The sequence below is a fragment of the Cohnella baijiui genome (assembly GCF_020731285.1).
GTDB lineage: Bacteria > Bacillota > Bacilli > Paenibacillales > Paenibacillaceae > Cohnella.
The window spans coordinates 57,261-104,231 of the sequence record NZ_JAJFOW010000022.1 but is presented as its reverse complement, the minus strand read 5'-3'; the positions used below and the strand labels follow the sequence as shown (position 1 = coordinate 104,231).

The 46,971-nt window shown below is 57.5% G+C and carries 37 protein-coding genes (1 of these 37 cut by a window edge); 25 read left to right on the top strand and 12 right to left on the bottom strand.

Going from position 1 to position 46,971, the window contains the following annotated elements; genetic code table 11:
• Nucleotides 1–54: 54 nt before the first annotated feature.
• On the bottom strand, nucleotides 55–711 hold the full coding sequence (locus LKX83_RS19415) for a transcriptional regulator (RefSeq protein WP_227883996.1): 657 nt from the start codon (nucleotides 709–711) through the stop codon (nucleotides 55–57).
• A gap of 410 nt (nucleotides 712–1,121) precedes the next feature.
• Between LKX83_RS19415 and LKX83_RS19410 the strand changes: the two genes are divergently transcribed.
• Together LKX83_RS19410 and LKX83_RS19405 are read left to right on the top strand one after the other, a co-directional pair.
• Nucleotides 1,122–2,132, top strand: a complete 1,011-nt coding sequence (locus LKX83_RS19410; protein WP_370639102.1) for a helix-turn-helix transcriptional regulator — start codon at nucleotides 1,122–1,124, stop codon at nucleotides 2,130–2,132.
• A gap of 115 nt (nucleotides 2,133–2,247) precedes the next feature.
• On the top strand, nucleotides 2,248–3,042 hold the full coding sequence (locus LKX83_RS19405; protein WP_227883984.1) for an SDR family NAD(P)-dependent oxidoreductase: 795 nt from the start codon (nucleotides 2,248–2,250) through the stop codon (nucleotides 3,040–3,042).
• Nucleotides 3,043–3,049: 7 nt separating this feature from the next.
• Here LKX83_RS19405 and LKX83_RS19400 read toward each other — a convergent pair whose 3' ends face one another.
• Nucleotides 3,050–3,502, bottom strand: a complete 453-nt coding sequence (locus tag LKX83_RS19400) for a VOC family protein (RefSeq protein WP_227883982.1) — start codon at nucleotides 3,500–3,502, stop codon at nucleotides 3,050–3,052.
• Between the two features lie 245 nt (nucleotides 3,503–3,747).
• Nucleotides 3,748–4,506: a stalk domain-containing protein gene (locus tag LKX83_RS19395; protein WP_227883980.1), complete on the bottom strand. Its 759-nt coding sequence runs from the start codon at nucleotides 4,504–4,506 to the stop codon at nucleotides 3,748–3,750.
• 187 nt (nucleotides 4,507–4,693) lie between these two features.
• Between LKX83_RS19395 and LKX83_RS19390 the strand changes: the two genes are divergently transcribed.
• The 15 genes from LKX83_RS19390 to LKX83_RS19320 all read left to right on the top strand — a co-directional run bounded on the left by LKX83_RS19390 (nucleotide 4,694) and on the right by LKX83_RS19320 (nucleotide 27,068).
• A complete protein-coding gene (locus LKX83_RS19390) occupies nucleotides 4,694–6,706 on the top strand; it encodes an S-layer homology domain-containing protein (RefSeq protein WP_227883978.1) in 2,013 nt (670 codons plus the stop codon).
• 84 nt (nucleotides 6,707–6,790) lie between these two features.
• Entirely contained in the window at nucleotides 6,791–8,215 is a 1,425-nt protein-coding gene (locus LKX83_RS19385; RefSeq protein ID WP_227883976.1) for an AAA family ATPase, read from the top strand.
• A gap of 24 nt (nucleotides 8,216–8,239) precedes the next feature.
• Nucleotides 8,240–10,249, top strand: a complete 2,010-nt coding sequence (locus LKX83_RS19380) for an S-layer homology domain-containing protein (protein ID WP_227883975.1) — start codon at nucleotides 8,240–8,242, stop codon at nucleotides 10,247–10,249.
• A gap of 5 nt (nucleotides 10,250–10,254) precedes the next feature.
• Entirely contained in the window at nucleotides 10,255–12,030 is a 1,776-nt protein-coding gene (locus LKX83_RS19375) for a DUF2207 domain-containing protein (RefSeq protein ID WP_227883994.1), read from the top strand.
• Between the two features lie 46 nt (nucleotides 12,031–12,076).
• A complete protein-coding gene (locus tag LKX83_RS19370) occupies nucleotides 12,077–12,625 on the top strand; it encodes a LemA family protein (protein WP_227883973.1) in 549 nt (182 codons plus the stop codon).
• Between the two features lie 164 nt (nucleotides 12,626–12,789).
• A complete protein-coding gene (locus LKX83_RS19365) occupies nucleotides 12,790–16,128 on the top strand; it encodes an ATP-binding protein (protein WP_227883971.1) in 3,339 nt (1,112 codons plus the stop codon).
• 168 nt (nucleotides 16,129–16,296) lie between these two features.
• Nucleotides 16,297–16,773 carry a MarR family transcriptional regulator gene (locus LKX83_RS19360; protein ID WP_227883969.1) on the top strand — a complete coding sequence of 159 codons (477 nt, stop codon included), beginning with the start codon at nucleotides 16,297–16,299 and terminating at the stop codon, nucleotides 16,771–16,773.
• Between the two features lie 17 nt (nucleotides 16,774–16,790).
• Nucleotides 16,791–17,186: a DUF6220 domain-containing protein gene (locus LKX83_RS19355; RefSeq protein ID WP_227883967.1), complete on the top strand. Its 396-nt coding sequence runs from the start codon at nucleotides 16,791–16,793 to the stop codon at nucleotides 17,184–17,186.
• Nucleotides 17,187–17,208: 22 nt separating this feature from the next.
• Complete coding sequence (locus tag LKX83_RS19350; protein ID WP_227883966.1) at nucleotides 17,209–18,030, top strand: alpha/beta fold hydrolase; 822 nt, start codon at nucleotides 17,209–17,211, stop codon at nucleotides 18,028–18,030.
• Between the two features lie 303 nt (nucleotides 18,031–18,333).
• Nucleotides 18,334–18,990 (top strand): TetR/AcrR family transcriptional regulator, encoded by a 657-nt coding sequence (locus LKX83_RS19345; protein ID WP_227883965.1) that lies wholly within the window; start codon nucleotides 18,334–18,336, stop codon nucleotides 18,988–18,990.
• 11 nt (nucleotides 18,991–19,001) lie between these two features.
• Complete coding sequence (locus tag LKX83_RS19340) at nucleotides 19,002–19,391, top strand: DUF4180 domain-containing protein (protein ID WP_227883964.1); 390 nt, start codon at nucleotides 19,002–19,004, stop codon at nucleotides 19,389–19,391.
• Between the two features lie 32 nt (nucleotides 19,392–19,423).
• Complete coding sequence (locus LKX83_RS34440; RefSeq protein ID WP_227883962.1) at nucleotides 19,424–19,645, top strand: SUMF1/EgtB/PvdO family nonheme iron enzyme; 222 nt, start codon at nucleotides 19,424–19,426, stop codon at nucleotides 19,643–19,645.
• Nucleotides 19,646–20,182: 537 nt separating this feature from the next.
• On the top strand, nucleotides 20,183–25,030 hold the full coding sequence (locus LKX83_RS19330; protein WP_227883961.1) for a GLUG motif-containing protein: 4,848 nt from the start codon (nucleotides 20,183–20,185) through the stop codon (nucleotides 25,028–25,030).
• Nucleotides 25,031–25,242: 212 nt separating this feature from the next.
• A complete protein-coding gene (locus LKX83_RS19325) occupies nucleotides 25,243–26,256 on the top strand; it encodes an ATP-binding cassette domain-containing protein (protein ID WP_227883959.1) in 1,014 nt (337 codons plus the stop codon).
• A complete protein-coding gene (locus LKX83_RS19320) occupies nucleotides 26,253–27,068 on the top strand; it encodes an ABC transporter permease (protein ID WP_227883957.1) in 816 nt (271 codons plus the stop codon). Before LKX83_RS19325 ends, LKX83_RS19320 begins: the two co-directional genes overlap by 4 nt.
• A 194-nt stretch (nucleotides 27,069–27,262) precedes the next feature.
• Here LKX83_RS19320 and LKX83_RS19315 read toward each other — a convergent pair whose 3' ends face one another.
• The 4 genes from LKX83_RS19315 to LKX83_RS19300 all read right to left on the bottom strand — a co-directional run bounded on the left by LKX83_RS19315 (nucleotide 27,263) and on the right by LKX83_RS19300 (nucleotide 31,848).
• On the bottom strand, nucleotides 27,263–28,153 hold the full coding sequence (locus LKX83_RS19315; RefSeq protein WP_227883956.1) for a fructose bisphosphate aldolase: 891 nt from the start codon (nucleotides 28,151–28,153) through the stop codon (nucleotides 27,263–27,265).
• A gap of 109 nt (nucleotides 28,154–28,262) precedes the next feature.
• Entirely contained in the window at nucleotides 28,263–29,342 is a 1,080-nt protein-coding gene (locus tag LKX83_RS19310; protein ID WP_227883954.1) for a lactonase family protein, read from the bottom strand.
• Between the two features lie 325 nt (nucleotides 29,343–29,667).
• Entirely contained in the window at nucleotides 29,668–30,414 is a 747-nt protein-coding gene (locus LKX83_RS19305; protein ID WP_227883952.1) for a class I SAM-dependent methyltransferase, read from the bottom strand.
• A gap of 150 nt (nucleotides 30,415–30,564) precedes the next feature.
• A complete protein-coding gene (locus LKX83_RS19300; protein WP_227883951.1) occupies nucleotides 30,565–31,848 on the bottom strand; it encodes a hypothetical protein in 1,284 nt (427 codons plus the stop codon).
• A gap of 500 nt (nucleotides 31,849–32,348) precedes the next feature.
• Here LKX83_RS19300 and tyrS point away from each other — a divergent pair, with 500 nt between their 5' ends.
• From tyrS to LKX83_RS19260, 8 genes are all read left to right on the top strand, one after another.
• Nucleotides 32,349–33,608, top strand: coding sequence for a tyrosine--tRNA ligase (gene tyrS / locus LKX83_RS19295; RefSeq protein WP_227883950.1), 1,260 nt, complete (start codon nucleotides 32,349–32,351; stop codon nucleotides 33,606–33,608).
• Nucleotides 33,609–33,849: 241 nt separating this feature from the next.
• A complete protein-coding gene (locus LKX83_RS19290) occupies nucleotides 33,850–35,631 on the top strand; it encodes a sensor histidine kinase (protein WP_227883948.1) in 1,782 nt (593 codons plus the stop codon).
• Nucleotides 35,631–37,046, top strand: coding sequence for a response regulator transcription factor (locus tag LKX83_RS19285; RefSeq protein ID WP_227883946.1), 1,416 nt, complete (start codon nucleotides 35,631–35,633; stop codon nucleotides 37,044–37,046). Before LKX83_RS19290 ends, LKX83_RS19285 begins: the two co-directional genes overlap by 1 nt.
• Nucleotides 37,047–37,235: 189 nt before the next feature.
• Nucleotides 37,236–38,144 (top strand): ABC transporter permease, encoded by a 909-nt coding sequence (locus tag LKX83_RS19280; protein WP_227883944.1) that lies wholly within the window; start codon nucleotides 37,236–37,238, stop codon nucleotides 38,142–38,144.
• Nucleotides 38,145–38,146: 2 nt separating this feature from the next.
• Entirely contained in the window at nucleotides 38,147–39,079 is a 933-nt protein-coding gene (locus tag LKX83_RS19275) for a carbohydrate ABC transporter permease (protein WP_227883991.1), read from the top strand.
• Nucleotides 39,080–39,129: 50 nt separating this feature from the next.
• Complete coding sequence (locus tag LKX83_RS19270; protein WP_227883942.1) at nucleotides 39,130–40,773, top strand: extracellular solute-binding protein; 1,644 nt, start codon at nucleotides 39,130–39,132, stop codon at nucleotides 40,771–40,773.
• Nucleotides 40,774–40,866: 93 nt separating this feature from the next.
• Complete coding sequence (locus tag LKX83_RS19265) at nucleotides 40,867–42,615, top strand: right-handed parallel beta-helix repeat-containing protein (protein ID WP_227883940.1); 1,749 nt, start codon at nucleotides 40,867–40,869, stop codon at nucleotides 42,613–42,615.
• A 154-nt stretch (nucleotides 42,616–42,769) separates the two neighbouring features.
• Nucleotides 42,770–43,318, top strand: a complete 549-nt coding sequence (locus LKX83_RS19260) for an HAD family hydrolase (protein WP_227883938.1) — start codon at nucleotides 42,770–42,772, stop codon at nucleotides 43,316–43,318.
• 74 nt (nucleotides 43,319–43,392) lie between these two features.
• Here the strand turns inward: LKX83_RS19260 and LKX83_RS19255 are convergent, their stop codons facing one another.
• From LKX83_RS19255 to LKX83_RS19235, 5 genes are all read right to left on the bottom strand, one after another.
• Nucleotides 43,393–44,112, bottom strand: coding sequence for an ATP-binding cassette domain-containing protein (locus LKX83_RS19255; RefSeq protein WP_227883936.1), 720 nt, complete (start codon nucleotides 44,110–44,112; stop codon nucleotides 43,393–43,395).
• Nucleotides 44,105–45,409, bottom strand: coding sequence for a hypothetical protein (locus LKX83_RS19250; protein ID WP_227883935.1), 1,305 nt, complete (start codon nucleotides 45,407–45,409; stop codon nucleotides 44,105–44,107). Before LKX83_RS19250 ends, LKX83_RS19255 begins: the two co-directional genes overlap by 8 nt.
• Before the next feature lie 16 nt (nucleotides 45,410–45,425).
• A complete protein-coding gene (locus LKX83_RS19245; protein WP_227883933.1) occupies nucleotides 45,426–46,199 on the bottom strand; it encodes a hypothetical protein in 774 nt (257 codons plus the stop codon).
• Nucleotides 46,200–46,272: 73 nt separating this feature from the next.
• On the bottom strand, nucleotides 46,273–46,656 hold the full coding sequence (locus tag LKX83_RS19240; RefSeq protein WP_227883931.1) for a GntR family transcriptional regulator: 384 nt from the start codon (nucleotides 46,654–46,656) through the stop codon (nucleotides 46,273–46,275).
• A gap of 93 nt (nucleotides 46,657–46,749) precedes the next feature.
• Nucleotides 46,750–46,971, bottom strand: partial view of an aldo/keto reductase family protein gene (locus LKX83_RS19235; RefSeq protein WP_227883929.1) — the 3' end only. It continues 741 nt past the right edge of the window; only the last 222 of its 963 coding nucleotides appear in the window; its start codon lies off the right edge, out of view — the gene reads right to left on this strand; it ends in the stop codon at nucleotides 46,750–46,752.

The window sequence follows — 46,971 nt, the reverse complement described above, 5'->3', positions numbered from 1 at the left end:
CCAATCACCCCAATCACCCCAATCACCCCAATCACCCCAATCACCCCAATCACCCTATTCCTTTATACTCGCGAGCCGGTAAGAGCGATATCGCAGTTTTCCGCTTGCGACTTCGAGCAATTTCTTTTCGATCAAGCCGTGAAGAATTGCTCTCGTACGATGCTCCGAAAGCAGCAAATGACCCGACAGCTCAGCCGGCGTAAAGGGACGTAGCAGTCTGTGCGCAAAGCGCAAGGTTTCGGCTTCCGCCCAGTTGAGTCCGGGAGGGACAGCGCCGGCTAAGAACTTACCGACGAAGGAGAGCACGAGCTGCTTGCACACCCCCGGGTCATCCCGGATGGATAAGTAAGCGATGGGAAGAAAAATCCAGTCATCCATCGCCAGCAAGGACTGCTTCATGCACAAGTCTTTGAAACGACTGACCTCAATATCTCTAGCGTGGCTGCGGTAATCCTGAATTTCGATGCATCCTTTGACATTCCCGGGCATGTACGCAAGGTCAAGGTAGCGATATCGATTATTAAAGTCTCTGATCTCGTATTCCGGATACAAGTGCTCCAGACTGCCTACGGCAGGAAACCAGATCAAGCGCAAAAAATCGATCGATCCGCGACTGAGCCCTTTTTGCAGCATTTCCCGCCTCCTGGGGTTTTTCTCTTCTGCAACCTGCTGCTCCATCCATCGTTCATAAACTTCGTCAAACCTGCTCATTCCTTTCACATCCGATCCGATAGAAATGAAAAATAAAAACCGCCCCCGTACGCCCCGTTCGGATGAACGAGCGTAAGGAAGCGGCATGTGCTTCACACCGTGTATTCATTCAAATGTAGCATAACAAAGAGGAAGCTTCAATCGAACACGTACACATCTTGGGCGGACCGTACCGCCAACCATAGCCGGAGACCGCTGCAGTCCATCACACGACCATTTGATTGACCTCGTTTGGCGGAACCTGGCAAGGGGTGAACCCCGCACAACAGATGACGCTGCCCGAAGGTTACGTTATAATTAGAATGATCAATGGTCCACGGAACCCGTGGACCATTTGCAATTGGATGTATCCTATTGGATTTCCCGATTGAAGGAACAGGGGAAATAACGGAAGGAGGTGGGCGTCTTTGATTTCTCCTGTTATTGACGGGATCAAGATCGCGCAAGGATTCTGGGCAAGCTTACGCCATTTGGGGATAGACGTCCACGACGTAGCTCGCCAAGCGCGGCTGCCGCTAACCATCATTCAGGAATCCGCCGTCACGACCGCCCAATATTTCGCGATCTGGCAGGCTTATGCGCATCTCATCGGCGATACGGCAACAGCAGCCGTCAAGCTTGCAAACGCCTACGAGACGGCCCATTACCCGCCGGCCGCTTTATCGACATTTCACGCCCGCGACTATCGGGACGCGCTGAATCGAATGGCGCGGTACAAGCCCATGTGCCCTCCCGAAAGCTTGCGAATTCGCGAAGAAGCCGATCGATGTACCATCGAATTGGAATGGTTGGATGACGAGCAGTCTGGACCGCCGGTGCTCGTCGGCATCACGCTGGCCTATCTGCTGGAGCTTGGGCGCCGCGGAACCGGTCGGCCGCTGACGGCCCAGATTGTCGAATTCTCCGATTCCATGGGCGACGTGCAAGTCCTGGAAGCTTATTTCGGCTGTCGGGTTCGGACCGGCGCCGATCAAAATCGGCTGACGCTTCACCGAGAGGATTTGGATCGTCCCTTTGCGTCGTACAACGCCGAGCTGCTCGAGATGCTGACGCCCGTTCTGGACCGATCGTTGAACGAGCAGCCGCGTTACCGCACCATCAGTGAGAAGGTTGCGGAGATGCTTTTGCGCAGCTTAACCAGGGGCCGTCCCGACATTCAGGCTGTCGCAAGCGAAATGGGGATGAGCGACCGCACCTTGCAGCGCAGACTAGCGGACGAAGGCGCAAGCTTCAAGCATCTGCTGGCGCAAACGAGACACGAGCAGGCTTTGTCGTACTTGGCGGACCCCTCGCTAGAGATCAAAGAAGTCGCCTTTCTCGTCGGATATGAGGACCAGAATTCATTCTATCGCGCGTTCCGCCTTTGGGAAGGCGTTACGCCTGCAAATTGGCGTTCCGAGCATATGCGAATACCCGGATAACATGCGTTCGATCATTTGGCGGGTTGTGCAAGATCATTGACGCAAGAGGCTAGTTACCGATGAACCTAAACGAGGTAAGATAGTCCCTATCCTAGATGCAAGGAGAAATGACAAAATGGATATGGGATTACAAGATAAAACGGCTCTCGTTACCGGTTCGACCAAAGGCATAGGCAAAGCAATCGCCATCGAACTGGCCAGAGAAGGCGCTCATGTTCTCATCAATGGCCGGAACGAGGAAGAGGCAGAACGCACGGTAGAAGAGATCAGATCCCAATTCCCGGCTACCCATCCTCAAAACGCTGCGGCCGATATCGCGGATCCGCATCAGAGAGAAGCTTTGTTCGCCAAATTCCCGGATGTCGATATTTTGGTGAACAACATGGGCATCTATGAGATCATGCGCTACGAGGACGTCGACGATGCCGTTTGGGAGAGATACTTCCGTACGAACGTGCTTGCAGCAAACGGATTGTCCAAATATTACTTGCCGAAAATGTTGGGGCATGGGATTGGCCGCATTCTCTTTATCGCGAGCGAAGAAGCGGTTATGCCCTCCGGACAAATGCCGCAGTACGGCATGACCAAATCCATGCTGCTGTCGTTGTCCAAAAGCTTGTCGAAGTTAACCGCAGGCGCTGAAGTGACCGTCAATACGATCCTGCCGGGACCGACCCTCTCCGAAAACGTGCAGCAAATCATCGAACAGATCTACTCGAATGAAGAGCTGACGTTTGCCGAAAAAGAGAAACAATTCATGGCCGCAAATCTGCCTCAATCGGAAATCCAGCGATTTATCAAGCCAAGCGAAATCGGCAGACTGGCTGCGTTTGTTTGCAGTCCTTACGCATCCGCCTTTAAAGGGTCCCCCATCCGCATGGACGGGGGAATGGTCCCGACGATTTTCTAAATGTCACTTACTTATTACCGAGTTGTTCCGCCAAACCGATTAGAAGTCCTTCATTTCCACGAATGTAGCAGAGCCGATACGAGTCCTCGTACTGAACCACTTCGCCAACGAGCTGAGCACCATGCTTCGTGAGTCTGGATACCATTTCGTCAATGTCTTCAACGGTGAACATGACGCGTAGATAACCGAGGGCATTTACAGGAGCAGTTCGGTGATCTGAAATAGTAGGCGGGGTGAGAAATCGCGAAAGTTCAAGTCGGCTGTGGCCATCTGGGGTAACCATCATAGCAATCTCTACACGCTGTGAACCCAGCCCGGTTACGCGACCAGCCCATTCGCCTTCGACAGTAGCTCGCCCTTCGAGCTTCAAGCCAATCTCCTCGAAAAAAGAAATTGCGTCATCAAGGGATTCTACAACGATGCCAACATTGTCCATTCTTAGTAATTTGTTTTTTGCCATCATGTTCATCTCCTTATGTGTACAAATTTATGACCTTCCAAGCGATTAACATCTTGTCACAGTTCATAATAACAAAAATAAGTCACAGTATAGCAAAAAAGTGAAGTTTGGTTTTCGGATATGTCAAGAACACTGTCGCGCCTTCGCTTGGGCTACAGCCGAGCAGCGGACTCCGGCGTAAAAAGATACGGCCTCCGTCCGGTAATCACCGGATGGAGGCCGTTTCGATTCCATTAGAGAGAAGCTTACAGCGTCGAGGACCCGCCGGACGTTCCCGTCGAAGCCGGCATGGCCGCCGACGTCGCGTAACTGTCCTTCAACACATACAGAAGCGGTTTTTCCGCCTGATTATCGGCGTCGTATGCCGATACGACGGCATATTGGCTGCCCTGCAGGTTTACATCCAGTTCCGTTACCTTATCGGCCTCGAGAGTGATTTCCTCGTTCAACTGCTGATTGCTGCCGTTCATCACCCGGATCTTCATCGACGAGGGGGAGTACAGAATCAGATGCAACGTATTGTATTTTTTGCCGAAGTTGATTTTTAAGTTGGGCGAGCCCTCATACCAACCCAGCCCCACATTTTCCGCGGAAAAGGCGTAAGCTCCGTTAAACTGGCGATCTCCGAATACGAGTTGCTTTTTGTCGGCCACATCGTAGAACTTTTCGCTCCAATTGTCCACTTTGACCTCTTTGGAATACAACGTGAGGTTGGCGCTCTCGCGAAGCCCGACGGTTTGCGTGGCGGCATCCCATGTAATCGGAATGTCAAAGGCTTTGGCTATGGCGCGAAGAGGCAAGTACGTCGTTCCGTTATACGAGATCGCTTGCACTTCCTTGCCGTTGTCGTCGAGCGGGCGCCAGGCTTTGCCATCCAGACGGTATTTGATCCCCGAGTTCAGGTAAGCTTTGATCTCGGTGAGATTGCTGGCGGCGAACGCTCCGGTCGAAAGCGAGAAAAGGGCGGTGATGACGAGCAACAGAATCACGCGTGTCTTCTTCATCAATTATCTTCCTCCACAGTTCATGATCAATCCATCGAGAACGAGCATAGCAGGATAAGCGCTTCAAAAGCGTTTCAATAAATGGGCGGGATGCGAAGAAACGCTTTTGAAGCGCTCGCCGCTTTACAATCGTTAAGAAAGGAGGGCATTGCGATGCCTACATCCAGACGAAAACGGGGACTTCCCTATGAACGATAAGAAATCGCTTTTTGCCGGTTTCTGTTTGGCCTTGCTGGCGGTCTGTCTCGCACCGCTTCCCTCCGCCAAGGCACTTGATCTTCAATTGAATCCGGACTTCAGGGTTGAGGCGAACCCGATCCTGAACACAAACCTGTATTTGCCAAGTTCAAACGGTGTGGAGCGGTGGGCGTTCGAAGCCGGCGGAGAGCTCAGCTGGTCTTCGCCTGCCATCGGCGCGGACGGCACGGTGTATGTCGGATCGACGGACGGGAAGCTCTATGCGGTCGATCACAAGGGGAAAAAGAAGTGGGATTTCGAAACGAAAGATAAAGTGTATGCTTCGCCGACGGTCGGCGCAGACGGCACCGTGTTTGTCGGCTCCGGCGCCAAGCTATATGCGATTTATCCCGACGGAAAGCTGAAGTGGGCGTTCGATGCGGGAGGCGTCATCTATTCCGAACCGGTCATTGGGGCGGACGGAACCGTCTATTTCGCATGCGAGGATGGGAAGCTCTACGCGCTCAAGGCGGACGGCACGAAGAGATGGGCGTTCGAAACCGGAGGCGGAATGAGTGTCAATCCCGCTCTCGATTCGAACGGCAACATCTACGTCGGTTCACGCGACAAGAAGCTCTATGCGATCAAACCGAACGGGACGAAGAAATGGGAATTGACGACAATCAATGAAGTGAAATCCACGCCGGCGATCGGCGCGGACGGCACCGTCTATATCGCTTCCGGCGCCGAGAGAATGTATGCGGTCAAGCCGGACGGCACGGTAAAATGGGAATTTCCATTGGATAAAAAGCTGTATGGAGGCAATGTTTATTCCTCGCCTGCCATCGGCGCGGACGGCACCATCTATGTGGGATCGGGCGGCTCAGGCATATATGCCATCAAGCCCGACGGAACGAAGAAGTGGAAATTCGATACGGACGGCATTATGGTAGCCACGCCTGCCATCGGCGCGGACGGCACCATTTACGTGGGTTCGGCCGATTGGAAGCTCTATGCGATTAAACCGGACGGCACGAAAAAATGGACGTTCAAAACCAATGGCCAGATCGTCGCCGCATCGGCGGTCGGCCCGGACGGCACGCTCTATATCGGTTCCGGCGACCGCAAATTATATGCCATCGGCATGGTAGCCGTGAACGGCGTCAACCTGAACAAAACCGTACTCCAATTGGAAACGGGGGGGAGCGAGACGCTGCAGGCGACGGTTGCGCCCAACAACGCTTCCTATCACGACATCCTATGGTCGAGCGGTGACGATCGCATAGCCCAAGTAGACGCTGCAGGCAAAGTGACGGGCATTGGCCCAGGCACGGCTACGATTACGGCGACATCGGAGGATGGAGGATACTACAAATCATGCGTCGTGACGGTAACCGCCGCCAAGGACGCCCCTCCTCCTGCGCCGGTAAACGATCCCCCAGCCGCGGCAACCCCACCCCCCGCTTCGCCATCGGATGCGGCGAACCTGAAGGACATTGCGGGGCACAAGCGGGAAGCGGAAATCGCCAAAGCGGTATCGCTTGGCATCGTATTCGGTTATCCGGACGACACATTCCGGCCCGACGGGAACGTTACCCGTGCGGAATTTGCAAGCATGCTTGTCAGAAGCTTGAAGCCCGGAGAGGAAGGAGCGCCGCTCGCCTTCAAGGATAAAAATCAAATCGGGGCCTGGGCGGTAATGGCAGTTCAGCAGGCGGTAAAGCTTGGCATCATCCATGGGTATGAGGACGGCACGTTCCGGCCCAATGCGAACATTACCCATGCGGAAATGATTTCGATGGTCATTCGCGCCTCCGGCCTCGCAACGGAAGATGCGCCGCAGACCGGCTTTTCCGACGATGCGGACATTCCGAAATGGGCGAAGTCCGCCGTTTCCAAAGCCGAGGAGACCGGCATCGTCAAAACGGGGGATTTCCCGGGCGATAAATTCGCGCCGCTAGCAATGTCCACCCGCGCGGAAGCCGCGTCGTCCATCGTCCGCATGCTGGAAGCGCGAAAATAGATAGCCCCGGATATGACGATATCCGATTGCAAAACAGAACTAGATTGGCATAAACCCGATTTTTGATGGGAGTGGCTCGGTTTGGTGCATGGCGAGTTTCAAATGCTGGGCAGCTTGAAAATCTCCCTTGCCGGTGAAGATGTAACCTCGACCATTCGCGGCGGAAAAGCCCGCCTGCTGCTGGCTTATTTGGTGCTTCCGTATGACATGCCGAGAAGCAGGAAGCAGCTGGCGTTTGATTTCTGGCCGGATTCCTCCGAGAAGCAAGCATTATCGAATTTACGGAAGCTGCTGCACGACATTCGGGAAGCTTTTCCGCCTATCGACCGATACTTCAGCATTACGTCGGCTTCCATCCAGTGGAATCCGGAGGTGCCGGTTTATTCGGATGTGGCCGAGTTCGAACGGATGGCGCAAGGGCAAACCTTGGACGAATTGCGCCGTGCGGATCAATTGTATCGGGGCGAACTTCTGCCCGGATTTTATGAGGAATGGGTCGGCATGAAGCGGGAGCTGCTGGATCAAACGATGATGAACGTGCTCGAAAGGCTTATCGCGAGATGGGAGAGCAGGAGAGAGTACGCATCGGCCCTATTGGCCGCTAACAAGCTGTTGATCCGAAATCCGCTGCGTGAAGAAACATACCGAACGATTATGCGGCTGCATGCGTTGAATCGCGATCGCGCGGGCGTTATGCAAACGTATTTGCAACTGCGAGATGTGCTCGATTCCGAGCTCGGCATTGCCCCTTCGGCGGAAACCGAGCGACTTTTGGAGCGGCTTACGCGGTCCGACGACGACCTCCCGGCGAACCCGCTTGACAACACGCCTTTGATCGGAAGACTCGGCGAATGGGGGCGCATGCTGGAAGCCTGGAAGCAAGCGTCAGCCGGCCGTTCCGCCTTGCTGCTTCTAAAGGGAGAGGCGGGGATCGGCAAAACGAGACTTGCTTTGGATTTTAGTGAATGGGCAAACAGGCAAGGGATTCAGACCGCGTATGCAGGTTGCTGCGCATCGGTCAGTTCGATGTCGTACACGCCGGTCACCACCTGGCTCCGAAGCGTTCCGATGCCCTCGCTCTGTATGGAAGCGAAGTCGGAATTATCCCGATTGCTTCCGGAATTGATGGAACGATTTCCGGATTTGCCGAAGCCGAGTCCCCTTCGCGAAAGTTGGCAGGTGAACCGGTGGTACGAAGCGATCGAACGGATGCTGTCGGTCCGGGATCCGCTGCTGCTTGTGCTGGACGACATTCAATGGAGCGATGAAGGAACGCTGCAGCTGATCTCCTATCTTCTTCGCAGCGATGCCGGTTCCCGACTGCTCGTGATTGCGACGATGAGAACGGAAGAATATCCGAACGATGCTCTCCGGGACTTCTTCCACAGGCTTCGGACCGCACGGAAGCTGAACGAAATTGAACCCGCTCCGTTCAGCGAGGAAGAGACGAAACGCCTAGCGGCCGCCACCGCCGGGGGCATTCCGGCAAACCGCCACGCGCTGCTATAGAATCGTTCCGAAGGAGGGTACGCGATGTCATCATCCAGACAAAAATTCGGGATCGTGCTTATGTCATCCCTGATCTCGGTTTCGGTACTGTTCCCCTTCCCTGCCGCGGCGGCCGAAGCGCCCAAATTGAAGATAGATCAGAACCTTAATGTCAACGATCTCTTGATCAAAGACATTCCTATCGTACTCGGCAATCCGACCGCGCAGGTCCGGTGGAAGTCCCCTATAGAAAGCCCGACTACTTCCCCGGTCATCGGCAAAGACGGAACCATCTACTTGGGCGGAGGCAACAAGGTTTTTGCGTTTCTTCCGGATGGCGGTAAAAGATGGGAAACGGATCTGGGAGGATTCGCGAGCGGCACGCCCGCTCCGGGTGCTGACGGAACGCTCTACGTGGGCGTCATCAAGTTGGATGCGACCAAATTAAAAGCGTATGTATACGTTTGCGCCATCGATCCGGACGGGGAAAAGCTATGGGAATTCCCCATGGGAACTTTAAAAAATATTTGGATCCCGGATCTCAGCCCGGCCATCGGGGCCGACGGCACGATCTATGCAGGAGGCGCGGACAGCGGGAATCTGTATGCGCTCCAGCCGGACGGATCGCAAAAGTGGAACTATCACGCCGAAGGCGTCACGATCGGTCCTCCTTCCGTCGGAGGGGACGGGACGATTTATGCCGGAACGACGAATGGACTTCTATATGCCTTCAAGCCGAACGGCGGCGTGAAATGGACTTTTTCGACATCCAATCCTATTTATGAACATCCCGTGATCGGAGCCGACGGGACGATCTACGTCGAATCATATTCAAAAGATTCGGGAGCCGTTCTTTTTGCCGTTAATCCGGACCATTCGAAGAAGTGGAGCCGCGATCGCCATGTGTACGCCACCCCGGCCGTAGCAGCGGACGGTACGGTTTATATCGGAAGCCTTGACGGGGTGCTTGGTTTCGATGCCGATGGAAACGAAAAATGGAAGTTCAATCCCGGAAGCAGGGTACATCAGACGCCGGCGATCGGACGGGATGGCACGATCTACGCCGGAAGCGACAACGACGTTTTCTATGCGGTCCTTCCGGATGGAACCGTAAAGTGGCAATATGCCGCCGGAGGCGTTGGAGTTTTCGCTCCTGTCGTCGGGAGCGACGGCACGGTCTACAAGTCGTTATCGACTTCCTTGGTCGCTCTCGGCACCGTCGGGGCAAGCACCGTAAGTTTGAATAAGAAGACGACCAGCCTTCGGGCGGGAGACAGCGAAACGATAACGGCAGCGGTTGTCCCCGAGGAAGCGGTGGACAAACGGATCCGGTGGAACAGCAGCGACAGTGCGGTGGCGACAGTGGACGGCATGGGAAAAGTGACGGGCATCGCACCGGGCACGGCGAAAATAACGGCTACGACCGTAGATGGAGGCTTTATCGCCACTTGCGACGTAACCGTGACCGCCGCAACGAGCGGCAATCCTCCCGCTCCTCAAACCGATGCGGCGAAGCTGAAGGACATTGCGGGACACAAGCGGGAAGCGGAAATCGCCAAAGCGGTATCGCTCGGCATCGTATTCGGTTATCCGGACGACACATTCCGGCCCGACGGGAACGTTACCCGCGCGGAATTTGCAAGTATGCTTGTCAGAAGCTTGAAGCCCGGAGAGGAAGGAGCGCCGCTCGCGTTCAAGGATAAGGATCAAATCGGGGCCTGGGCGGTAAAGGCAGTACAGCAGGCGGTTAAGCTTGGCATCATCCATGGGTATGAGGACGGCACGTTCCGGCCCAATGCGAACATTTCCCATGCGGAAATGATTTCGATGGTCATTCGCGCCTCCGGCCTCGCAACGGAAGATGCGCCGCAGACCGGCTTCTCCGACGATGCGGACATTCCGAAATGGGCGAAGCCCGCCGTTGCCAAAGCCGAGGAGACCGGCATCGTCAAAACGGGAGATTCCCCGGGCGGCAAATTCGCGCCGCTGGCGATGTCCACCCGCGCGGAAGCCGCGTCGTCCATCGTCCGCATGCTGGAGGCTCGAAAATCGTGAAGAGGATGGCTGTCTCCCGTAACATCGCAGCGAGTCTTGCCAGTCTGCTGCTTCTGGTTCTGTTGGCCCATCCTGTTCGTGCCGCCGATCGCTCGTTTGAAATTACGGATGTCGACATTCAGGCCCAAGTCGATGCGGAAGGCCATATGCGCGTGACCGAACAGGATACGTACCGATTCTACGGAGCCTTTAACGGCGTCCTCGTACAGTTGGATTCTTCCGGTTCGGATGGCATCGGGGACTTCCAAGCCTACGAAATCAAGGAACAGCAGGAAGTGCCGCTCACGTTCGACAAATCCGGAAAAGGCAACCGATTGCAGTATAAAGTGTACGATAAAGCCCGCGATGAAACGAAAGTTTTCAAATTTGTTTATACGTTCAAAAATATCGTGCAAGTTTACGCGGATACCGCCGAGCTCTATTGGAAATTTTTCGATAAGACGAATCCGAGCGACCTCGGTACGGTACGTATTCGTATCGACCTGCCGGGCGGCGTGATGAAGGACGAAATATCGGCGTTCGGACACGGGCCGCTCTCTGGAATGGTGAATATCCCGCAGGACGGCACCGTGGAGTACCAGGTTAGCCCTTTGCAGTCCGGACAGCTGCTGGAAGCGCGCGTGCTGTTCCCCGGTAGTTACGTTCCGGGCAGCACCAAAATCAAAAATACGCCGATGCTTGACCGAATCAAGCAGGAGGAGCTGAAGTGGGCGGATGACGCGGACGGCAAGCGGGCAGCGAACGGGAGTTCGTTCCCGCGATCTCTTGTCTTTGCCATCGCCCTCCTTGCCTTCAATTTGGGGCTTATCGTATTTCTGTACTTCAAATTCGATAAGGAACGGAAGCCGGACTGGAACGGCACCTATTATCGCGAGCTTCCCGCCGACGTGACGCCGGCGGTCGTGAGCTATTTGATGGATTTCAAAATCCAAACCCGCGATATGTTGGCCACGCTAATCGATCTGGTTCGCAAAAAACGCCTCGAAATCGAGGTTGTCAAGGAACCCGGCGGTCTCTTGCGGAGAGAAAAGACGGATTACCGGTTTAAGCTGATCGACGAACGAACGGACGGATTGAAGCAGCACGAGACGTTTCTGATTCACTGGTTTTTCAAACAGCTCGGCCCGAACAACGAAGTATCTCTCTCGGACATTCGCCAATACGTCAAGAAAAAGGCGAACGCCCGTATCTTTGCCCGGCAGTTGGCCAATTGGAAAGCCGCAGCGATCGGAGAGGCCAAGCAAACGGGGTATTTCGAAAAATCCAATCCGGGCCAGAAGCTCGCCATCCTCTCGTTTGTCGCCCAATTTTGCGCCCTGTTGTTCCTTGTACCCTCAGACTACAAATGGCTGGCATTCTTAACGATCCCTCTCTTTTTATATGGGCTTAAAATCAATCGCCGAACGAAGACCGGCGCGACCGAGCGGGCGAAGTGGAGGGCGTTTCAGCGGTTTCTAGCCGATTACAGCCGAATGGAATCCAGGGAACCGATGGCCGTTCATCTGTGGGAACACTATTTCGTTTATGCGATACCGCTAGGCGTGGCGAAAAAAATGACCGCGATGGCCCATATCGACATCCGGCAGGGGAGCAGCAGCACCGATTCCATCTACTGGATGGCATCGGACACGGCTTTTCATCGGGATTTCGACCATTTCGCGGAATTCTTCGACAAGACCATCTCCGCCGCGCAGAGTAACGCCTCCTCGAGAGGATCGGGCGGCGGCTTCTCCTCGGGCGGCGGCGGAGGCGGCGGAGGCGGGGGCCGGGGCGCATTTTAAGGCGCTTGGCCTTCCCTGTCATTTACTAGGGTAAGGGGGAACTGAAATGGTCGGATATATTGTCCTTGGAATCGTTGTTATCCTTTTGTTGTGGTTGATTCTCACCTATAACCGTCTCGTCATGCTGAAAAACCGGGTCCGCAACAATTGGTCGCAGGTGGATGTCGTTTTGAAAAACCGTTTCGACCTCATCCCCAATTTGGTAGAGACGGTGAAGGGATATGCGGCGCACGAAAAAGAGGCGTTCACCCGCGTCAGCGAGCTGAGAACGCAATACGCTGCCGCCGGCTCGGTAGAGGGCAAAGCGGCGGTGAGCGGCGAAATCTCCGGACTCATGAGCAGATTGTTGATGGTGGCGGAAAGCTACCCCGAGCTGAAAGCGAACGAAAACTTCCTCTATTTGAAGCAGCAGCTGTCCGCGATCGAGGATAAAATCCGCTTCGCGAGGCAGTTTTATAACGACACTGTGGAAGCCTACAATACCGCGATCATGAGCTTTCCGGCCAACCTGCTTGCCGGCCCGTTTAACTTTAAACAGGAACGGTTCTTTCAGATCGATGAAGCGGAAAAGTCCGGACCGCAAGTCAAATTTTGAACGATCCAGCCGTCGCGCTAGAGGCGGACGGAACGATCGGATTCCCCTTCGATCCTTTGACCCTCGTCAAAGGATCTATTTTTATTCTCGCCAGTCTAGAGGGATTTTCGCGCGGTAAGCGAATACAATGGACAACAAGATCATTGACGATGGGAGGGGGCCTTTTGGCCGGCTTCGATTTTCAACTGTTAGGCAGTTTGAAAATGACCCTCGACGGCGAAGACCTCTCGGAAATTCCCGGAAAAAAAGCCGTGCTGCTGCTGACTTACTTGATTCTCGAATGGGATGCATCTCCAAGCAGAAAACAAATCGCCTTTCATTTCTGGCCCGACTCCGCCGAAAAGCAAGCGTTGACCAACTTGCGGAAGCTTCTGCACGACCTGCGGGAATCCGTTCCGCGAATCGACCGCTATCTGAAGATTACGCACGCATCCATCCGACTGAATCCGGAGCTGCCTATCTATTCGGATGTGCGCGAATTCGAACAGGCAGCTCAAGGGACGACAGTCCGCGAGCTGCGCAGGGCGGTAGAGCTGTATAGAGGAGAACTGCTGCCCGCGTCCGGGGAAGAATGGCTCGCGGCCAGGCGGGAGCGGTTGGCGCAAACGTATTTGACCGCGCTAGACAAGCTCATCTCGGGTTTGGAACGTCAGCGGGAATATGCGTCGGCGCTGTTTTTCGCGCAGAAGCTGCTTGTGCAGGACCCGTTAAGGGAGGAAACGTATCGCGCGGCGATGCGGCTGCACGCTTTGAATAACGATAGAGCTGGCGTCGCGCAAATTTATCGAAAGCTGCGCGATCACTTGAAAGCCGAACTCGGCATCGGTCCTTCGGAAGAGACGCTGCATTTGTACGAGCGACTGACCAAAAACGGGAGCGGGGATTCGGAGGTTTTGCCCGGCAAAGCGCCGCTGATCGGCAGAATCGGCGAGTGGGAAAGCCTGCTGGGCGCCTGGAAGAAAATCGTGGCCGGCGGAAACGCCATGCTTGTATTCAAGGGGGAGTCGGGAATCGGAAAATCCCGGCTGGCTCTTGAATTCAAGGCCTTCATGGAAAGTTTAGGGATTCAAACGGCCTTTGCCGGCTGCTATCCGTCTGTCAAGTCGCTATCCTATACGCCGATAACCGGCTGGCTCCGGAGCCTCCCGCTGCCGAAGCTCGGTTCGGTGTGGCTGTCCGAACTGGCGCGTCTCCTTCCTGAACTATCGGAACGATACCCGGACTTGCCGCAACCGCATCCGATTCAAGAGAAGTGGCAGTTGAACCAGTGGTATGAAGCGATCGAACGGATGCTGCTGGCCAACGGGCCGCTGTTGCTTCTTCTGGACGATATCCAGTGGAGCGACGAAGAGACGCTTCTGCTGCTTTCCTATCTGCTCCGCGCCGATTCCAAGGCCAAGCTGCTCATCGTGGCGACGATGAGAACGGATGAGGATGCGGGCAATGCCGTCGCGCATGCGCTGGGCGAGCTTCGGTCCGAGCGCAAGCTGACCGAAATCGAGCTGGCTCCGCTGAGCCGGGACGAAACGGCGCGCTTGGCGGCCGCAACGGTCGGCGTTGCGTTGGCGGACCGTCATTCCTTGGATTTATATGCGGAAACCGGCGGCAATCCGCTGTTTATTGTAGAAACGCTGCGGGAATGGCAAACGGGCGCGGGCGGCGGCGAATTCCGTCTGTCGCAAGTGGCGAAAACCGTGATCGAGAACCGGTTGAACAGGCTGTCGCCGGCCAATCGCCGGCTTGCGGCGATCATCGCCGCCGTCGGAAGGCCCGTCTCCGCGGCTCAATTGACGATGGTAACGGACACCGGGGAGGAAGAGATTCTCTCGCGCGCGGAGCAGTTGGTGCAATTGAAGGTTTTGCAGGAGGCGGTGGGCGGGAATTACCGCTTTACCCATGACATCCTGAAGGAAACCGCGTACAAGCTCAACAATGAGGGCAGGCGGCAAAGGTGCCATCGGAAAATCGCGGAAGGTCTGCTCGCCTATCACCGCGGGCAGATCGAGGCCTTTGCCGGTGAAATCGCCTTTCACTACGAACTCGCGGGAATGGAACGGGAAGCCATCGCCTACTATGAAATGGCCGCGGCGGCGGCAGAGAAGATCTATGCCAATGAGACGAGAATCCGTTATTATCGGAAGCTGTTCGACCTGCTGCCTCCCGAACGGACCTTGTCCGTCCTGATGAAGCTAGGCGACGCTTTGATCGTGACGGGGGACTGGAACGAAGCGGAGAACACTTACAAGCGTTGGCTGGCGCGACACGGAAGCTTGGTCACGCTCGATGAACGGTCCTACTGCGACGTCGCGCTCGGCAACTGCCTGCGCCTGATGGGCAAATACGAGGAGGCCGGATTCCATCTGGAAAGAGCTTCCTGCCACTTCAAGCTGACGGAGAACCATGACGGACTCAGCTTCGCTTATGGAATGCTCGGTATTTTGCATTACTTTATGGCTAGCTATGACAAGTCGCTTCGCTACCTCATGGAAAGAATGGAACTGTCACGTACCGGAAAGCAGACGCAAGACGATGCCCGGTTCCTCGGCATGATCGGCTTTCTGCATTACGATCAATGCGAATACGATCTTGCGATAGATTGGTTCGGGAGACAAGTCGCCCTTGCCACGGAAATCCGGGACGCGTTTTTCGTCGGCGAAGCGATGGGCGGACTGGCTTTGGTTTATTTTGAAACGGACGATATGGACTACGCGTACAACGCCATCGTCGAGAAGCTGGAGACCGGCAAGTCGACCGGGGCGCGAATGGGTTTTGCCATGGGGATCGGCATGCTGGGCAAGTATTATCATTTGCTAGGCTCCCGCCTGCAGGCGGAGCAATGCATCGCCTTCTGCCTGGAAGAAGCGATCCGGATTCAGGATTGGCATATTGCATCCGTCGTGCTCGGCATCGAAGGCTGCAATCTGATGGAACAGCATCGTTACGAGGAGGCCGGTCGTTGGATCGAACGTTCGGCGCGGTTAACGAAGCAGCTTCGCATCCCCTTCTTCGAATGCGAGGCGCTCTATTTCACGGGCTTGCTGAGGGAGCGGCAACATCAATTCGAAAGCGCCGCGGAGGTCGCCGATGAGGCGCTGAAGATGGCCGTTCGGCTGAAGCGGCGGGATTTGCAGGTCAAGCTTACTGCGCAACTGCTGCAGCTCAAGACGCGTTTGGGACGGATCGGCCCCGGCGAAGCGAGGGACGAACTGCAACGAATGGCGGAACAATACGCCGACAAGCGGGAGCAGGCTGCCATTCGCTTTGCGATGTGGCGGCTGATGCCCGATTCCCTCGAGCTTCGGACCGCGGCGTTCTCCCTGAACGAAGTCCTGTACCGGAAGTCGGGCAAACAGGAATATGCCGGCCGTTTGCGCGAGCTCGGCGGCTTCAACGAATTCATCGAAGCGCGCCCGATGCCGAAGCACGCGGCCGAGGTCGTGCAGCAAGCACCCATTTCGCCGAACCTGTTGGCGGAAGTCGATCGGTTTATAGGGCTTGATTGATTCAGCTCACGTTGATTCGGCTCTCCCCATCGTTCATGCAGACACGCCGGTTCCGGCGTGTTTTTGCATGAGATGAACCGTATTGCATGCAATTTTGTTGACAAAGGAAACAAAAATCAGTTACCCTTATATTGTTTCCTAAGTAAACAATATTGGAGGAGGTGTCGCATGGTTCGGGACGAGGAATTAAGCCGTATTTTCAATCGAGTATCGGAGCGGCATCACTTGATCAAGACGATGGAAGAGAAGAAATTCAAGTTCATGCGAGAGAACACGTTTATGGAAGTACATTGCATCGACTTCATCGAGAAGATGCAGGATGCCAATGTGTCCAAATTGGCCAATGCCTTTCAAGTGACCAAAGGCGCGATCAGCAAAGTAACCAAGCGATTGGTCGAGACGGGAGCCATCGAACGATACCAAAAGCCGGACAATCGGAAGGAAGTCTACTTCAAGCTTACGGACACGGGTCGAGAAATCTACCTGGAACACGAAAGAATGCATCAGACGAGAATCGAGAGAGACAGCGAATTTTTCAGTCCGTTAAGCGAAGAGGAAAAAAGCCGGCTCTATGAGACGTTGAACAAAATCTACGGTCAGATTGCCGAAGAACTCAAAAAACTGGGATTGGACAATTACATCTGACGAAGGGAGCTTGAATGGTGGCCATCGAAACGAATGAAATGATGTCATCCCGGGTGAGATACGGCCGATGGGCGTATTCCATTCTCGCGTGGGTGCTGTTGATTTGTATCGTCGTGCAAGTCCTTTTGGCTGGCATCGCGTTGTTCGAAGATTCGGAAGCCTGGAATTGGCATCGGACGTTCGTGCACCTGTTTGAATATCTTTCGATCATTCTTTTTATTCTGGGCTTCGTCGGGAAGCTTTCCCGGAAATTCATCTGGGGAAGTCTAGGTTTGTTCGTCCTATTCAATGTTCAATATTACACGGCACATGGCATCGCAGGGGCGCTTCATCCCGTTTTGGCGCTCGCCCTGTTTTGGGGAGCGCTCGCATTGGCACGAGGATCTACTTCATTTTTAAAGATTCGTAAATAGATAGAAGCAGGAGGGAGACCGTATGATCAAATCCGGACTTGTGACAACCGAAGGCGACAATCTCTATTACGAAGTGCGGGGAGAAGGGGAGCCGCTCATAATGATTGCCGGCGGGAACGGGGATGCGGGCTTTTATACGTATGTGGCCGACATGCTGGCCGACGAATACCAGGTGATCACGTACGACCGCCGGGGCAATTCCCGCAGTACCCGTAACGCGCCGCAAAATTTCGAGGTGAGCCAACAGGCCAGGGACGCGGTCGCGGTATTGCAAGCTGCCGGACACTCGTCGGCCTACGTTTTTGGGAATAGCGGAGGGGCTGTTTTCGCACTGGAAATGGCGGCCAATCATCCGCAATCCGTCAAAGCGATGGTCATTCACGAACCGCCCGTCGTCCGGGTCCTGCCGGATGCGGAAAAATGGCTGCGGTTTTTCGCCAACGTGTATCGGACGTCCTTTCGATTCGGCGTACAAGCGGCCAGCTTCCGATTCAATTTATCTTTGTCCATCCCGTTCAGCGCCTTTAAAACCGTTCCGAAGGACTTTCAACAACGCGTATCGGAAGCGAACAACGAGCGGTTCTTAATCCGCCATGAGATGATCCCGAGCGTGAATTATATGCCCGATATCGCGAGGATCAAGCAAAACGGGGTGAGAATGTTTGTGGCTGCCGGCCAAATGACGCTGGGTAAGGGGAAATATTATGGTCGCACCGCTCCGATCTTGGCAGAAAGGCTCGGCTGCGAGATGGTGACGTTTCCCGGCCATCACCTTTCTTTTTTCGATCGGCCACGGGAGTGGGCCGATGTTCTGCGGAACACGCTTCATCGGGCATCGAGTTGATCGACGCTCCTTGACCTGGTTTGGACGATTGCCGTTCACCACGTTCACCGCGCAGGAAAGATACAACAGGATTTGAACGGTCGTGACGGCCGGCGGTTTGCCGGCGTGTTCGTGCGTATCTGGACTCATTGGGACCATCCTGTCGTCGGAGCCGGTTTGGCGGACGAATGGCCGCGCTCCACTTTCCATCTTTCCCCATCCGATGCCGGATCATCCTGGCGCCAGATCATTGACAATGATGGCGCCCTTTGGTATCTTTTATTTATTCTGACTGGTCAGTATAAATAAAAGGAGTCTACATTCATGCCGAAAGTAGGAGCGGAGCCGAAGCGTCGCGCAGAGGTGATCAACGCTGCCTTGACCTGTATCAGCCAATACGGCATCGAAGGCATGACCCTGGATAAGGTGGCCGAGTACGCGGGCTGCTCCAAGGGCGTCATCGTTTATTATTTTCAAAATAAAGACGGGCTGACGACCGATGCGTTCAAGGCGTTTTTGGCTTATTACGGCGCGAAGATCCAGGCGGAGATTCTTCCGGAGATGACCGCCCAGGAGAAGATGGACATCACCTTGAAGCACATTCTGCCGGTCGCCCGCGACGTTGAAGACCGGCGGATCGACGTCTCCGGGCTGGAAGGGGTTGGGCGCATGACGATCCCGTACGAAGACCAAGGCAGGCTCTTCGTCCAGTTTTTTTCCAAGGCGGTCTTGGACCCCAAGCTGCGGGAGATCGTTTCCCAGAGCTACGCGGCGGATCTTCAAGGCATATCGAAGATTATCGATTCCGGTCGCCGGGCGGGGCAGAAATCCGTCCCCGATCCGCACAGCGCCGCGTACGGCTTGCTGGCGATGGTCATCGGTCTCAGCTTTTTTCGGGTCGCGGAGCTGCAGACGCCGAACGGGCAAGACAACCGTGCGATCTGCGAGGATTACGTGCGCATACTCATGACAGGCCAATAGGAGGACTTGGGATGAATTTGACGAAGGTGGAGCAAGACGGTATCGCGATCGCGATCGCGAAGGGCGGCGCGTCGGAAATCGACGACGTCCAGGCCGCTTTGGACATGATAGCGACGGTCTGGTACGAAACGGGCTGCGACCGGATCGTCGTCGAGAAAGCTTTGCTGAGCGAGCGGTTTTTCGAATTGAAGACCCGCCTGGCCGGGGAAATCGCGCAAAAGTTCATCAACTACGGCGTGAAGGCGGCAATCGTCGGCGACTTCAGCGGCTATGATAGCCGAAGCCTGCGGGATTTCATCTACGAATCCAACCACGGCTCCGATCTATTTTTCTTGCCGACCGAGCAGGAGGCGATCGAAAAGCTGAGCGCCATCGGGAACGGCAACGAAAGGCAGCGGTGACGGATTCGCGTCCGGGCGCGGCCGAGTATCCGATGGCGCGTTTGCCGGCCGGCGAAGATCGTCTTCGGGACGACATGCTCGGCAACGTATGGGAATGGTGCTGGGATCAGTACGACCCCCGCGTCTACGGCGCAGACGCAAAATATAAAATTATAGTCAAACGACAAGAACCGCGAAGGCTTCATGCTGCGCGGTTTTTGTTGTTTTTTGTCCATTTTCTTTCATATTTCTTTTATTGGTCGCGAGTAGATTAAAAATGGATGAACATGAAGTTCCGGAGGTTGGCGTCCTTGGCGCGTCTAAACCATTTCGATCCGCTAAACCAATAGCTGGAAAGGAGCAAGAAAATGCGCAACGCAAGAAGAAAAGCCATCCCTTTGTTGTTAGCCCTTATCGTGATCGTCGGTACCATTCCCGCGGGGATGCTCGGATACGGCAAGGCTTTCGCGGCAAATGAATTTGCAGGAAACGGTACGTCCAGCAACCCCTATCTCATCCATACAGGATCTCAACTGAACAAGATCAGGGGGGAATACCTGGATGCTAGCCTCTACTTCAAGCTGGCGGCCAATATTGACCTGAGCGGCTTCGCAGGCGGCGCCGGATGGGTTCCGATCGGGACTTGGGATCATCCTTTTATAGGCCATTTGGACGGCAATGGATACAAAATATCGGGTTTAAAGATAGCGGACAGTTCGAGAAATTACGCCGGGCTTTTTGGTTATGTTGGAGGCGGCGGCTATATCGCGAATGTCAAAATGGAAAAGGTGAATATAGACGGAGGCAATTGGTTGGGAAGTCTGGTCGCCATGAACGATGGAGGGACAATCCAAAACAGCTCCGCTTCGGGAAGCCTGACTGGAACGAAAGGAGTAGGCGGCTTAGTTGGCAGCAACAGGGGAATCCTGCGCAACAGCTATGCAACAGGGAGCGTGAACGGCTCCGAGAGTGCAGGGGGGCTGACCGGGATCAACGGGGGAACGATCCTCGATAGCGCCGCCACCGTAAACGTGAGCGGGTCTCTGAATACAGGCGGGTTGGTAGGTTGGCAATCGCAAGATGGAGCAACCATCCGCAATAGCCGTGCTGACGGGAACGTGAGCGGATCGGAGAATGTAGGCGGCTTGGTCGGGTGGAATTATAGTGGAGCCATTGCCGACGGCAGCAGCGCTGCAGGAACGGTAACCGGCATCGATGCGATGAAATATGTAGGCGGGTTGGTCGGTTACAACGAAAGCGGATCCATTAACGGCAGCTACGCTTCGGGGAATGTGACCGGCAAGATCGAAGTCGGCGGCTTGATCGGTTACGACTATTGGGGCAGCATCGGCAACGCCTATGCGTCGGGAACGGTTACGGGCATTAGCGGGAGTACCTATATCGGCGGCTTAGTAGGCGAAACCGATTATGGAACGATTACGAAAAGCTACGCATCCGGCAATGTTACGGGAAGCGCCGATACCCTCTATGCGGGCGGCTTGATCGGCTATAGCATGGCCGCGACCGTCAGCGACAGCTATGCTACGGGAGATGCAACCGGATATAGCGCGGGCGGGCTTCTGGGAATCAGCGATAACGGAGAAGTGCACGGCAGTTACGCAACGGGCCATGCAAGCGGAACTGAAAAAGTCGGGGGCTTGATCGGTTGGAACGTAATAGGGCCAATTAGCGACAGCTATGCCGAAGGGAAAGCGAACGGAACCAAGTACGCAGGCGGCTTAGTCGGTTGGAACGTAAACGGACCGATCAGCAACAGCTACGCCACCGGGAAGGTAAGCGCCGCAAGCGACGCAGGCGGCTTAGTCGGTTTTAGTTATTCGAATACGGTCGTCAACAGTTTCTATGATGCTGCTACCACCGGACAGAGCTCCTCGATCGGAGGGGCAGGCAAGCCAACTTCGGAGCTGCAGCAGCAAAGCACGTATGAAGCGGATTCATCCCATCCTTGGGACTTTGCGAACCGATGGGCGATCGACCCCAATCGAAATGGCGGATATCCCTATTTGCGAGCCATCCAGGTCTATCTTGATTATGATGGCAATGGGCACGACGGCGGGACGGTTCCGTCCAGTTCGTCTTACATGCCGGGTTCCTTGGTCAGGATCGGCGCGGGGACAAATTTAACAAAAACGGGATACGCGTACGACGGCTGGAATACGAAAGCGGACGGAACCGGCGCGCCATATCGGCCAGGCGAGCCGTATCCAATCTCGTCTACGACGACGCTGTTCGCCCACTGGGTGCTGCCAAGCCCGAATGCCTCGATCACCTCTACGATCGGAACCGTCAGCAGCGGAGGCACTGCAAATGAGACGATCGCCGATATTCCGCTCGGTACGACTGTAGCGGCTTTAAAAGCCGCGATTACGCCAACCGCGGGCGCGACTTTTGATATTTACGAATCGGACGGTACGACCGCAGCCGCGACATTGGCGACAGGCAACAAATTGATCGTAACCGCCTCTAATGGAAGCGCGCGTACGACGTATACTTTGACCGTCCTAAAGGCCTCTAGCGAAGCTACGCTGACGTCCACGTTAGGAACCGTTAGCGCAGGCGGGACAGCCAACGAGACCGTTGCGGATATTCCCTACGGCACATCGCTGGAATCGTTCATCCAAGCGATCACGCCGGCAGCCGGCGCGTCGTTTGACGTGTATGACGCGGATGAAGCGACTTTGGCGACGAATCTGACCAGGAGCAGCAAGGTGATCGTCACGGCAGAGGATGGCGCGACAAAAGTCGTTTATGCCGTGAAATTCGTGGCGAACACAGCCGCTACCCTGACTTCGACCCTCGGTACGGTAAGCGCAGGAGGAACGGAGAACGAAACGTTCGTTGTGCCTTACGCGACGACGTTAACCGCTTTGAAGGCGGCCGTTACGCCGGCGGATGGCGCGACGTTCGAAGTCTACGATGCGGACGGCGCTACGGTCGCGACAACGCTGGCGACTGGCCATAAGGTGGTCGTTACCTCGGAGGACGGGAGTCATAAAGTCACTTATACCGTTACGATCGCTCCGAATACGGATGCTACGGTTACATCCGCAATCGGGATCGTCAGTACGGGCGGGACGGCATCCGAGACGATCACCCGCGTGCCCTACGGGACGACGTTAGCGGCATTCAAGGCGGCGATTACGCCGGCGGCGGGCGCGACTTTTCAAATCTACAACAACAATGAAACGACGGTATCTACTTCGTTAGCCTCCGGCAGGAAGGTCATCGTCATCGCGCAGGATGGCGTAACAAGAGTCGTTTATCGCGTATACGTCGATCCGAACGCGGATGCGACGATGACCTCTTCGGTCGGTACCGTAAGCACCGGAGGAACGGCGAACGAGTCGATTGTGGTTCCGTACGGCACAACGCTGACTGCGTTAAATAACGCGATAAGGCCGGCCCCGGGCGCGGGATACGTCATTTACGATGCAGACGGAACAACCGTAGCCACCACATTGGCTACGGGGTCCAAAGTGATCGTAACCGCGCAGGACATGGTAACCAAAGTGACTTATACCGTCACGATCGCGACGAACAGCGCAAAAGCGATCACTTCGTTCAGGCTTGCCGAGCAGACCGCCAACGCCACCATCAATGCGGGCGCACACACCGTATCGGTCAAAGTGGCAAACGGAACAGTTCTGAACGGATTGGTAGCCACCTTCGCGCTCTCTCCAGGCGCTTCGGCAACGGTGGGTTCCGTCGTGCAAGAAAGCGGCAGGACCGCGAACGATTTCACGGGCGCGGTAACCTATGTAGTCAAAGCCGCGGATAACAGCGTACAAAATTGGACGGTCACCGTGACCGTTGCGGCAAGCAGCGAGAAAGACATCACGTCATTTCGTTTTGCAGAGCAAACAAGAGCGGCAACGATTAATTCGGGCGCTCGCACGGTCGCGATCGAGGTGCAGAACGGCACGAGCCTGAACGGACTTGTTGCCTCATTTACCCTGTCTGCGGGAGCCTCGGCGAAGGTGGGCGGAGTGGCTCAGATTAGCGGTACGACCGCCAACAACTTTACGAGCGCAGTCAATTACACGGTGACCGCAGCGGACAACAGCACGCAGACCTGGCGGGTTACGGTGACCGTAGCGACGAACACGGCCGCGACGCTGACGTCCTCGTTGGGGACCGTGAGCGTAGGGGGTACAGTCTACGAGACGATCACGGACATTCCTTATGGCACCACGCTGGCTGCGCTGAAGGCGGCCATCACCCCGGCTTCGGGCGCGACGTTCGACGTGTACGAGGCGGACGGCACCACGGTGGCGGCAGATCTGGCCTCGGGCTATATAGTGATCGTCACCGCGCAAGACGGCACGACGAAAGTGACGTACGCGTTAACCGTGAACGCACCTCCGCCAAGCGGAGCCGCGACGCTGACGTCCTCGTTGGGGACCGTGAGCGTAGGGGGTACAGTCTACGAGACGATCACGAACATCCCTTATGGTACCACGCTGGCTGCGTTGAAGGCGGCCATCACGCCGGCCGCAGGCGCGACGTTTGAAGTGTTCGCGGCGGATGGCACGACGGTCGCAATGGATCTGGCCTCGGGCTATATGGTGATCGTCACCGCGCAAGACGGCGTGACGAAGGTAACCTATACGATCACCGTGAACGCGGCTCCGCCAACATCCGGAGGTCCCTACGCCCCCGACTACCCGAAAGTCGTCTCGACGAACGGCAGGCTTCATCTGCGCGTCGGTGAAGAAGGAGAAGTAAGCTTGGAGCAGGAGATTATCATCTCCATTCCGGCGAACGCGACCGTTAAAGAATTAAGGATTACCATCGACAAAATCGCGGATACGGGCAGCTTGCTTCACAAAGGTGACGTTCTGGCGAGCGCGATCTTCGAGCTTCTCAAAAATAGCCCGGACTTCTTCGCCAAACCGGTAACTTTGAGCTTCAAGTTCGACCCGGCAAGCTTGAAACGCTACCAGCGGCCAGCCGTCTTGTACTACGACGAAGAGAAGAAGAGTTGGGTAGAGGTGACGGGCAGCAAGATCAACGGCCATTATATTACCGTTACGGTCAATCACTTTACGAAGTTTGCCGTATTCGCGGTAGGGCAAGCGCCGGATCAGCCGGCGGAGACCGACCCGGCATTCACGCTGAGCGATATTGCGGGACACTGGGCGGAGCCTGAGATCCTGCAATCGGTGAACCGGGGAATCGTCACGGGCTATCCGGACGGAACCTTTAAGCCGAACCACATCGCGACCCGCGCGGAATTTACGGTGATGCTGGTCAAACTACTAAAGCCGCAAGGGACCGATGCAGCGCTGACATTCTCCGATGCAACGAAGATAGGCGCTTGGGCCAAGAGCGCTGTGGCGCAAGCCGTCCAGGCCGGCTATATTAGAGGCTATGATGACGGATCCTTCCGTCCGGACGAAGCCATCACGCGCGCCGAGATGACGGCGATGATCGCGAACGCGCTGCAGTTGTCCGCGGATTCGTCGGATGCAACCGGCTTCGCGGACGAGGAGAGCATTCCGGCGTGGGCGAAGGGAGCCGTAGCCGCTCTGCGAAAGTCGGGCTTTATTCAAGGAAACGAGTCGAATCAATTCCATCCGAACGACAAGACGACGAGAGCGGAAGCCGTAACGGTATTGTTGAGATTGTCGCCGCAATAGTTCGATCGGCAGGCGGTAGTGCCAAAGGTTATTCTTTGACCGGACGAACATCCGGTTAAGGAATAACCTTTTTTATCTTCGATCGTATCGTTCCGGTTCATCACCGATGTCTACAGAGGTTCCCTGATCCCGACGCTTGGCTTCATGGTTCACATTCAGTTCATAAATCTGAACTACAATCCAAGTAATCAGTCGCGTGGGAGGAATTGCAAATGGATCATCTATATGGAAAGGGAACCCGCCCGAACCAGGGGGAATGGGCGGTCGAGGCGAAGGGTCTCGTCAAAACGTTCGGCGATAACCGCGCGGTCGACGGCGTCGATCTGAAGGTGCGCGCCGGCTCGATCTACGGCGTGCTGGGACCGAACGGCGCCGGCAAAACGACCACGATCCGCATGCTGGCGACGCTGCTTCGGCCGGATGCCGGTTCGGCCCGCATCTTCGGCCACGACGTGGTGAAGGAGTCGCAAATCGTGCGCCAGCTGATCGGCGTCACCGGCCAGTACGCCTCGGTCGACGAGTCGCTGAGCGCGACCGAGAACCTCGTCATTTTTTCCCGGCTGCTCGGGCTGGGACGAGCGGAAGCGAAGCGGAAAGCGGCCGAGCTGCTGGAGGAGTTCGGCCTGACGGAGGCGGCGAAGCGTCCGCTCAAAAACTTCTCCGGCGGGATGCGCCGCCGCCTGGACCTGGCGGCGAGCCTCATCGCGCAGCCGCCCCTCATCTTCCTGGACGAGCCGACGACCGGGCTTGACCCGCGCACGCGCGCCCAGATGTGGGAGACGATCCGCCGGCTCGTGAGCACCGGCTCCACCGTGCTGCTCACGACGCAATATCTCGATGAAGCCGACCAGCTCGCCGACCGGATCGCGGTTATCGATCGCGGACACGTCGTCGCCGAAGGCACCGTTGACGAGCTGAAGACGTCCGTCGGCACCTCGTCGCTGCATCTTCGGGTCCAGCAAACGGACGATATCGAGCAGGCCCGGCGAATCGTCGAGCGGGTGCTTCAAGCGCAGTCCAGCGTATCGTCCGAAGCCGGACGGATCACGGCGCCGATGGCAAACGCCGACCTGGTGACGGATTTGCTTATCGCCTTGCGTTCGGCGAACATCCCGCTGTCCGAGATGAGCGTGCAGAAGCCGACCCTTGACGAAGTGTTCCTGACCATCACGGGCCATGGCGTAACAGCCGAACAATCGAATTCGACGGAGGCGGTAACCGTATGAACAGCACTTCCGTTCGCGCCCGCGCAAACGTTCCTTTGAAGAACCGCACGAGCTTTTGGCAATCGGCGCGCCATTCGTTTACGATGGCCTATCGCGGCTTGCTGAAAATCCGGCGCACGCCGGAGCAGCTTTTCGACGTGACACTCCAGCCGATCCTGTTTACCCTTATGTTCACCTATATTTTCGGCGGGGCGATCTCCGGCGACGTGCACAGCTATTTGCCCGTCATCATCCCGGGCATTCTGGTGCAGACGGTCATCACGACGTCCATCGTCACAGGCGTTCAGCTTCGAGAAGACATGGACAAAGGCGTGTTCGACCGGTTCAAATCGCTGCCGATCGCGCGCATCGCGCCCCTCGCCGGCGCCCTGCTCGCGGATACGATCCGCTATGCCATCGCTACGGTACTAACGTTCAGCATGGGGTACATCATGGGGTACCGGCCGGATGGAGGCATCGGCTATGTCGCGATCGCGGCGCTGCTCGTCATCGTCTGCTCCTGGGCGATCAGCTGGATCTTCGCCTTCTTTGGCGTCATCGCCCGTACCGCCTCGAGCGTGCAGGGGATCTCGATGATCGTGCTGTTCCCGCTCACGTTCCTTTCGAACGCGTTCGTGCCCGTCAAGACGATGCCCGACTGGCTCCAATGGTTCGTCAACATCAATCCGATTTCGCATCTCGTATCCGCCGTCCGGGATTTGGCCAACACCGGGACGTTCGGATGGGATCTTGCGGTCTCCCTGATCGGCGCGGCCGTCATCGTGGCGGTGTTCGCCCCGATCACCGTGCGCGCCTATATGCGCCGCACCTGAAAAGCATGCAGCCACAAGCTGGCACCGGAACCTTACCGGTGTCAGCTTGTTTCGTTTCGATCGACTTCGTTCCCCAGGATGAACGATTCGTCAAAAAAAAAGCACCTCTTAGAAATCATCGGAATAACCAGAGGTTAGTCCGATGTTTGTTCTAAGGGTGCGGTTTATTTTGACTTGGACTCTCGCTTTTGCCGTTAGGGGTTCACGGATGCTTCGTAGATGGCCTTGACCGAACGGGACAGCATCTCGTTGAACGCCTCGTCGGATTGCTCTGCGGACAGGCCTTCGGACAACGCGCGCGAGAAGCTGGCGATCAAGCCGCGGTGGCGGGCAAGCTTCTCGTTGGCTTCCGCTTGCGCGTAGCCGCCAGACAGCGCGACAACCCGGACGACATGGGGATCCTGCATCAGATCGGCGTAGAAGTCGTCTTCCGTTGGAATGGAGAGCTTGAGCATGATCTTCTCATCCGGCGCCAAAGCGGAAAGCCGCTCCGCAATCGCTTCCTTCAACAACCGCTCCGATTGGACCTTGTCCGCGCTATAAATATCGACTTCCGGCTCGATGATCGGTACGAGGCCTTTCGCGATGATGCGGCTGCCGATCTCAAACTGCTGCTTCACGACCTGGCGGATGCCGTCGGGATTCGCTTCCTTGATGACCGACCGCATTTTCGTGCCGAAGATGTTGCGCGCAACGGCACGCGTCAGCAGATCGTCCAGATCCGGGATCGGCTTCAGCAGCTGCACGCCGTCTTTCGGGTCGGCCAGCCCTTTGTCGACTTTGAGGAACGGGACGATGCCTTTCCGCTCCCACAGATAGTCGGCGGTCCACTGCCCGTCGATCGTTCGGTCCATCGTGTTCTCGAACAGGATGGCGCCCAGGATGTACCGCGCGTCGAAGGCTGGGCTTTGGATGATGCGGGTCCTCATCTCATGCACCAGAACATACATTTCTTCCTCGTTCGCGAAGCTGGACTCCGGGATGCCATACTGCTGAAGGGCTTTGGGGGTGCTGCCCCCGCTCTGGTCCAAGGCGGCGATAAAGCCTTGACCCGTACGGATACGCTCCAATTGTTCGACATTCATGGTTCGTTTCTCCTTCCCTTGCATGGACTCAAAGACCTTTTGACCTTCTCATTATAGCACTTTTGGCGGCGCTAGATGGGACGAACTGCCAGCGGCTCGCGTTGCTTGCTTACTCAGCAAAGGATGCAAATTGGATGCAGACCGGCTTGGATACCTTCAGCTCGCTGCCGGTCGGCTGCAGCTTGCCGGTCTCGGCGTCGCGCCGAAAAGTGACGACGTTGTTGCCGTCGCGATTGGCCACCAGGACGAAGCGCCCGTCAGGCGATACCGCGAAGTTGCGGGGATGGCCGCCGAGCGTCGGCGCATGCTCCACCGGCGTGAGCCGGCCATCCGCCGGGGCGACGGCGTACACCGCCAGGCTGTCGTGGCCGCGGTTGGAGCCGTACAGGAACTTGCCGTCCGGGGACAGATGAATATCCGCGCAGGCATTGTCTCCTTCATAGCCGTCCGGGAGCGTCGAGACGGTCTGGACGACGTCGAGCCGCCCGCCTGCCGCATCGTAGGCGTAGACGGTGATCGTGCTGTTCAACTCGTTGATGCCGTACCCGAACGACAGCGTCGGATGGAAAACGAAATGGCGCGGGCCCGAGCCCGGCGCGATCGCGGTTTCGCTCTGCGGCGTCAGCGTCCGGTTCTCCGCGTCGATCCTGTAGACGAACAACTTGTCCAGGCCGAGATCGGAAACGACGGCGAAGCGGTTGTCCCGGTCGACGACGACCGAGTGGACGCGCGCCTGGCTCTGCGCCGGCAGTACGCTGGCGCCTTCGTGCCGGCGGATCTCGGCGGTCGGTCCGATCCGTCCGTCGTCCAGCAGGGGCGAAACGGCGAACAGCCCGCCGTGATAGCTGGACGTGATCGCGATTCGGCGCGATCGGTCGAGCGCAATGTGGCAGGACGTCGCCGGCGCCGTGATCGTCTCGTTCAAAGGCTGCAGCCGCGCGGTCGCGGCATCGAATCGGTACGCCGCGGCCGCGCCGCAGCGCCGTCCTTCGGCATCCTTGCCTTCGGTGAGCGCGTAGAGAACCCGTCTCGTCTCGTCCGGGACGAGGAACGTCGGATTCGCGAGGCCGGACGTCTGGCTTTGCAGCTCCAAAGCGCCCGTTCGCTCGTCGTACGCGCAGACGTTCACGCCCGGCCCGTCCGCGTCCGCGTAGGAGCCGAGAAAAGCAAATGCGGATGTAGTCGTCAATGCAGGTGCACCTCCATGGGACATGTCGCTTTCCCTAAATAGTAACACGATTTCCTGAAAAGGCCTATCGGGACGCGTTTGGGTGCGGGACATCGACGGAAGCGAGCAATCCGCAAGAAACGCGGTTCCGCAGCTTCGGCTAGAATAGGCTTGTACGATCGAACCGAACGAAGAAGAGGTGCTGCGACGATGGGAGCCTGGTGGGAATCAGGCGCGAGCGAGCCATGTAACCCGAAAAAATCGGGTTACAGCAGCCCGCCCAAATCGCGCGAACGGACCGTGTAACCCGAAAATTCGGCAGGTTTGCCGGGACGTATTCGAGGCGTCATGAGCGGAGGCCGGTCACGATGCGCACGGGCGGAAACATCTGAAGGTGACGGCGGGACACGGCGACTTCCTTGAACCCGGCTTCGGTCAGCGCGCGCGCATAGGCATCGGCATACCGGAAATCGAGCAGCGCGACTTTGCCGCCCGGCTTCAACACGCGAGCGATCTCCTCGATCGCTCTTTTTCTTTCCGCCTCATGCGGGATGTTGTGAAGAGCCAGGCTGGAGACGACGACGTCAAAGGTATGGGCTTCGAACGGCATTTGCCGCGCGTCGGCATGGACAATCGTAATGCGATCAAAGACGTTTTCCCGCTCGGCGTTGCGAAGAGGAATGTCCGGATGGTTCCCGGACTGATCCCGCGAATTCCAGATGTCGATGCCGGTCGCGCGGCCCCCGGTCAAGCGGCGAGCCGCCGCGATCAAAACAAAGCCTCTCCCGCAGCCGACGTCGAGCACGTGTTCGTCTCCCCGCAGCTGCAGCATGTCGAGCATCTTCCGCACGACGATCGCTTTGCCGCGCTTGCTGCTCCAGATCATATAGACCGCCTCGGCTAGGCAGAAAACGCTGACCAGTCCGAGCCATGCCCCCACGATCAGCCAGACCCAGCCCCGGAACAGGAAGGCGGCGATCGATCCGCCGGCAAGGAGGAGGCCGATTCCGATCAAGTTCCGAATGACCACCGGCGCATCTAGTCCGTATTGTCCTTTGCTCGCGTGGGCCGCGCCCCCTCTACGATCCGACACCGCGAATCCCTCCCGCATCGAATTTCCTTTCCACGGATTCATTATCGCATCGGTGGAAGCGTCGGACATCGGTCTGCGGTCGGTTCTATGCGGCTCCGAGGGCGAACGAACCGTCGAACCCGAATAATCCGGCTCGAAGGCCCGTCTCGTCTACCAATCTCGCTGCGTCGGCTTCAGATCCGATGCCGGCACGAGCGACGCCGCGACGAACAGGAGCTGATCCGGGCTGTACGGCTTCGCGGTATATATCGACAGATACGTGCTCCCGCGCTTCAAGTACCAGGCGCCGGAGCCGGGGGACGCTTCGATCCACGCCGCCTCGCCGCCGGGGAGCTGGACCGTCTTCCGCGTTTTCGCGCCCGAACCCGGCCGCAGATCGTGCTTGGCCATCCTCACCTCAAAGTGCGGGTAGGTGATCTGGACGGTTTTTTGCTCGCGGTCGACGGTCGCCTGAATGCCGTAATCGGTGGCGATGCCTCGCGCGGGCGCGTACGGGACCTTCAGGCCGATGTCGGCCGCCGCGTCCTTAATGGCCTGCAGCTCGCCCGCCTCGTACGGGATCGTCACGAACCGGTTGGACCAATACTCTTCCGACGTATACTGGCCGAAGGTCCGAAGCTTGCCCTCGTCCAGCCAATACAGTCTGACGAGATTCGCCTTGAATTCGGCGACGACGGCGGATTCGGGGCTGATGCTCGTCGCGGCGGCACCGAGCGCGGCGCCGAGATCGCACCATTCCGCATGATCCTCGTTCCAGCGATAGACGTAGGTGTGCGGCTCCGTCCCGGCCGTGGCTACGATTTCGCGGGCGCCGTCGAAGTCCAGGTCCGTTTCGCTTGCGTGGCCGCTATCCACGTTCAGCACGGCCCGCGGCGCATCGCCCGCCAGCGACAGATAGCGGGTGACCGTTGCCGAAGCGCCGACGGTGCCGGTTACCTTGAGCAGCTTTTGGCCGAACGCTTCGACGTTATCCTCCGCGGCGACATCTTCAGGTTTCTTGTACGCCGCGCCGGCGATCGCGCCCAAATCGTATGCCTTGTCTTTCGCGACCAAGGCCGCATAGAGCTGGTCGGCGTCCGCTTTGGCGGCGTAGACGACGACTTTCATGCCCGGATGCGACTTCAGCTTGTATTCGTGCAGCGCGCGCTCCACGCCGGACGGCCAGTCGGCCAGCGGCGAGACGGCCGGGACGTCCGTCACCGGCCGCCAGTCCAGCGCGACTTCGCCATATTCGTCTCCGAGCGGCAAATCCGAATCCGCGGAGGACGGAGCGGCCTTCTGCGACGCAGACGCGCCCGGCGCGGGCGGAGAAACGGACTGCGAAGCCGATGGCAGCGGTCCGGCGCCCTGCGCGAGCGGCTTGTCGCCGCAGCCCGCGAGCAGCGCGGCCGCCGCGGCAATGCTAAGGACGGTTGTCCAAGTAGGGCGATTCATGGCTTCACCTCCCAATCTTTGCACCTAATGGACGGTCGAGGCGGCGAAATGGTTTCATGCCGGCGCAGGTCGCGGCTGCCGACAGACAGGAATGCCGACAGACGGGACATGCCGACAGACGGGAATTGACACGGATTTGCGAATTCACTATACTGTCTGTAATTCAATATGCAGCATGCGTTGAAGGAACCAGTAGCCCGCTTAGTCTCTGTCGCAGAAAGCCGGGGGTCGATGAGACCCGGTACACGCTAAGCCCGCGAAGTACACTCCGGAGCATCCCGGGTAATGCCGGGCGTCCTGGCGAACGATATCTCGCCGAGAGCGGCAGTCCGCGCGCGCCTATCTGGCGTTGTCACAGGCTGCAATCTGGGTGGTACCACGGTCTAGATCGATCGTCCCTATGTCTACTTCGTAGACGAGGGGCGATTTTTTGTTGCCGCGGCGGGCAATCCGCGCGGAATCGCACGATCTCACATGCCATTGAAGGGGTGGATTCGGAAATGAACATTATCGACGAATTGGAATGGCGCGAAGCGGTCAATCAGCAGACGGACGCGGAAGGATTGCGGGAGCTGACGAATCAAAAGGCGATCTCGCTCTACTGCGGCGTCGATCCGACGGGCAGCAGCATGCACATCGGGCACTTGATTCCGTTTATGGTACTCAAACGGTTTCAGCTGGCGGGGCACCGGCCCGTCATCCTGATCGGCGGGGCGACCGGCACGATCGGCGATCCGAGCGGCCGTCAGGCGGAGCGCTCGCTGCAGACGCTCGAGCAGGTGCAGGAGAACGTCGACGCGCTGACCGCGCAGATGAAGAAGCTGTTCGTCATCGAAGGCGACAACCAGATCCGAATGGTCAACAACTACGACTGGACGCACAAGATCAACGTCATCGAGTTTTTGCGCGACTACGGCAAAAACTTCAGCATCAACGCGATGCTGGCCAAGGACGTCGTGGCGAGCCGGCTCGAAACGGGCATCTCCTTTACCGAGTTCTCGTACCAGATTTTGCAGTCGCTCGACTACCTGCATCTGTACCAGCATGAGGACGTCCAGCTCCAGATCGGCGGCTCCGACCAATGGGGCAACATCACGAGCGGGCTGGATCTGATCCGCAAAAAGGAAGGCTCGGAAGCCAAAGCGTTCGGCCTGACGATTCCGCTCATGCTCAAAGCCGACGGCACGAAGTTCGGCAAAACGGCCGGCGGCGCCATCTGGCTCGATCCGAACCTGACGACGCCGTACGAGTTCTACCAGTTCTGGGCCAATACGGACGACCGGGACGTCGTCAAATATTTGAAGTACTTCACGTTCCTGTCCCAGGAAGAGATCGAGGCGCTGGCCGAAAAGGTGCAGATGGAGCCGCACAAGCGCGAAGCGCAAAAGGCGCTCGCCGAGGAAATGACGCGGTTCGTGCATGGCGAAGCGCTGCTGGAGCAGGCCAAGCGCATCACCGCCGCGCTGTTCAGCGGCGACATCAAGTCGCTGACGGCGGACGAGATCGAGCAGGGCTTCAAGGAGATGCCGACGTTCGAAGCGGCGCCCGAGCCCCGGAACATTGTCGACTGGCTGGTCGAGCTCGGCATCGAGCCGTCCAAGCGGCAGGCGCGCGAGGATATCGCCGGCGGCGCGATCTCGCTGAACGGCGACCGCGTCACCGATCCGACGCTGGAAGTGTCGGCAGACCATGCGATCGGCGGACGGTTCGTCATCATCCGCAAAGGCAAAAAGAACTACAGCCTCGTCAAGATGATCTGACGAAGCGCGGCTAAGCGACGCCCCCTCGGGCGGACCGGAGAGAGCCTCTCCCTGACGGTCTGCCCGAAGGGGCATTTTTACGTTCGGGGAGGTTCGAATTTTACCGCTTCGCCGTCCCGCGCCTACCTCTGCCGGCCCTCGAACGTCCTGGCGGCCGATTTCTACCGCTTGACGGTGCCGCGCCGCGAACGCAATAATAGAGGCCTGGTCCGTCAATCTATCGGAATGGGAGTGAGCTGTCTTGGCTTTCCTCCGCAAATGGTCCATCCGCTCGCAGCTGCTCCTGCTGGCCGCGTTTACCGTCATCGTCGTCCTGTCGATCATTTTGTACAGCTATTCGGTCATGACGGGGATGATCACGCGCAACCACGAGCAATACGTGAAGCAGACCGTATCCGAAATCCATAAGAACGTGACGTCCAATCACGATTTCATCAATCGGCTGATGCAGGATATCGCCTACAACGAGGACGTGCAAAGCTACCTGACCGACGGCAGGGGAAACGCGAACATCGACATGATCAGGCGGCTCAGCCGCATGCTCTCCCGCGACAAAGAGCTGAAGGAAGGCATTCTGGACATCGTCATTTCCGGCAACCAGGGCGCTTGGCTGGATATCAACGGAGGCAACTTCTACGTAGAGCCGCTGAAGGACGCGTTGCCCGCCAAAGCGAGCGCTTATTACGTCGGCATGCGGCCGTTCGGCGGCTTGTACAGCGGCCGGCCGCAGATGATCTTCGCGACCTCGATCTATTACGTGAAACAAGGCGATCTGTTTAACCGGAACATCGGAACGCTTTTTTTTATCCTGAATCCTAAAGCGCTTGCAGGAGAAGAAAACTACAACCTGGAACGGACGAACACGGAAATCTTTTTGCTCGACCGCGAAGGCAGCATTATTACGAGCAATACCGGGTTGGATCCGGGCAGCACGCTGCCGGATTTCGCGAGTTTCGGCGAGAGCGGCGGGAACGCGATGGTCGATTGGAACGGCGAAACGTACGTGATGGAACAAGACCGGCTGCCGGACATCGACGGAACGATTCTCAGCATGGCGCCCAAACACGAGCTGCTGCGCGATCTGGCCGACACCCGCCGGGAAGAGCTGATCCTGCTCGGCATCGGGCTCTTGCTGCTGGCGATCCCGTTCACGTTTATCATCAACAATATTTTGCGGCCGTTAAACAAAATGGTGTTCTTCATGACCAACGTCAAGCGAGGAGAATTGCCCCGCATCCGGAAACGGCTGTCCCTGGGCGGGTACCTCGAGATCAACATCATGGCCGCCGAGTTCAACTCCATGCTGGACGAAACCGAACAGCTGACGGAGCGCCTGCTGGACACGAACGCCAAGCTGTACGGAACCGAGCTGGCGAAGCGCAGATCCGAACTCGCCTTCCTGCGCAGCCAGATCAATCCGCATTTTCTGTACAATACGCTCGAATCGATTACGGGCATGGCCGTCGTGGAAGGGCAAACGAAAATCAAGACGATGACCCGGGCGCTGTCGACGATTTTCCGGTACAGCATCAAAGGGGCGGACAAGGTCCCCCTCCGCGAGGAGATCCGGATCGTGGAATCGTACGTCTCCATTCAGCGCATCCGCTTCGAGAACCGCTTCGAGACGCATTACCGGGTGTCGGACGCGGCAGCGGCCTTCCCCGTTCCGCGGATGATCTTGCAGCCGCTCGTCGAAAACGCCGTCTATCACGGATTCGAGCCGACGATGCGACCGGGGAAGCTGACGGTCGGCGCGGACGTGACGGAAGAGGGGATCCTCGCCGTGTGGGTGGAAGACGACGGCGTCGGCATGCCGCCCGACCGGCTCGAGGAGCTTCGGCGGCAGCTCGATGAATCGGCGTCGGATCTGCTGGACGCGCCGGAAAAGAAAAGCATCGGCCTCGTCAACGTCAACAACCGCATCCGCATGACGTTCGGAAGCGGCAGCGGCCTGACGATCGAGAGCGTCCCGGGACGAAGCACCCGCGTCGTGCTGACGATCTCGGAAAGGGGAGATTCGTAATGCATAAAGTGCTGCTGGTGGATGACGAAAGCTGGGTGGTGGAGAGCCTCAAGGATCTCGTCGAGTGGGAGCGCCATGGCTACGAGGTGGTTGGCCAAGCCCGAAACGGCGCGGAAGCGCTCGAAGCGATCCGGAGGCTGTCGCCGGACGTCGTCTTCACCGACATCCGCATGCCGGAGATGAACGGGCTGGAGCTGATCCAGCGGGGCAAGACCGCGTCCCTGCCGGTTCAGTTCGTCATTGTAAGCGGATACGCGGAATTCGCGTACGCGCAGAAGGCTTTGAACCAGGGGGCGTTTGCTTATTGCCTCAAGCCGTTCGACGAAATCGAAATCACGGGCGTGCTGGCGCGGCTGAGCCGAACGTTAAAGGATCAAAACCCGCCGGGGGATCGCGCCTTGTTCTCGCTGATCGGGGAAGTCGAGGGGGATCAAGGCCTGCGGCTGCGCGAGGAGCTGCGCAAGCGCGGTATCGCGGAGCGGGAGAATGACGGCTTCTTCGTCGCCGTGTCGATCGGCGCCGGCACGCTGCCGACGCCGGGCGTTCCCTGCCTGAGCTTCAAGACGGGCGCCGGCAAGACGGCTTACCTGATCGGGGGCGGACGCGCCGCCGATGCGCTGGCCGCGTGGCGGGACGGCCTGCCCCCGGGCATCAAGGGCGTGGGTGTCAGCCGCGGCGATTCAGATTTCGCGCTGATCCAGGACCGCATCGAAGAAGCCGATGCGCTGGCTTACCAATATTTCATCGCCGGCGGCCCCGGGGTGTTCGAAGCGCGCCCGCCGGGGGAAGCGGAGCTGAACCCGATGCTGGCCGAGATGGGCGAAGCGGTGCGCGAGAGGGACGAAGCGGAAGCGCTGCGCTGCCTGGACCGGATCGAAGCGCTGTTCCGGGCGTCGACGCTGTCCGTCCGCCACGCATTCCAGGTGTACAACATGGCCGTCGCGCTGCTGTTCAAGCTCGGCCAATCCGAGACGATCCTGTACGGCTACGATCAGCTTGCCCAGGCGTTTCCCGACGTTTACGCCATGCTGGACGAGTTGCGGGCGCTGGCCGTCCGAAGTCTGGGACAGGCGGAGGAGCCGGGCGGAGAATCGCGAAACCAGACGTTTAACGCCATGCTGCAGCACGTGAACCGCCGTTATCGCGAGGATCTGTCCCTCCAGGGCTTGTCCGAGCAATTTTTCATGAATCCGAGCTACATTAGCCAGCTGTTCAAAAAGGAAGTCGGAGAGACGTTTACCGCCTACGTGACCAAACTGCGCATCGCCCAGGCGTGCGAACTGCTGGAGAAATCGGACGGCTCGCTTCAGGACATCGCCGAAAAGGTCGGTTATCACGACTACTTTTATTTCACTCGCCAATTCAAAAAACTGACCGGCCTGACCCCGACGCATTATCGGCAAACGCATTCGTAAGCCCGCTCCGCATGGACGTTTTTTAGATAAGCATGGATTATTTTTAGGAAGCCTTCGGCGAAGGCTTCTTTTTTTGTCGGGACGGCAGGCGAAGCGGTCCATTTCCCTAAATCCCGTGCATACCGAAAGGCGGGACGACGCGAGATAATGGGAATGCGCAAATGGCAACGCTTACGAGGAGGATCGCGAATGACCAAAAGTTTGGGGAAGGAACTGTACAAATACCGTTATCTCTACTTGCTGCTCCTCCCTACGGTGCTTTTCTATGCCCTGTTTCAGTACTTGCCGATGTACGGCGTACTGTTGGCGTTTAAGGAGTATCATTTCAAGGCGGGCATTCTCGGCAGCCCTTGGGTCGGCTGGGACAACTTCGAGGCGCTGCTGCGGCAGCGCGAATTTTGGCAAGCGTTTCGCAACACGGTCATCCTGAGCCTGGGCCGCATTGTGTTCGAATTCCCGGCCGCCATTCTGCTCGCGCTTCTCATCAACGAAGTCGCGGGGCGGAGGCTCAAGAAGTTTTACCAAACCGTGTTCACCTTTCCGCACTTTATCTCTTGGGTCATCATCAGCGGCATCTTGTTCAATTTTTTGGGCAGCGACGGCGTGCTGAACCAGATTCTGGCCGCGTTCGGCGCGAGCAAGGAGTCGTTTCTCACAAGCCCCGGCCTGTTCCGGGCCATCGTGTTCCTGTCGAACATCTGGAAGGAGGTTGGCTGGAGCGCCATCATCTACCTGGCGGCGATCGCGGGCATCAACCCCGAATTGTACGAGGCCGCCTACATGGACGGCGCCAACCGGTTTCAACAACTGATGGCCGTCACCTGGCCGTCGATTCGCGGAACGGCCGGCATCCTGCTGATCTTGTCCGTGGGCAACGCGATGAACGGCAATTTCGAGCAAATTTTCAACTTGTACAACCCGGGCGTATACAGCACGGGCGACATTATCGATACTTACGTGTATCGTTCCGCGTTCGTCGACGGCTCGGGCTTCGGCGTATCGACCGCGATCGGCCTGTTCAAGGCCGCGATTAACTTCGCCTTGCTGTACGCCGCCAACTTCGCGGTGAAGAGGCTGGGCGGGGAAGGACTGGTGTGAAGATGGAAACTTCGGCAACGATGCAAAAGGAGACCCGTCCGGTTACGGCGGGCGCGGCCAAGCGGAAAGGCGGGACGGGCGCGGCGGACATCGTCATTCATCTCGTGCTGGCGCTGCTGGCGCTCGCGACGGTTCTCCCTTTTTACAACGTGTTTCTCATGTCCTTCAGCAACACGGTCGCGGTGTCCAAACAGATGGTCTACCTCGTCCCTACCGTCATCGACCTGTCCGCCTACCATTACATTTTCCAGGAGCCCCGGTTTTTGAAAGCGGTTCTCGTCACGCTGTTCGTCACCGTCGTCGGCACGACGGTCAATATGGGGGTCACGCTGACCGGCGCGTACGTCTTGTCCAAAACCGGTTATCCCGGCCGCAGAGCCGTCATGGCGCTCATCATCTTTACGATGTTTTTCAACGGCGGGCTCATTCCGTATTACTTGACGATGAAAAACCTCCATCTCATCAACAATCTGCTCGTGATGGTGCTTCCGGTGGCCGTCAACACGTTTTACCTGATGATCTGCATCGCCTTCTTCCGCACCATCCCGGCGGCGCTCGAGGAGTCGGCCAAGATCGACGGGGCGAACGACATTCAGGTGCTGGCGCGCGTGATCCTGCCCGTAGCCAAGCCGATGATCGCCACCATTGGGCTGTTCTACGCCGTCGACCGATGGAACGAGTGGTGGAACGGCGTGCTCTTCATGACCAACGTCAATCTGCTGCCGCTGCAAGCGCTGCTGCGCGAATTGCTGACCAATTACGCCCAGGTGCTGAGCAGCATCAACGCGAACGTCTCGCTGCAAAACACCGATCTCCATCCCGAAATGCTCAAAATGGCCGTCGTCGTCGTCAGCGCGCTGCCGATCGCCTGCCTGTATCCGTTCCTGCAAAAGTATTTCGAAAAAGGCGTCATGATCGGCTCGATCAAAGGATAGTAGAAGCGCAAGCTTTTATTATAGTAAAATCAATCAAGGGGGCAAAGAACATGAGTCATGCAAAGCTGGGGTCGGCTAGTCTGCTTTCCGTTATCATCCTTACCTCGGTTCTGAGCGGGTGCGGCAATTCGTCGACGGGGGGCGCCTCTCCATCCGCATCGCCGACGGCGTCCGCATCGGGCACGGCGGCGGACAATCTCTATGCGGAGCATATGGACATTTCCCTGTCCTGGTGGGGGATCGGCGTCGGCTTCGAGAAGCGCGACGAGGTGGTCCAGAAGCTCGAAAAGGACTTCAACGTCACGCTGAAGCCCGTCGATATCGGCTGGGACAACTACAAGGAGAAAAACCAGGTATGGGCCGCGGCCGGCCAACTGCCGGATCTCATCACGAACAGCGTGCTGAACGACAGCCCGGCCACGTACAACGATTGGGTCAAGCAAGGTTTGATCCATCCTTTGCCTGACGACTTAAGCGCTTACCCTAATGTGGAGAAAATCGCGAAGGCGGAAGACGTTCAGGGAATTTACCGGGACGGGAAGCTGTACGCGATCCCCCGCATGACGTATCCGAACACCGACATGTGGGCGGTCGACCGCGCGATCTTCGTCCGCAAGGACTGGATGGACAAGCTCGGCATCCAGGATCCGACGAACTTCCAGGAATTCAGCGGCATGCTCAAGGCGTTCGCCGAGAAGGACCCGGACGGCAACGGCAAAAAGGACACGACGGGCATCGTCATGAATACGCTCGGCTACTTCAAAGCCGTCTTCATGCCGACGTTTCCGCAGTTCGACAATTCGAGCTGGCTGCAGGAAGACGGCAAGTGGATTCCGTTTTACGCCTCCAAACGGATGGACGAAGTCGTCAAAGAAGCCCGGCAGCTCTACAAAGACGGCGGTCTCGATCCGGACTTCGCAGTCGAGAAGGCCGGCGAAGCGAACCAGAAGTTTTATCAGAACAAAGCGGGCGCGCTTGCCTTCAACGTCGATTCGGTCGGCGGCGCGACCGGCGTAAAAGCCGAATGGGAGAAAAACAATCCGGGCCAGAAATTTTTCGACCATGTGAAGCTTCTTCACCTGTGGCCCGCCGCCGACGGAACGCTGTATCGTCATACCACGATCTCGTTCTGGTCGGAAACGATGATCAACGCCGACGTCGACGACAAGAAGCTGAATCGTATTCTGAGCATCTACGACTGGCTGTTGTCGCCGGAAGGCAAGGAGCTGTTCGACTACGGCATTGAAGGCAAGGACTATGCGAAGGACGCCTCCGGTCAAATCACGATCACGCGTCCGAAAGACGGCGACAGCTTCATCGATCTGAAGAAGGAATATCCTTCGCTCGATATCGTCTCCCAGCTCGCCGCCTGGCGGAACGCCAGCTCGATCGAAGACACGCCGGCGAACCGGGCGGTCAAAGGAGACGACGTCGTGCAGCTCGTGCAGGACGAGCTGAACTGGCAGATGACTCATGCCAAAGCGATTCCGACCGCGTTCGACATCGCCACCATGTCGACGCCGGCCAAGGACAAGCTGTCGGCGATCAACGCGGACGACGACTTCATCAAGGTGATTCTCAGCAAGCAGGATCCGGTAGACATGTGGCACGACATCGTCAAGGGCTATTATGCGAACAAAGGCTTGCAGTCCGCCATCGACGAGGTCAATGCGTTGAAGGGACAAAAAGGGTGATTTAACGACTGGGGATGGAAAATGTTCCGCGTGTTTGGCGCGGAACATTTTCGTTCTTTGGCCGGAATAGGATGCAAACGGGAGGTTCATCGCATGCAGGACAACGTTCAAGACCGGGAACGCCGCGACGTCCGGCCGTCGGAGACGGCGGTGCTGCGGCTGACGGATTTCGGAGCGGAGCCGGATTCGGGCCGCGACGCGCTGCCGGCCATGCGCCGGGCGATCGAAGCCGCGTCGAAGCTGCAAGGGCCGGTACGGGTGGAATGCGAGCCCGGGCGATACGACTTCTATCGGGAACACGCTTCGAACGTGCTTTACAGAGTAACGAACACGGCGAGCGAGGAGGAGAATCCCGATCCGACGAAGGCGGTCGGCATTCTCTTGCAGGGACTGAAAGAATTTACGCTGGACGGCCGCGGGGCGCTGTTCGCGTTTCACGGCAAGCTGACGATGCTGGCGATCGACGGCTGCGACGGCGTCGAGATCCGCAACGTCAAGTTCGACTACGAATGGCCGACCGTCGCCGAGATGACCGTCGTGCGGGTCGGATCCGATTACATGGACGTGCGGCCGCATCCGTCCAGCCGTTACGAAATCGCGGACGGCAAGCTGTATTGGATCGGCCCGGGCTGGCGATTCCGCGAAGGACCGATGCAGGCCTACGATCCGGAGACGAACCGGACATGGCGGATCGAGAACGCGGTGGAACGGGCGGAGCATGCCGAGGAGATCGGGCCGTCTCTGGTCCGGCTTCGCTTCGGATTTGCGCCCGAGCCGACGGTTGGCCTTGTGCTGCAAGCGCGGGACGGCATTCGCGACCAGGTCGGCGCATTCATTCTGCAAAGCCGGAATGTGACGTTCGCGGACGTCGGGCTGCACTTTATGCATGGGCTGGGCGTGGTGGGGCAATTCAGCGAAAATCTCGTCTTCGACGCGGTGACGATCGCGCCCAGGCCCGAAACCGGGCGCACGGTCGCGGGCTTCGCGGACGGCATTCATCTGTCCGGCTGCCGGGGGCATGTCCGCATCTCCGGTTGCCGTTTCGAAGGACTGCACGACGACGGGGTTAATGTGCACGGCACCTACCTGCGGGTGATGGAGCGGATCGGTCCCCGCCGGCTGCGGGTTCGGTTCATGCACCCGCAGACGTACGGGTTCGACGCGTTTTTCCCTGGCGACGAGCTCGAATTCGTACGGAGCGCCACGCTGGAGGCTTGCGGTACGGGAACAGTCGAACGGGCCGAACGGCTCTCTCCGCGAGAGATTCTGCTGACGCTCCGCGAAGACCTTCCCGAAGGCGCGGGGGAGGGCGACGCCGTTGAAAACGTCACCTGGACGCCGGCGGTCGAGATTTGCGGCAATACGTTCGCGCGCATTCCGACGCGGGGCATCCTGGCGACGACGCGGCGCCGGACGGTCATCGAGAACAACCGGTTCGAAGGTTTGATCATGAGCGCCATCCTCGTCAGCGGGGAAGCGGCGAGTTGGTACGAGTCCGGCCGCGTGACGGAGTTGATCGTTCGCGGCAACCGGTTCGCGGACTGCGGCGGCGCGGAATTCCCGCCCGTGCTGATCGCGCCCGAGATCGAGGAGCCGGACGAAGCGCATCCGGTCCACGGCGGAATCGCGATCGAGGACAACGTCTTCGAGCTGCGCGGGGGGCCGGCGACCGGGGCGACGAGCGTCCGGTCGCTGCGTTTCCGGAACAACGTCATTCGGCTGCCCGGCAGTGAAGCGGCCCGCATCCGAAAGCCCGAAGACGACGCACGCCTGACGGCATGTCCCGATGCGATCGTGGACGACAACCGATATGCCGAAATGGAGGACCCTCAAACGAGATGAACAGAATCGAGAACGTGAACATTTGGGGCACCAATTTCCCGATGCGGTACGGGGAGGACGCGCGCTTTCGCTTCCGCTTGCTGCTGGAATCGTATCCGCAAGACCGGAAATGAGCAAAGGACAAGATGGATCACCGAAAAGGGGAGTGAACGGCGTGGCCGAGAACCGCATGCCCGACAAGAAAAAGCTGATTCTTTTCCTGGACAGCGGCGACACGATTATCGACGAATCGTCCGAGATTCGTGATGGAGATGGCATCGTCATCCGGGCGAACGTCATCCCGGAAGCGGACGAAATGGTGCGGACGCTGCACGAGCAGGGCTACACGCTGGTGCTCGTGGCCGACGGTCTGGCGCAATCCTTCCAGAATATGTACGCCGAGCTCGATCTGCGCGGCTGCTTCGCCGCGATGATCGACTCGGAGAGCGTCCAAGCGGAGAAGCCGAGCCCGCTCATGTTTCTGGCGGCGGCCGAGGCGATCGGGCTGGATCGCGCCGACTTCTCCCGCGTCGCGATGGTCGGCAACAACCTCGCCCGCGACGTCAAGGGCGCGAACGCGCTGGGCATCACGAGCGTCTTCTTGAATTGGACGCCGCGTTACCCGCACGAGCCCGCAGACGACAACGAGCGGCCCTCCTACACGATCGGAGAGCCGCTCGAGCTGCTGGCGCTCGCCGAGAGGCTGAACGCCGGGCTGTCGTAACCGTGAGCCGGTTCTGCCCTTAATCCGCTTGCACCGGATCCTTCGAAGAGGATCCGGTGCCGGCGGCCATCGGCTCATTCGTCCGGCCAACCGAAAGGACGAGCGTAATTGGTTTTTCTCACTTCCGCCATGACATCCGTCAAACTCAGACCGCGTTCCCTCACCTCATCTACGTATACATCCGCGCGGACAAGCCCGCGATGGAGGACGATGGCCCGATCGATGACGTTCTCGATTTCATCGATTTGATGCGTCGTCAGGAGCACCGTTTCTTCGCCGGTCAAACCGGCAACGACCCGGTTCAGCGATTCGCGGCGCGTAAAGACGTCCTTGCCGACGAAGGGTTCGTCGAGGATCAGATAGTCCGCTCTTTTGGCCAACCCGGCGCAGAGCTCGAGCTTCATTTTTTGGCCTCTGGAGAAGGTCTTGATTTTGCGATCCTCCGGGATCTCGTAATCCTGAATCAGCGCTGCGTATCTCTCCGAATCGAAACGCGGGAAGAAGTCCGACAGGAATTGGCCGTATTGCCTGGGCGTCAAATGGGGGAAATAGCTGCCTTCTTCCGTCACGAAGGCGATCCGGTCATACTGCTCGGTCACCGGTCGGCCGTCGATCCGGATCTCTCCGTTTTGGATTTCGCCGATTCCCATGATCGCTTTGAGCAAAGTCGTCTTTCCGCTGCCATTCTCCCCCAAGATGCCGACAACTTCTCCTTGGGCAATCGTCAGTTCCTTTACATACAACAAAGCGTTGCTGGCGGGATAACGTTTATCGACATATTTGATCTCAAGCACGGTTATCCTCCTCCGGACTAGACAAAGAAGTCACGGTCAGTTTGGCGAAGCTTCGGTAATCCATGGGGTCGTAGCTGAATCCGCCAGTGACGGGGGTACCGTACACCATATCCATATTGTCCTCGTTTAGGTCGGTGACGAGTTCTCCTTGGTAAACCAATTCGGATTTCGAATAGACATACAGATAGAGGTGCTGCGTCAGCGCAAGATCATAAACGGGAATAGCATCGGCGGTACGCGCTTCCCGGAAACTCCTAAGCGCGTACAGCTTGCCGTTGCGGTAGCTCATCACGGCGATGTCGCCGTTTTCTTGGGCAGTCTTGCCAAAGTCGGCTTGGAACGACTCGACGAGCCGGACGCCGCGGGACACGTCGAAGATCAGCAGCAGCCGCGGTCCTCCGCTACTTCGAAAGGCGACGGTCAGCATCTTTTGATCGGCATCCGCGAAGGCTGAATAATTTTCGTAATAAGTCGCCTCGGACTCCGATTTCTTCGTTGGTCGTTCCGGCAAATGAAAGTCCGAAACGGACGTTTCGCCGAGCAGGTCGCCGCTCTCGCTATCGTAGCTGGAGACTTTTAGTTGGTTATCAGCGACAGACAGCAGCAGGAGCTTATCGCCGACCGCCTCCAGTCCGAGAACTTCGAGGTGAGGCTGCTCGGACCGATTCGCGTCAAGGTCGATCTCGGCGATTTTTCTGGGCGTGTACTGCGATCGATCAACGCCCGGACCGAAGCCCCACGCGAAGAAATGCAGCTCGAATATTCCGCTTTTCCCGGTGAATTCGGTGGAAACGGGCACTGTAAAATAGACTTTATCGCCAATCTTGGCAACGCCGTATTCCGGTTGATTGGTGTACGTAGCAGAATTGGTCTTGCCGTTCGAAATCGTTGGGGTGACTTCGGCCGTACCAAAGGGAATAAAGTAGGAGCCCGAGGGGTCGCGTTTGTAGGATGTGATCGAATAGGTGCCAACGCCGCTCACATTGAACTGCATGTCTCCGATCCGTTTCGCAGTGCCGGGATTGTAGGTGTAAGCATCCTTCGTATGAGGTTGGGCATAAGTCGCCGTGGCGGTGTTCAGTTTGCCCGCGCTCAAGCTAAATTGCGTTCGTTGGTACCCGTCGGCCAATTCACCTCCGATCCGAACGTCGCCGATGGCATCGCGAGTGCCGGTCAGGTCTTTCAGGTAAAAGGTAGCGTCATCTTTCATGCCGTAAGTATGAACGCCGATTCCGATCACCATGGCGAAGGCGATGACCAGCGCGGGAAGGGCAGCATGTTTCCGAATGTAGTTCATCCTTCGTTATTCCTCCCTATGCAATCGTTCCTCTACGAATCCATCTCAAGCTGTGCCAGACGAAGTAGCCGCTTAAGGCCAAGAGAATCAGGCTGCTGGGATATAGATTTTTGAGCGGCCAAGCATGGCTTGCTTCGTTTAATCGATACACGAGCACCTTGTAAGCGACAATCGCCGTAATGCCAATGAGAGCGAAACCGGCGTACTTGCGGCTTCGTTCGCAGAGCGCCGCGTAATAAAAGCCGGTCGCGATGACGAGGAGGAGGCTGATCGAAGACAAAATGCGGCTGAAGTGAAAGGGAAGCAGCAGACGAAAAAAGTCCGATCGCACGAAAGCGAGAAACAGGCCGTTATGCATGACCATGTTGCCTTCTTGATAAGCGCTCACGCGGTCGATCACAATGGCGTACCCGATTCGAATGCTTAGAAGCTGCGCGACTAGGAGCAGCAAGAGGCTGAGCAAAAAGACCATCAACTTGCTCCAATAGAGCGACTCGCGGCGGACAGGAATGGTTAAATAGGTATAAACGCTCTTGCTGCCCCAGTAGCCGGCATATACCGTTTTGAGGAAGTACGCGCATAACAGCAGGAGCAAAAGAAAGAACAGCAGCGGACAACCGGACGCCGCGTATAAATCTTCAAACCGCACATGATTGGCCAACAAGTTGTAATCCTTGGCCGCCGCATCCAACAAATAAAGCGGAGCCAGGACGGCGCCTGCGAACAGGAGCGCGAGAAATCCGAGCCATTGGCCGAATTCGAGATTCAGCAGACGATATAGGCCGCGCAATCGAACCACCTCTATTGTATTAGATATGTAGTACAGGCAAGTCACGACAACTCGGCGAAACCGCAGCCCCGGCTTACTCCCAATATTCGCTGATCAGTTCGACGACTGTCTTGAACGACAGTTGGATGTCCTTGGCCGATTCGACGAACGATTGGACGAGCTCCCGCGTCAGTTCGGTCTCGATGCGCTTCAGGATGTCGTCGTCCACATAAATAACGCTGCCGAGCGTGCTGCTCGTACGGACGTAGCCTTCATCCTCCATCAGCTTGAACGCCTTCTGGACCGTATTCGGATTGATGTTCAGCTGGGCGGCGATCTCCCGCCGGGACGGCAGCTTGTCTCCCGACACCGCCTTGCGCAGCAGAATCTGCCGTTTGACGTACAGCGCCGCTTGGAGATAGACGGGTTCCCGGTTGTTCAGCTTGAGCTCGTAAAAGTTCAACACGCGCGTTTTCACCCGCTTCCTCGGTTAACTGTATTATGTATGTAGTACAATGAAACTGTCAATAGGCGCGGCCAGCGTGGCCCGCGCCTGCAGATTCGTTCGAAGTCAGACTTCCGACGGTTCGTTACAAGTTTCCTCTACGAGCTTCCACTGTTCCGAATCGAGCCGGATGCCGGAGGCCCGACAGTTTTCTTCCACTTGCTCGGGGCGGCTGGCCCCGATCAGCGCGCTGGATACGTTCTCGTGCCGGAGGGTCCAAGCCAATGCCAACTGCGACAAAGCGAGTCCGAAGGATTCGGCCACGGTTTGGAGTTTGCTCGCTTTCGA

Excerpts from the sequence above, each read along its gene's own strand:
- LKX83_RS19320 (WP_227883957.1), top strand. The coding sequence starts at position 26,253 with ATGAACAGCACTTCCGTTCGCGCCCGCGCAAACGTTCCTTTGAAGAAC.
- LKX83_RS19315 (WP_227883956.1), bottom strand. The coding sequence starts at position 28,153 with ATGAATGTCGAACAATTGGAGCGTATCCGTACGGGTCAAGGCTTTATC.
- LKX83_RS19360 (WP_227883969.1), top strand. The coding sequence starts at position 16,297 with ATGGTTCGGGACGAGGAATTAAGCCGTATTTTCAATCGAGTATCGGAG.
- LKX83_RS19390 (WP_227883978.1), top strand. The coding sequence starts at position 4,694 with ATGAACGATAAGAAATCGCTTTTTGCCGGTTTCTGTTTGGCCTTGCTG.
- LKX83_RS19375 (WP_227883994.1), top strand. The coding sequence starts at position 10,255 with ATGGCTGTCTCCCGTAACATCGCAGCGAGTCTTGCCAGTCTGCTGCTT.
- LKX83_RS19415 (WP_227883996.1), bottom strand. The coding sequence starts at position 711 with ATGAGCAGGTTTGACGAAGTTTATGAACGATGGATGGAGCAGCAGGTT.
- LKX83_RS19380 (WP_227883975.1), top strand. The coding sequence starts at position 8,240 with ATGTCATCATCCAGACAAAAATTCGGGATCGTGCTTATGTCATCCCTG.
- LKX83_RS19265 (WP_227883940.1), top strand. The coding sequence starts at position 40,867 with ATGCAGGACAACGTTCAAGACCGGGAACGCCGCGACGTCCGGCCGTCG.
- LKX83_RS19370 (WP_227883973.1), top strand. The coding sequence starts at position 12,077 with ATGGTCGGATATATTGTCCTTGGAATCGTTGTTATCCTTTTGTTGTGG.
- tyrS (WP_227883950.1), top strand. The coding sequence starts at position 32,349 with ATGAACATTATCGACGAATTGGAATGGCGCGAAGCGGTCAATCAGCAG.
- LKX83_RS34440 (WP_227883962.1), top strand. The coding sequence starts at position 19,424 with ATGGCGCGTTTGCCGGCCGGCGAAGATCGTCTTCGGGACGACATGCTC.
- LKX83_RS19280 (WP_227883944.1), top strand. The coding sequence starts at position 37,236 with ATGACCAAAAGTTTGGGGAAGGAACTGTACAAATACCGTTATCTCTAC.
- LKX83_RS19350 (WP_227883966.1), top strand. The coding sequence starts at position 17,209 with ATGATCAAATCCGGACTTGTGACAACCGAAGGCGACAATCTCTATTAC.
- LKX83_RS19395 (WP_227883980.1), bottom strand. The coding sequence starts at position 4,506 with ATGAAGAAGACACGCGTGATTCTGTTGCTCGTCATCACCGCCCTTTTC.
- LKX83_RS19300 (WP_227883951.1), bottom strand. The coding sequence starts at position 31,848 with ATGAATCGCCCTACTTGGACAACCGTCCTTAGCATTGCCGCGGCGGCC.
- LKX83_RS19270 (WP_227883942.1), top strand. The coding sequence starts at position 39,130 with ATGAGTCATGCAAAGCTGGGGTCGGCTAGTCTGCTTTCCGTTATCATC.
- LKX83_RS19345 (WP_227883965.1), top strand. The coding sequence starts at position 18,334 with ATGCCGAAAGTAGGAGCGGAGCCGAAGCGTCGCGCAGAGGTGATCAAC.
- LKX83_RS19325 (WP_227883959.1), top strand. The coding sequence starts at position 25,243 with ATGGATCATCTATATGGAAAGGGAACCCGCCCGAACCAGGGGGAATGG.
- LKX83_RS19340 (WP_227883964.1), top strand. The coding sequence starts at position 19,002 with ATGAATTTGACGAAGGTGGAGCAAGACGGTATCGCGATCGCGATCGCG.
- LKX83_RS19405 (WP_227883984.1), top strand. The coding sequence starts at position 2,248 with ATGGATATGGGATTACAAGATAAAACGGCTCTCGTTACCGGTTCGACC.
- LKX83_RS19275 (WP_227883991.1), top strand. The coding sequence starts at position 38,147 with ATGGAAACTTCGGCAACGATGCAAAAGGAGACCCGTCCGGTTACGGCG.
- LKX83_RS19400 (WP_227883982.1), bottom strand. The coding sequence starts at position 3,502 with ATGGCAAAAAACAAATTACTAAGAATGGACAATGTTGGCATCGTTGTA.
- LKX83_RS19250 (WP_227883935.1), bottom strand. The coding sequence starts at position 45,409 with ATGAACTACATTCGGAAACATGCTGCCCTTCCCGCGCTGGTCATCGCC.
- LKX83_RS19285 (WP_227883946.1), top strand. The coding sequence starts at position 35,631 with ATGCATAAAGTGCTGCTGGTGGATGACGAAAGCTGGGTGGTGGAGAGC.